Below are 57,340 nucleotides of genomic sequence, written 5' to 3'. Positions count from 1 at the left end.
AAATAGTTAAGATAAGAGTATCAAATCGAAGGGAGGCAAGCACAAGATGAAACAATTTCTAGCGTTTATCGCGGCCGGTATTTTGGCTTTAATTGCTCTTGGTAGTCTTGCTGGTATTGTAGGATTCGCAATCGGAGCAGGAGTTGTGTACTGGAGCTATAAATCATTTGTGCGAGCTAAATCATTTTTTGGAAAGCTAGCTTGGGGCATTGTTGGTTTAATCGGTTTATCCATTGCACTTTCTCATTCACCAGCATTAATTGGTATCGCTGCATTGGTAGTTTTGTACTACGGATACCGTGAATGGAAAAAAGAAAAAGATGTAGTTGTTGATTCAGCTTCAGAAAGTTCTAAACCATATAGCAACTTTGAAGATGAGTGGAACAAATTAATGAAAAACTAAAACAATAAACCAATAAAACAATAAATTATAAATAAAGTAGAAGAGAGGAAGATTTATAATGAAACAATCTTTATTCGGACGTGTACGCGATGCAATTTTAGCTGATTTTCATAATGTGTTAGATGAGAAAGAAAGAAAAAATCCAATTGCAATGTTAAACCAATATTTACGCGATAGTGAGCGTGAAATAACAAAAATTGAGAAGTTAATTCAGCGTCATAAAACATTAAAATCTAACTTCGCTCGTGAGCTTGAGCAAGCACGCTATTTTGTTAACAAAAGATCAAAGCAAGCTATCATTGCTCAAGAAGCAGGCGAATTACAACTGCATGAACGTGCATTAGAAGAAGTGGCGTATTATGAAGGGCAAGTAACTCGCTTAGAAGAAATGTATGCTGGTGTTGTAGAGCAAATTGATGAGTTAGAGCGTCGTCTTTCAGAAATGAAAAATAAATTAAAAGAAATGAACGCAAAGCGTATGGAATTAATGGCTCGTGAAAATATGGCGCATGCAAACCGCCGTATGAATACTGCTATTCATAAAATGGATGAAAATAATCCGTTCTTACGATTCGAAGAAATTGAAGATCACATTCGTGACATAGAGCTTCGTATAAATGAAGAGCATGAGCGTGATACATTTGATATGAAAATTGCAAAGCTTGAGCGTGAAATGAAAGAGAAAAATGAAGTATCGTTAACGAAAGAAGTAACAAAATAATTGTAGTATATTATAAAACAGGCTTATGATATAGTGATAGGAGAAAAGGTGTTGGAAAGCAATGCCTTTTCTTCTATGTATATGTGACAAGGAGGGGGGAGCTGAAATGAAGAAGCGCTTTTCAAAAACACAATTAATGGGGATGCTCCTCATCATATTTGGATTCGGTCTATTTCTTGATATGATACTTGGACATTTTGAACCAGGTGGTCTAATTTTTGCATTTATTATGCTTATGTTTGGAAGACATTATCGAAAGAAGAATCGTTACGTAAGAGGGAATGTATTTTTATTTGTCGGTGGTATAGTATTCTTATTCTTCTTATTTTCATCAGCAGCGTTTGTACTTGTCGTATTTGCTTGTTTAGCTTTAATTGGTTATCAACTGATTCAACAAGGACATCAGCAAAAAGTAATGAAAGTTGAAATTAAAGAAAAGGGATATATAGATGAAGAAAAACAAATATATCGTACAGAACCGTATATAAAAAATATGTTCGTAGGCAATGTACGAATGATGGATCATATTTATGAACTTGAAGATATTAACGTCCAATATGGTGCTTGTGATGTCGAGATTGATTTAACAACTGCTATGATTCCGGAGGGAGAAACGGTAATTGTTATTCGAGGTGTCGTTGGTAACATTCGTTTATATGTACCGTATGATATTGAATTGTCTTTAAATCATTCTGTAATTGTTGGGCGAGTACTCCTGCCAGGGCATGAAGAAACAGGTTTTAATCGTAATGTTACATTTAGAACAGAACAGTATAAAGAAGCTCCTCGTCGTATAAAAATCATTTCTTCACTTGTAGTAGGTGATACGGAAGTGAGGAAAGTATAATGAAAAAACAAAAAAATATTTCGTGGATGTATATTCGTTATTCGATGTTATCCTCAGTGAGTATCGCACTTATTTGTACAATTGTGTATGTATGGAAAAGCGAGCAACAAGTTTATGATTTATTATGGGAAGAATCCATCGCTTCTGTTCCAATTGGCTTGTTTATTATGAGCACAAGTCTCCTTATCGGGGGGATTATAGGATATGCAATCGGCTATTATATTGAGCAGCGTATACAAGGATTAAATACGTTTCTATTTGAAGTAGAACGAGGGAATTTTCCGAACGATGTTTCATTTACTGCGGATGATGAATTCCATGAAGTGGAACGAAAAGTAATCGGCCTTGCTCGTCGATTAGAGGAGCAAGCGGGATTATTTCAAAAAGTAACGAATGAACGAGCCCATTGGAATGAAGAGATGAGGCAAGAGGCGATTTCTCAAGAAAGGCATAGATTAGCAAGGGAACTGCATGATTCAGTAAGTCAGCAGCTTTTTGCAATGTCGATGATGATGTCAGCCATTAATGAACAAGTAGCTGAAATTCCAGACACGACAAAAAAACAATTACAACTTGTTGAAAATATGGTCGTAAATGCACAATCAGAAATGAGAGCATTGCTCTTACATCTACGCCCAGTACAGTTAGAAGGTAAGAAGTTAACAGAGGGTATAGAAGAATTATTAACAGAACTGTCTAGAAAGCAACATATGAAAATTGAATGGTTAATTGAGCCAATTGAATTAAAAAAAGGTGTAGAAGATCATTTATTCCGTATTGTACAAGAAGCTCTATCAAACACGTTACGACATGCGAAGGCAAAGAAAACGGAAGTACGTCTTCGTAAAATAGATCAATATGCGATTTTAAAAATTATTGATGACGGTGTTGGCTTTGAAGTGGGAGTGAATAAAGCGGGTTCATACGGTTTACGATCAATGCAAGAGCGTGTTCATGAAATTGGTGGAACATTAAAAGTACTTAGCTTTCCGGCAAAAGGTACGCAAATTGAAGTGAAAGTGCCAATTATGATTGAGAAAGGGGGAGAATCATGATAAAAGTATTACTAGTTGATGATCATGAAATGGTTCGAATGGGAGTATCAGCATATTTATCAACGCAGCCAGATATTGAAGTAGTTGGTGAAGCTGAAAATGGAAGAAAAGGTTCAGAGCTAGCGTTGCAATTAAGACCAGATATTATTTTAATGGATCTTGTTATGGATGAAATGGACGGGGTTGAAGCGACACGTGCTATTATTCAAGAATGGCCAGAAGCGAAAATTGTAGTTGTAACGAGCTTTTTAGATGATGAAAAGCTATATCCTGTTATCGAGGCAGGAGCGACAAGTTATTTATTAAAAACATCCCGAGCAAGTGATATTGCAGACGCTGTAAGAGCTACTTATGATGGAGAAACGGTATTAGAGCCGAAAGTTACTGGCAAAATGATGTCTCGTATGCGCCAGAAAAAAGAACAACCTTTACATGAGGAGTTAACAGAAAGAGAGTCTGAAATTTTGTTATTAATTGCAGAGGGGAAAAGTAATCAAGAGATTGCAGATGAGTTATTTATTGCCCTCAAAACAGTAAAGACACATGTGAGTAACATATTAAATAAGCTAAATGTAAGTGATCGTACACAGGCGGTTATTTATGCATTTAGACATCAATTAACGAAATGATAAAGTGAAACTTTAATCAGTGGGGGGTTATTCCTACTGATTATTAGCCTTCACCAATCGGGCTTTTACGGGCAGTTATCTCCCGCTTACCTTCCTCGTATTCGCTGGATTTTGAGGGGGAGTCTTACTGCCCGTTAATGCGGGGGAAAGTGAAATTTTAATCAGCGGGGGAGATTCCTCGCTGATTATTAGCTTGCATCAATTTGGATTTGGCAGTAAAATCGTTGCATCTTTTTATTGACGATAAATAATGTAAGCGTTATCATTAAGCTGTTAACAGTACATACAGAGGGGAGAATGTATATGTTAGTTCAAACTATATTCGAAATGGATAAGTCTAAAAAATTAGGGGACTATGTGAACGCATTACAAGCGCTTTGTGAACAATATAATGTTGAAACAGATAAAATTGCAATTATTGAGGCGACAGAAGAGTATTATTTATTTTTAGTAAAGCAAGAAGATTGCTATGATGTTGTCAAAGTAGAGACAGTTGATACAAATATTGAATATTATACGAAAGCGTATAAAATAAGCAGTTTTAATCATACTGCTTATCAAATGTAAAAAAACTCCCTTTCGGGAGTTTTTTTAGGATGCTTTTGCTTCGCTGGATTCGGTTAGTAGGGGAACTTTTTTCGCACCGCTTAGCTTAGCGATAGTAAGGCCGATAAGAGCTCCGGCTAATGCTGGTACTAGCCAGCCTATTCCTTCATTATATAAAGGGATAAATTCAAAATAGGGTGTGATAAATGAAACTGGAATACCGCCTTGTTTTAATCCGTCAAATACGCTCACAACTGCTGCCCCGAATAAAGCACCTACATAAACAGATCGATAACCGCCGAAATATTTATGTAGTAAAGATAGGAGAACGAGTACAATCGCAATTGGATATACAACAAGTAGAATTGGAACAGAGATGGCGATAATTTTTGTTAAACCTAAGTTAGCAACTAGTAACCCTAATGCGCAAATGATACTCGCGAATGCTTTATATGAGAATGTAGTCAATAATGTTGCGAAATATTGACTGCATGCAGATACGAGTCCAACGCATGTCGTTAAGCAAGCGAGTGTAACGATAAGAGACAATAGAAGAAGACCATATGGACCGAATAGTTGTTGTACGATAACAGTAAGTAGCTGTCCACCATTTTTTGCGTATCCGAGAGAGACGCTAGTCGCACCGAGCCAGCCAAGTGCGCCATATACAAGTACGAGTCCGGTAGCAGCAATAAATCCTGCTTTTGCTGTTGCAATGGCAATGGTTTTACGATCATTCACACCTTTAGAGCGAATGGCATTTACAACGATAATCCCAAATGCAAGTGCTGAAATAGTATCCATCGTTAAATATCCTTCCATAAAACCTTTGAAGATTGGGGAAGTTTGATATTCTTGCATTGCTTGTCCGGATTGCCCAAGTGGTGTAAATACACTTTTAACAAACAATAAGAAAATAGAGAGTAATAAAATAGGTGTTAATATATTTCCGATACGGTCAACAAGTTTAGATGGATTTAAACTAAGCCAAAATACGATAGCAAAGAAGATGACTGTGTATAAAAATAACGTTAGGCTACTAGAGCGAATTGTTTCTGGTAAGAAAGAACTAACACCCATTTCGTAGGCGACGTTAGCGACGCGCGGAATCCCCATAGATGGACCGATTGCAATATATACAACTACGGTAAAGAAAATTCCGAATAATGGGTGAACATGACTTGCAAGTTGTTGCATACCGTTTCCTGATAAAGAAATTGCAATAACAGTTAATAAAGGTAAGCCGACTCCTGTTAGTAAAAATCCAATCATTGCAGGCCAAAAGTTTTCACCTGCATTTTGTCCAAGCATGGGAGGGAAAATTAAATTACCTGCCCCAAAAAATAAAGAAAATAGCATAAGACCTGTGAAAAAAATATGTTTTTTTGATACAGTGTTCATTGTTTTTTTCCTCCTTTTTTAAAATTCATTTGTAAGAACACAAAAAACTCGCCCCTAAAGAAAGGGACGAGTTATATTTACCCGCGATACCACCCTAATTTATACATGTAGAAATAAATCTATATGTATACGGCTTTGCAACGTACAACATGATACGTGTTCCTTGTAACGGGGGACAGCCGGTAAGAACTTACTGTAACATTCGGTTCTACTTCTCGGAGATGATTTTCGGCTACGCACTGAACGTTGGCTTTCAGCAAATCGCCAACTCTCTGGGGAACAGTCTTATAACGTACTCGTTCTCGTCAATGAATTTTAGTTCAAGTATTCTGACAGTATTGTTGCATGTTTTTTTTTGAAAGTCAATATGTTTTTTGGAAGATATATTTATATGCGGAAATATCGAAGATGATATTTGTTATTGTGAAGGAAATGATGAAGTGTAAAACGGGAGTGAATAGTTGTAGAGAATTGTAAAATTTGTAGAGAAAGTTGATATTTATAGGAGTAAAGAAGGTATTAATAGAATTTACAGAGAATAATAAAACAATCCACTTGCTGGAAAGAACAAACCAAAAGAGGTGACTGAAATGCTTGCGATGGGAGTATTATTTGGCATTATTGCTATAATTGGTTTTATGTGGTTATATTATTCGCGTTCGTTTAAACAAGCAGAAGTTTTACTCTTTCAAAAAGGTAGTTTGTTGACAAATCAGTCTAGATATTTAGTATGTCCGAAGTGTGGGAGTGCACAGGCCAGAAGTGGAGGATATCAAGAGTGTTGCAAAATTAGATTATGAAAGAAGGAAGCCTCACATTCATTTGTGAGGCTTCCTTCCTTACAATTTCCTGCCGCTCCAAATTGTCCACCGATCTCTTTCAATAATAGGAGAGATGTTTTGTAATGCGATTTGGATATGATGTAGAAGTTGAGCAAGCTCATGATCTGTTAATTCGTATAGAATGGATCGTCCGGTTCGAGGAGATAAGTCTTGTAGTAATGCTGCTACAGAATCGTGTATTTTTCGTACTTCCCATTGTGTTTGCGAAGGGAACACGTGAAGAGAATGCTTTTGTAATTCTTGCTGTATAGTAGCAGTTTTTGGTCTTCTTTTTGATTCGATTTCAATGAGTTTTGGAAATACCGAGAAAAAATATCCGCGAATGTGTTCAGGGCTTCCTGGAATTGTACAATCTTCAATGGTTCGATCTTGTAAAATAAGTACACCGTTTTTCTTTAATATACGAGAAGCTTCACGTAAAAATGTAGGAATGTCTTGTAAATGATGAATAACTGCGCGCGAAATAACTATGTCGAATGTTTCATCAGGATATGGGATGCTATGTGCATCACCGTGAATGAATGAAATGTTTGGAAAGCCGCTACAATTTTCTTTTGCAGCTTGTAATATCTCTTTTGAAAAATCAAGTCCAACAACATTTTTGGCTCCCATAAGAGCAAGTTCTTTCGTGTAAATACCACCGCCGCAGCCTATGTCAATTATTTGTTTGTTTTGTATATCTGTAATGTTTTTTATCATTTCCTCCCAAGAAACATGGGCATTTCTAGTTGCATATGTGTACTTATTATTTGCATCATGAAAATTAATGGACATTGTAAAATCCTCCCTTCAGTGTATAGTATAGCTTATTTAATATGATCTCATGTTTTTGTTTCTTATATGAAGGTTATAAGGATTTCTTATTAGAAAAGAGGGATTGAGTTGAAAGTGAAGTATGTAATGGTTTTATGTGTGATTTTACTAGCATCGTGTGGTCAAGCAGAACAAAAGAAAGAAACGAAACAAGTAGAGGAGACGGTGAATGAAGTGGAAGAAACAATAGGGATAACTGTTATACAAAAAAAACATAAAGAGAAAAAGTTACAGGAGTCAGAAGTTAAGGCCGTAATAGATATTATAAATAATGCGGAAAAACAAGAAATAACAGGTAGCTTTGGTGAACCTGAATATGAAATACAAATTAGTAGAGATGGGAAAAAAGAAAAGTATTATGCATGGTTAAGAGGAGAAGATCGACGAGGGTGGCTGCAATATAAGAAGGCTATGTACATGTTGAACGAAAAAGATACGGAAAAACTTTTGTCTATATTTCCAAAGATTCCAGAACAAAAAGAAGACGAGATACAGGTTGATCCTTTAACAGAAGTAACGAAAAAAGATTTGCAGATTACAGCGTTTCATATTAAAGCAGGGGATCAAAAAATGAATTATAAGGTACGTTATACGATTTCGCAATCACTTTACAACAAGTTAGCACAGGAACAAGAATATTATTTGCAATTGATTTTCCCGGAAAAGGTTCAAAAATTAATTGGAGCAAAAGAGAGTGAAATGATTTCAGGTGAAAAAGTAAAGGAGGGGTATAAACAGTATGAATTGAATGTTACTGTTCCGATAAAAGATGCTTCATTATCACAATTAAAAGCATTAGAAACATATTATGAAAATTATGATTTGAAAATATTAAATAATAAAAAAGAAAAAATAGGCGTTTTTCAAAATATCATTCAAATTGTTAAAGAGTATGGTGAAAAAATGGATTTACAAAGATAAAGTGAATAGGAAAGTCTATATGGACTTTCCTAGGAAATGATAATAGAGAGGGGAGAGAATCCCCTCTCTATTACTTTGCTTTTGCAGATGGCTCATTTATGGATTTTCGTGTAATAAGAAATGAAATCATAAGAGCGGATAGAATCATAAGAGCGATGAATAAGTGATTTGGCAACCAATCTAATAATAATAGGTAGCTAACGGTATAAAAAATAAGAGTTGAGGCTAAGAAAGAGAGAGCACCTATAATGAGAGATTGTAATTTCATTTGTATCTACCTCCTTTCATTTGTATTTTTGTCTAAAAATGGATGATATAAACATTATTTCTAAGAAAAGAAAAAAATGTGTCATAATAGAGAATAGAATAAACTGAAATGGGTGCATATAGCTCATTTCAATAAAATAAAGGAGAGGGACATGAGAAATAATAAAAAAGGATTATGGGGAATTATTGTTGCAATAGGGTTATTTTTACTATCTAAGCTAAAGTGGGTATTCGCAATCTTTAAATTAGCAAAGTTTTCAACTGTATTTAGTATGTTTCTATCACTTGGTGCATACGCAGTTATATATGGTTGGAAATTTGGAGTAGCACTTGTTTATTTGTTATTTGTTCATGAAATGGGTCATTTATGGGCGGCAAGAAGAAAAGGGATACCTACATCACCGGCAATCTTCATTCCATTTATGGGGGCTCTTATTGGAATGAAAGAGATGCCGAAAAACGCAAAAGATGAAGCGTATATTGCTTATATGGGGCCTCTTTTCGGATTACTTTCATTTTTACCGGCTATTCCACTTTATATGATCACGAAAGAGCCGTTTTGGGCACTTGTTATTTTGCTTGGAAGTATGATTAATTTCTTTAATTTAATTCCCGTTTCACCGCTAGATGGTGGCCGGATTATTTCAGTTGTAAGTACGAAAATTTGGGGAGCAGGGCTTGTTTTATTGCTAGGCTATTCAATTTACTTTAAAAGTATTTTGGGAGGATTTATTTTCATTATCGGCTGTATGGAACTATATAGAGTAATAAAGAGAGATGAGCCGATTAAAGAATTAGGTTATAGAATTGATGGAATGAAAGAATATGTTGCTAAGCTTGAAGAGGAACTAAAAGAAACTGGTGCTGTGCATCGGACTATATACATGATGCATCATGAGATGAATGTATTAAGACAAAGAGAGCATGCAAAAGAATTAAAAACAGGGGAACTTCAAAGAATGGAAGTGTTAGAGCATCTTTTGCCGAAGTTTGAGCCGCTAGACTATGTTCCATATGAGGATGAAAAAGACGAGTATACAATTTACATCAGGGAGGCATTTGAAGTAGCGGAAAGACGATTAAATGAATGGGAAAAAGAAAAAGTACAAAAAGAAAACTATTATAAAGTTGATGCGAAAACGAAATGGACAGTATTCGCTTGTTATATCGGATTAATAGCTATACTTGGTTATACAGCTTATGAAGGTTATATTGTTTTACAGGAGCATTTGCCAAGGCGAAATGTGTAGAAAAATAGTGTCGAAATGATAGGAAGAATTTAAACAGGAATTGTATTTCTACGAGCGAATGATAGAAGTGAAACACTCTATTGTAATATTCATAGTAGAAAAGGAGTTCTGTATATGAGGAAATTGCTAAGTGTGTTCAGCATTATAATCGTGATGATCATTGCGAGTTATAGTCTTATGAAAGTGCTATTACATTATGCGAATAAGCCCGCTGGGGTAAATACAATAGCTCAAATAGAAGCGGTACAAGAAGAGACAAAAGTGCTTGATTTTATTCGTACGACACATGAAAGTTATAATAATTTCTTAAATTATGGTAAGGCAGAGAATTATACAGACGGGGACTGGAACCATTTAAAGAAATGGTTTCAAGAACAAGAATCATCTTTAAAAAACATACATACAGAAATAAAAAATGAAAAGATCAAACGTGATGTAAATAGAAGTTATGAAATTGTAAAAAAAGGTGTGGAGCTTCAAAATATTGAGTATGTAGTTTATGCCCATCGTGTATACCATGACTTAGATATTATCGTAAATAAATATAGAGGCGAAACGAACATCTGGGGGTATACAGAATTTGGAGATGGGAAAGATATAAGGGTAATTGAACAAGCAATACAGTCCAAATAATAAGCTAGCTAGCATTCTAGTTGGCTTATTTTCTTTTTGTAAGTGCAATGTTCATATATTTTTCACAAAAACACCGTGTTAATAGTGATTAAAATCACAATGTGTATAATACAATTCAGTTAAACTAAAAACAGTTAAGGAAATAGAGGAGTGGGATACAATGTTAAGTGCAAAAACAATTGAAATCGTAAAATCAACAGTACCATTATTACAAGAAAAAGGCGTTGAAATTACAACGAGATTTTATCAAATTTTATTTGAGGAACATCCGGAGTTATTGAATATTTTCAACCACACGAATCAGAAAAAGGGAAGACAACAACAAGCGTTAGCAAATGCTGTTTATGCAGCTGCGATGTACATTGATAATTTAGAAGCAATTATTCCAGTTGTAAAACAAATTGGTCATAAGCATAGAAGTTTAGGTATTAAAGCGGAACATTATCCGATTGTGGGTACATGTTTACTACGAGCGATTAAAGAGGTCGCAGGTGCACCTGATGAAATTTTAAATGCATGGGGAGAAGCGTATGGAGTCATTGCTGATGCATTCATTAGCATTGAAGCAGAGATGTATGAAGAGGCTGCACATAAAGAAGGTGGATGGAAAGATTTCCGAAACTTTGTAGTTGTTAAAAAAGTGAAAGAAAGTGACGTTATTACATCATTTTATTTAAAACCTGAAGATGGCGGGAAAGTTTCTTCATTCATCCCAGGACAATATGTAACAATTCAAATAAATATTGAAGGTGAAACATATACACATAATCGTCAATATAGCTTATCTGATGCTCCTGGAAAAGAATATTATCGTATTAGTGTAAAAAAAGAAGAAGGTGTAGATACACCAGGTGGTAAAGTATCTAATTACTTACATGATCATGTAGGGGAAGGAGATATTCTGCCAGTAAGTGCACCAGCGGGAGATTTCGTATTAAATATGGATTCAACATTACCAGTTGTACTAATTAGTGGTGGAGTAGGTATTACACCGATGATGAGTATGTTAAATACGTTAATTGAACAAGACTCAAAACGTAATGTATATTTTGTTCATGCAGCGATAAATAGTACTACACATGCGATGAAAGAACACGTTAAGGCAGTAGACAATGAATACGAACAAGTTAAAGCATACACTTGCTATTCTGCGCCGACTGAAAAAGATTTGGAAATAAAAAACTTTGATAAAGAAGGATTCATTGAAGGTGAATGGTTACAAACTATTATTCCGACAACTGAAGCAGAATTTTATTTCTGTGGTCCAGTGCCATTTATGAAGCATATAAATACTGCACTAATTGATTTAGGTGTGAAACAAGAGCATATTCATTATGAATTTTTTGGTCCAGCAGCAAGCTTACAATAGGGTGAGTTTGAATAAGCAAAAAACGAGGTATTATTTTACCTCGTTTTTTATTTGTTCTCTTAACAGCCGATTTACTGTTTCACGGCGTATACCTATCAGTTGACCAATTTCAGTTTGCGTTAATATTTCATATATAGGAATGTCACCTAAATATAGTGTGAACCACTCTTGTAAACGATGAAGACGTTCTTTCGGAGAGACGGTTGACAATTGGTCAATCCGCTGTTGCATCATTCTTAGTTTCGATTGTAATTGCATAGCGATGTCGGCATATGATTTAGGGTTTGCTTGAAGTCTATCGTACCATTCGCTACTAGTAATCGGTTCAACTTCTGTTTTTATTAAAGCAATAGCAGTACCGTGATATTCCTTCGGCGAAATTAAAGAATGGTGAGGTATCGTTTCACCTGGAACGATAATGTTGAATAGAAATGGTGTTCCGTCTTCTTCTAGTCGAACCACTTTTAATAAACCTGTTTTTATAAAATATAAAGGACCGTCCTCGCCTTGACGGAATAGTACATCTCCTTTGTGTAGAATCAATATTAGCCCCCCATTTAAACATTTCTAGTTCTTCTATTTTAGCGTATATGTATAAAGACAATATGCTATTTAAACAGCAATTTCATTGACGAAATGTATGCTATTACAGTAGTATACTATTTAGTGTGTAATAGTACTAGCAATGAATACGCTGTAGGGGGTTTAGTATATTGTTAGATGCGATGAAGATGACGGATATGAGAATACCGGCGAATGCTATCATTCATGTAGAAGAGATGAAAGGTGGAGTCGTTCTATCCGTTGAAATAGACGGCCAAATTATTTATACGATGGCCTATGATGAAGAAACAGATAGTTATGCTGAATTATATGATCGAAACGATAAGAGGGCGTGCCAAGTACATGAAGACTTTATGGGATGGTCACTTCTTCACTAAAAAGATGTCAATATGACATCTTTTTTTATTGAATCGATAGATTATACAAGGAAATGAAATAAAAGGATAAAATTTGTAATAAATGATTTTGCATTGTTAGCACTTTGTAACTGCATGCGAACTGTTTTTTCGCTATCATAAAGATAACAGTCGCAGCTATAGGAGTGATCAACTTGAAGAAGGTACATATTTCAAATTTTATGCTATTAAGTGTTTGTTTAGTTTTATTTGTTCTCCTAGGAGCTTTTTTATATTCATGTGTATAAAAAAACGCATTCTAGAAAGAACGCGTTATAAAAGTGAAGTAATGATTAATCTAGTTCCAAGAATTATTAATGTGATACGTAATAAATTAATTACGGCATTACCGCTTAATTTTGTATTAATATAAGCCCCGATTTTTCCGCCAATCCATGCACCAGGAATAAGAATTAATGCATAAGTCCAGCTAACATTTCCAAGAGAGATGTGAGTTGCAGAACTTACAATTGCTGATAAAAATACGATAAACATCGAAGTTGCCACAGCAATGTGTGCTGGGAATGCAAAAAGAAGCATCATCGCTGGAACAAGTAAGGCACCGCCACCAATTCCAAATAATCCAGATATAAACCCAACTATAAAGGCGATAAAGATAGCAAGAAACGGTGGGAATTGATAGTGTACAGTATTTCCTTTGTTATCTGTAAAAGACCGCTTAATGACAGACATATTTGATAAGGAAAGAGGTTTTAATTTGTCTCGTAGCATAAGAAGAATGGAGACTAAAATAAGGAAAATCCCAAAATATAAAGAAAATGTATCTTGGTTTAAAAATTTATTTGCCCATGATCCGATAATACCACCAGGGCCACTCCCGATAAATAAAATAAGTCCACTTTTATAATCCACCCGTTTATGCTTCATATACGTAAGGGTGGAAGCCAGTCCTGTAAAAACGACTGTTACCATAGAAGTTCCTACTGCGAGTTGTGGTGATAAACTGTGTAATCCAATTAATAACGGAACGATAATAATTCCGCCCCCAAGCCCAACTAGGCTCCCGACGGTCCCGGCGATTAATCCGATGAAAAGTAACATGATGTATTCCAAAATTGCCAACTCCTCTATATAACTTGTCCATCAATTATTATACACGCTTTTTAATAAGAAATAGGCTTGTTCACAAAAAAGTCGTCTTCCTAGAAAAATAAGGAAGACGACTTTTGATTAAAAGATTAAGTGTAATAAGTAGTAAAATAACGCAGCTAATGAAGCTGAAATAGGAAGTGTAATAACCCAAGTAATTAACATGCGTTTTGCAGTTCCCCATTTTACACCTTTCACACGATGAGAAGCACCAACCCCTAAAATAGAAGAAGAGATAACGTGCGTTGTACTAACTGGCAAGTGAATGAATGTTGCACCGAAAATAACAAGTGATGATGATAAATCAGCAGCTACACCATTTACAGGACGAATTTTCATAATTTGTCCACCGACAGTTTTAATAATTTTCCATCCACCGACAGAAGTACCAAGACCCATTGCAATTGCACAAGATAATTGTACCCAGAACGGGATGTCGCTAGAAGTATGATAGTTATTGGCCATAAGAGCCATCGTAATGATTCCCATTGCTTTTTGTGCATCATTTGTACCATGTGTATAAGCTTGTAATGCAGCAGTGAAAATCTGGAATATACGGAAGTTTTTATTCGTTTTCGTTAAGTTAAAGTTTTTAAAGACCACTTTAAAAATACTGTATACGATATAACCAATAACAAAAGCGATAATCGGTGAAATGATTAAAGCTTCAAGAATTTTAATGAATCCTTTAAGGTTTAATGAACTAATACCAGCAGCAGCAATAGCTGCACCTGCGATTGAGCCAATAATTGCATGCGAAGAACTACTTGGGATACCGTAGTACCAAGTAATTAAGTTCCAAGCTATCGCCGCAAGTAAAGCAGCTAAAATTACAAGAGAACCATTTTGTAAAGCAAATGGGTCAACGATATCTTTTGTAATCGTTTTTGCTACACCTGTAAATGTCATTGCACCTAAAAAGTTCATAATAGCTGCCATAATAATTGCATGTCTAGGCTTTAGAGCTTTCGTTGAAACAGCCGTTGCAATAGCGTTTGCTGTATCGTGAAATCCATTGATAAAGTCAAAAGCTAAAGCGCAAATGACTACTAAAACGGTCAGTATCAAGAGTGTATCCATGATCAAACTCCTTACGCGTTCTTCATAATAATTGTTTCTAATACGTTTGCAACGCTTTGGCAGCTATCAGCTACTTCTTCAAGCTCTTCGTAAATCTCTTTGTATTGAATAATCTTAATCGGATCTTTTTCACGAGAGAATAAGTGTTTAATCGCATGACGACGAATATCATCGCATTGTGATTCGTAATCCTTAATCTTAATCGCGTTCGTACGAATGTCGACCAACTTCTTTTTAGACAGTAGTTCAACAGAGTTTGCAATTTCAATTGCACATTGATTAATTGCTTCTACGAATTTAATCATGTATTCATCAGCTTCTGTAATAGAATACATTTCGAACAGACCAGCACCGTGATCTAATCCGTCTAATACATCATCCATACTCATTGCAAGTTGTAGGATGTCCTCACGTTCAATAGGAGTAATAAACGCTTTGTTTAGCTCCATAATGATTTCGTGAATAAATGAGTCACCTTTTGACTCATATTCTTTCATGCGCATAGAAAACTCTTTTAAATCGCTAGCATTTTTAATTTTATACTCCACGAAAAATTGCGCGCCTTCTTTTAAATTTTCAGAAACATTCATTAACATTTCAGAAAATTTATCTTTTTTTGATTTAAAGACCATTATTAGTTACCCCCACAAAAGTAATATATGTAAAATATATTGGCTAGTCAATTCTAACAAAAAACTGTCGTTTTTTAAAACATTTTATCGAAAAGTTTACAAAAACTTAACATAACTCTCATTGTTGTATTAATAATATTAATAATCGATATTGAATATCTTACTTGTAGAATGTCCTTTTCTTGCAAAAAGTATGAATGTGAAAGAAAAGCTTTACACTATAGGAAGGACTACGTTATTATATTAAATTTAAAAGGAGGTATATTCTTCCTTTTGAAAAGAAGAGTGTAAACAAACGAAGGAAGTGAACGAATGAAATTGAAGAACACTCACTTTAAAAAAACGCTTGAGTGGTTCAATAAGAGGAAGAAACTACGCAATTCATTAATCGTATTGGGCAGTTTACTCGTTACTCTATTTATTGCTATAAATATAATAATTTCCATTCAAGACATATCTGAATTAAAACAAGCTGTTCCGCAACCGACTTTAATTTATGATGCAAACAATGAAGTTGCGACTAAATTGGCTTCTTCTAAAACAGAAGGCGTAAAAAGGAAAGATATTCCTAACATTATGGTTCAGGCAATTGTTGCAGTAGAAGATAAGGAGTTTTTTAACCATCACGGTATTTACTATAGTGGAATTATAAGTGCGGTTTTTAAAAATATTACAGCAGGAGAAGTTGTAGCAGGGGGAAGTACAATTACACAACAACTTGCGAAAAATGTATTTTTGACACAAGACCGCACGTTCTCACGTAAAATAAAAGAATATTTTCTAACTAAAAAAATAGAACGTACTTATACAAAAGATGAAATTATTGAAATGTATATGAATCAAATTTATTTTGGTGAAGGGGCTTGGGGTATAAAAAGAGCAGCTAAATCTTATTTTGATAAAGATGTAAAAGATTTATCAATTTCAGAAGCTGCAACGATTGCGGGCTTGATTAAAGCGCCGTCTGCGTATTCGCCTTATAAAAACTTTAATAAATCAATTGAACGACGTAATGTCGTACTAAGTTTAATGAAAGAGCAAGGGTATATTTCTGAAGAACAGTACAATAAAGAAAAAGAGTCCGGTCTTGTATTAAAACGTGGTGTTGATGATAAATACAAAGGTAAATATTCTCAATATGTAGACTATATTGTTAGAGAAGCAATGGACAAGTACGAATTAACACAAAATGAGATTTTAGCAGGTGGTTATCGTATTTATACAGAGCTTGATTCGAAAAAACAACAGGCTGTAGAAGATGTTGTGAATAATGATAACTATTTTAAAGATAGTGGTTCAGATCAGCTCATGCAAACAGGAGTGGTCCTTGTGAATCCAAAAACTGGTGGTGTTCCAGCTTTAGTTGGAGGCAGAGGGCCGTATCAGTTTTTACAATTTAACCATGCTACTCAATTAAAAAGGCAACCAGGTTCAACGTTAAAGCCTCTTGCTGTATATGTACCAGCGTTAGAACAAGGGTATGAAGTATACGATATATTAAAAGATGAACCATTTAGTATTAAAGAATACGAACCGAAAAATAGTGATCTTACCTTCCATGGTAATGTGACAATGTATGAAGCGGTGGCAAAGTCGTATAATGTTTCAGCAGTTTGGCTGTTAGAACAAATAGGATTAGATAAAGGATTGAAATCTTTAGAGAGATTTGGTATTCCAATAGTGCCAGAAGATCGTACGTATCCGATTGCTTTAGGCGGAATGCATGTAGGTACATCTCCATTTGTAATGGCCCAAGCATATAGTACATTTGCAAATGATGGTGTTCAAGTGGAGGCTCATGCAATTAGAGAAATTCAAAACGCTGAAGGTGAAACGATTGGGAAATGGTATAAGAAAGAGACGCGGGTGACGAGTGAAAAAATTGCTCAAAAGATGACATATTTATTAAAAGGTGTTGTCGAAAAGGGAACAGGTGAAAAAGCGAAAGTTAATAATGTTGATACGGCGGGTAAGACAGGTACTACTCAAATTGTAAATGGTCCAAGCAATGGTGCAAAGGATTCATGGTTTGTTGGATATACGCCAGATTTAGTAGGTGCGATTTGGGTAGGATATGATAAAACAGATAGCGAGCATTATGTTCCAGGAGGGAGTCAAATTACGACGACGATGTTCCGGGATATCATGAAAAAAGCAAATGCAAATCCAGCTCAAAAAGCATTCCAGTTATCACTAATACCAGAGGCTGACTACAAAAAACAATTGCAAACAATCGAAGAGGAAAAACGAAGAAAAGAAGAAGAGAAGAGAAGGAAAGAACAGGAACAACAAAGAAAACAAGAGCAGCAAGAGTGGTTTGATAAAGTGAAAGAGTGGATTCCATCACTTTGGTAAAAGAAGAAAGAGGCGAATAACGAAATCCGCCTCTTTTTCGTATGAAAAATAAAGTGAAACTTCAATCATTAAGGGATGTTTATTCACCGCTAATGATTAGCCCATACCAATTGGGAAATGATATTACTCGTTTAGTATAATGTTCGTACTGCCAGAGGATTGAGAATCATATGTGATAATGATTTTGCCTTTACTAATAGGTTCGTAAGGTAATTCTTCTTCATAACTACCATTATTTTCATTATGGATAGAAAGCGTGATTTCATCAATTTCTTTATTTATATACTGATCTTTAATCGTTTCAGCAATTTGAAGTAGCGTTTCGTAACTAGAAGCTTTCGTAATAAGCATTCCTTTTATAACCTTTTTTTCATTATTTGCTGCATTGGAATAAGGGATGTTACTTTGTTTTGTATACAAAAGCTTGTATGGAACTGTTTTTCTCTCTGCTTTTGATATAGTGGAATATTTTAGAGTTAAAAAAAATCCTACACATAAAATAATGCATACCATAAAAGCAACCCAGATGCGTATCAGTGACATAACTCTCATTTTCATCCCTCTTTCATATCTTTGACTTCACTATTTATCATACAAAATGAGGATTAAGATAGAGTAAATTTGAGGTAAAGAAACGTAAAGAAGGAGCACTTATCCTCCCAAATAAGTGCCCCGTTCTATATAAAAAGAGAAATTTAATTTACAGTCAAATGATGCATATTATTATAAATACGCTTATTTAGTGAAATTAGTAAATTCGGAAAACAGATAGTGTTGCTGTTGTATCACCTGTGTTAGGAATAGAAATAGTATTTGCTGTAGGTTGTACAGCGATTGTTGTACCAGTTTGTAAAGTAACGATTGTAGAGAAAGAAACAGCACTACTGATAACGTTAGTTGAAAAATTACGAGTAGGTGGTTGACCATTGAAGGAAATACCGAACCCAAACGGTGAAGAGCCTGGGAAAGTTGTAGACGCTGAGAAATTAATATCATATACGCCTGTTTCTAAAACTGTTAAAGTGTCTGAAGTGTCATTAAAAGTGATAGTATTTATTTCAAAAACTTGATTAAATTGGATGTTTGTTCCAGGAGATATAGTTTGTGCGTTGGAGTTTCCGATGGACGCGATAGTTACAGGAATTGGAGTACCCGCTGGACTGTCGCACCAGTAGCACCTTGAGCGCCCGCCGGTCCTTGGACACCAGTTAAGCCCCTTGAGTCCTACTATCACCTCCTCCAAGGCAATCTGATCCGTATTGAACTAGGAATAGTTTGGATCTCTGTTATGAGTTTAACTAATTTGTCGATAGTACAACAATCTACTTTAAATAACTTAGCAAGTTTTGTAGCTCAACGTACAATGCTCCGCATGAGAAAGGTGTTGTTCTTAAAATAGTTAATAGATTAGTGATAATAGAATTTCCGATTTGTTTTTGTGCCGGAGATAAATCTAAGCAATTGAGGAACTTTTGTAGATTATTTAGGGCATCAATTAGATTATCTATATTATTTTGAGAAGGGGTTTGAAAGACAGCTTGAATAGCTTGACCAAGTGCTTGAAGAAGTCTAACAAACTCTTTCAGTTCGGACTTAGAGATATTAATATGACTGCAAGCTCTTACTTCGCAACAATCATTACCATAAAATACTTTTCCTTTATTTATATTGTTTATCTTTTCATTCCTTTCTTTCATAGAATCAATAGTCGTTACTATATATTAAGATGAGATTTATACTAAATTCGTGATGGACAAACTACTATTTCTAAAAAAATAAGAAGTTTGCCTACCAAGCAAAAACAATTAAGTTATGGAGAAAGATTTATAGAAATTAAAGAAGATTAGTTCAACATAAAAAAGCATGTCAATTGTTGAGAGTATCTAACAATTGGCATGCGGTTTGTGGAGGAATACCTCATTTGTATTCATTCATTCTTTCATGGTTTGTTTTAGATAAAGTTGGAATAGAAATAGTGAAAGTTGTACCAGCTTGATTACTAGTCATTTTTAATGTGCCGTTATGATTTTGAATAATTTTCTTTGTTACTGATAGGCCCAGTCCTGTTCCTGAATCTTTTGTTGAGAAGAATGGATCAAAGATATATTCTTGAATAGCTGGAGGAATACCAGTTCCATTATCTGTGAAAGTAATCCGAACGAAGTTATCTAGGCGATAACTAGTGATTTGAATAGAAAGAGGTTTTTCACCTTGAGCATCAACGGCGTTTTGAAATAGGTTTAAAAACACTTGAACAAGTTCATGGCGATCAATATGGACTAAAATATCATCTAATTCATTAGAAAAATTATAATCAATTGAAATGTTATGCAAAAAGACCTCACTTGCTAGTAGCTGTTGAATATATTCACGTAAAAATATATTGATGGGAAACGGTTCTCTTTTAAATTCGCGTGTTTTCGATATAGATAAAAATTTTGTAATAATACTATTTGCACGATCTAATTCAGGAATAAGTAAGTGTTTAAATAATTCTTTATTGGATGGAGATACACTCTCTTGTAAAAACTGTAAGTATCCCCGTACTGTTGTAAGTGGGTTGCGTACTTCATGTGCAATCCCGGCGGCAATTCGTCCTGCTAATGAAAATTTCTCTGCATCACGTTCTGTGTTTAAATAATGAAAAACGCTAATAACTCTAAAAATCTCTCCATTATAATCGCGAATAATTCGATTATTAATAATGCCATAGTTTTTGTCTAAAACCTCTTCATTATATATTTCGGTTCCTGTTTTTAAGGTTTCAATAGCTTTAATTTTTTCTTCAGGTAAGTTAAGTAATTGTTGAATTGGCTTTCCAATTATTTCGTTTCGTATTACAACAAAATCATCTGCAGCAGCTTGATTACATAATGTAATATTCCCCTTATTATCAATAAAGGTTACATGATGTGAAAAAGCATCAAAAATATGAACAAAGTGTTTTTCAAGTTGTTCAAATAAAAATAATGAATCGCAAGTAAGTTGAAAATCAGCTTCTTTATTCTCTTTTCGTATGTTTTGAATGGAATGATTTGTTCTTGTTTTCTTTATTTGCAAACCAATATGTGGATTTTTATATGTGAAATGATGCGGCAATTGATTCACAAGTTCTTCATAAAAACGTACTTTATTTTCTAGTTCTTCTATTCGTTTTTCATGAGATAAAATATCATCGGTTGGAAGCATAAATAAATAACCCCTCAATTTAAAAATTCTTCCATTTAGTATATCATATTTTTATACGGATACTCTTAAAGAAAGAGTTACTTAATGAATTTGATTGTCCAAGATGATTGGGAAATCAGTAGAATGAATATAAGATGAAAACTGAAAGGGAGGAATATGATTGTTTTTCATTGGAGTGACAGGGTGGGGAGATCATGATTCTTTATATATAGATCCCTATGAAAATAAAAATAAATTACGAACATACAGTGAACATTTTCCTATTGTCGAAGTGGATAGTTCATTTTATGCGATGCAACCGGCACGAAATTATACGAAATGGGCGATGGAAACACCGACAGACTTTTCTTTTGTCGTAAAAGCGTATCAAGGAATGACAGGGCATATGAAAGGAGAAACTCCTTTTTCTACGTTTGATGAGATGTTTGATGTGTATAAACAATCGATTCTTCCTTTAATAGAAGCGAATAAATTAAAAATAATTTTATTTCAATATCCACCATGGTTTGATTGCAAAAAGAAAAATGTAGATTTCCTTCGATATACGAAAGAGAAAATGGAAGGTTTACCGTGTGCGATAGAGTTTCGAAATCAAACATGGTTTTATCCAGAAATGAGAGATAAAACGCTACAATTTTTAGAGAAAGAAAAATGGATTCATACAATTTGTGATGAACCGCAAGCGGGAATTGGTTCGGTTCCACTCGTATTAGAGGCGACGGATTCGGATATAACATTAATCCGCTTTCATGGTCGAAACGTTCATGGCTGGCTGGATAAAGGGGAAAATTGGAGGGCGGTTCGCTGTTTATATCGCTACAACAATAAAGAATTGGAAGAATGGGTAGAACGACTAGAGCAACTAAAAAAGAAGACAAAGGACATATACGTATTATTTAATAATAATTCGGGCGGGGATGCAGCGGATAATGCGAAACAACTTATGAAAATGATGAACATTACATATGGTGAGCCAAAGCCTGAGCAATTAAATTTATTTGAACGATGATAAAACAAGAAAGGCACTGTACAAACAGGGGGAATGTACAGTGCCTTTCTATATGAAAAAGAGGGGTAACAATGTTACTGAGCGTTTGGTTGATTCATCAATTGTTGGCTTCATAATAAATGATAATGGTTATCATTATCATTGTCAATGATTTTTCGGAAAATAAGTAAAATTTTTTTGTATTTTAAATAGCAATAAAAAAAGAACAGCATTAATGCTGTTCTTTTCCGTTAATAAATTGTTGTAAATCAAAAGGAGTTATCGCTTGGATAAATTCTTTTGAGATAAGTGTTTGAACGAGAGTGCTCTCAGAAATGCTAGCACCTGTTTTCTTTTCATAAGCTTGTTTTAATAAATCGAGTTTTTCAGCCGTTTCTTGCGGTAATTCAATTGTAAGTGTGTTCATAATTTCTCCCCCTTATTATTAGAGTACCACTACAATATAAGAGAGACAAGAAAAGAAAAGAGAATATGAAACATAAAAAAGGTTACCATTTTTTAAATGGTAACCTTTTTTATGTATAAGAGGTATTAAGCGATACCGATATACTTTAAAGTTTTTGATGGAGTACTATGATCAAAGAAGTGTTGTAAAAATGCAATGTCAACACCTGATTTGTATGCACAATAGCCCCAAGTTTTTCGAAGTGTATGTGAGCTAATCCCTTCTAATCCAACTTCTTTTGCAGCTTTGTTTAAAATGTACCATGCATGTTGTCTCGTAATAGATTTTGTTCCTTTTTGAGACTTTAATAATGGCTCATTGCGTTTCCAAGTTTTACGTTCTTTCATGTAGTCTTCGATTGCGTGCTGTAAGTCTTCATTTACAGCAAACCATTTATGTTTCTTTACTTTTTCATTGTAAAATAAAATGGAATGGCGAACATTTTCGTTTTCATCGATGACATCGCTAACTTTTAATTGTAAGATTTCGCTTACTTTTAAGCCAGAATTTACGGCTAATACGAATAATAAGCCATCACGTTTCGAAGATTGTAAAAGTATATTTTTGATAGTTTCTAATTGTTTTTCACTTTGAATAGGTTGTCCTGCTTGTTTCATTTCACGCACTCTCCTCTTTTATATGTGTAAAGGAAAGGATTAACTTGTTTCTTACTATAAAGGGAGAGTGTGAATTTCATGTGAACTCCTAGTGAAATTAAGACAAATTATTTGACTTCTTTTACATTTGGTAAATTAAAATAGAATACAACGCTATTATTCGTATTATATACACCGTACTTGGCATGATGGAGATCTAAAATGTTTTTTACAATAGATAACCCGAGACCGGTACCACCAGTATGACGACTGCGTGATGCATCTAAACGATAGAAGCGATCCCAAATTTTTTCAAGACTTTCTTCTGGGATAGGATTTCCTGTATTCTCGATTTCGACTTTTACTGTATCTTCGGTTTCTATAACAGAGACTTGTATTCTTTCTCCATCGGGCGTATAGCGAATTGCATTGCTAAGTAAGTTCACAACTACTTGCTCAATACGACTACGATTCGCTTTAACAAATATAGAAGTGTCTGCATCGACGTCCACTTGTAACTGCTTTTCCTCCATGCTAAATAATAACTTTGTATGGACTTGCTGAATTAATTCACCGATTGAGAATGTTGTCATTTCTAGTTTGTACGTACCCGATTCTAGTTTTGCTAATTCTAACATTTCAACAATAAGTCTGTTCATATTTTCTGTTTCTTCTAAAATAACATCTGTATAATACGTTGTATCTTTACTAACACCATCTTGAATCCCTTCTGCGAAACTTCTAATTACACTAAGTGGTGTTTTTAATTCGTGGGATACACCAGAAATGAATTCTTTCCTCGTCTTCTCTAATTGACGTTCACGTTCAATATCTTGTTGTAATTTTGTATTGGCAACATTTAATCGATCAATTCTGTCTTTTAAGTTTACAGATAATGTATTGATACTGCCGGAAAGCCCGCCAATTTCATCGTCTGCTGTAACAGGTAGTTTCTCGCTAAAATCAAAATTAGCCATTTTCTTTGTAACGCGATTAATCTTAATTAATGGTTTCACAATAATTTTTGAATAGTAGAAGGATAATAAAATAATCACGAGAAACACAATGATTAAGGCATAGACATAATAATCTTTTAAAACGAGCATCGCTTCATTAACAGGTTGCAAAGATACTATCGCAAAGGCGTACTCTGTAACCATATTGTTTTCCATAATAGGTTTTACAAAGATGCGGCTTTGTAAATTTTCTTCAACGCCTAATGGGTATATAGTTAATTTATTTGAATCAGAAGTACCCTGCCTAATTGTGTATGTAAAATATTGAACGGCTCGTAATGTTTCAATGTCATTTGCAAGCCGAACCTCAGCTTTGGATGGGAGCTGTAACTTAGATATAACACCAGTAAGACGGATATTAGTTGTAGTTTTGTATCGATTTGTAAGTCCATTTTTAGGAGGATTACTATTAATTGATTGGAAATCCGAATTGAAATGTTCGTTTCGCCATCGATTATAATGTGTTGACAATTCTATTGGTGTTATAATATTCCCCTGTAAGAACCCCAAGACGCTGATTGGTCCATCTTTTTTTAAACCTAAATTTTCGAATTTAATATATTCTTCGGGTGTTAAAAGATTATTAAGTGGAATGGAATACGTACTTTGAGTTTTAGAATCAATAACATCAATGTAGAAATTGTTTTCACTTTTAATAATGCCATTAGAATCTAAAAATTGCATTTCAGCATTTGTTTTATCATGAAATTCTTGTTTTAGTTTTCTAATTTCCTCATAACTTTTGCCGCTTTTTTCGTAATTATCTACGAATTTTTCAAAGGCAGTTTGAACGGTTTTTACTTTTTTATTAATATAAAATTTCTCTAAAAATAGAGACTGTCCTAGGAAAAAGAGGAGGAATATGATTGTAAATAATGTTGATGTTAATAAAAATAGTTTAAAGACGATACTTCTGTTTTTCACTGCTTCACCTCTTATGAGAAATACTGTAAATGATTTCACTTTATTATAACAAACGTGACAAGAAAGTAGAGGGAGAAATCTGTCTCTTTCTAAAGTAGTTTTTTATAAAAAGTCACATAAAAAGAACTCGACAGACGTATGACGAGTTCTTTAATGTATTATTGTTGAATTGCTGCATCTAAAGCGATTTCAATCATCTCGTTAAATGTAGTTTGACGTTCTTCAGATGTTGTTTCTTCACCAGTGAAGATGTGATCGCTTACTGTTAATACAGATAATGCATTTACACCATATTTCGCTGCTAATGTGTAAAGAGCAGTTGTTTCCATCTCTACTGCTAATACACCGTAATCTGCAAGTTTTTTAACCATGTCCATGCTTTCACGATAAAAAACATCTGCTGTTAAAACGTTACCAACACGAACGTGTAATCCTTTTTCAGTTCCTGCATCGTAAGCTTTCTTTAAAAGGTCAAAGTTTGCAGCTGGTGCAAAATCAAAACCTGGGAATGTTAAACGGTTCATATTCGAATCAGTACAAGCTGTCATTGCAATAATAACGTCACGTACTTTTACGTCCTTTTGAATTGCACCGCAAGTCCCAACACGAATTAAATTTTTAACTCCGTAGCTTTGGATTAGTTCGTTTACATAAATAGAAATAGAAGGAACACCCATACCTGTACCTTGAACAGATACACGTTTTCCTTTATAAGTTCCAGTGAAACCTAACATACCACGCACGTTATTATAGCAAGTAACGTCCTCAAGAAATGTTTCAGCGATATATTTTGCGCGTAATGGATCACCAGGTAATAGAATAGATTCAGCGATTTCGCCTTGTTTTGCTTCAATATGTACACTCATGAAAAGTCCTCCTTATAATGTATTGATAGAAATCAATATCATTTGCATTATACACTACGAATCCGTTCAATTAAAATCTTTTTAATTATTTGTAATATGTGCAAAAGAGGAGGATTTCATAAATCATAATCTAGAATATATATGAAAGAAGTTTTGTATAAACAGAGACAATAAAAATGGTAGGTGATTTTTTGAAAAATCTTGTCATTGGACTTGTAGCTTTGGTACTTATTGTAGCGGGAGGATTTTACATAAAAAAATATCAGGAAACCGTAGAGACGGTAGGAGATGTTCAAGAAGTAAAATGGGATGTATCAAATGGAAAAGGAAATGATAAAGTAGATATTTTGTTTCAATTACTAAATAAAAAGAATAATGAGGTTCGTGGTGTAAATGATCAAATTCGGGCAGTTATTGTAGATGAACAGTTAAAACATATACAACAGATTAAACCTACATTTGCAGGGAATGGATCATATAAGTTATCTTCCAAAATAGCGAAAGATGAAGCGTATACAATATTTTTATATGAAAACAAAAATAAGTCAGTAGAATCATTCGCGAAGACAGATTTTGGGAGAGAAAAAGAAGAAAAAAATAAGAAGAAGGTGAACCTGCCAGTCGATAGTGTACTTACAAAAAAAATTGGAGAGCATGAAGTTTCTCTTTTATTCGGTGCATTACATCCGAATGAGCCGGTGACGTTAACATTTCAGTTTCAAGCAAAAAAGGGTGAAAAATTGAAATTACATTCAGAGAGAGGAGAAGAGGAAACTCTTTATATCGTAGATGAAACGAGGGAAAACTTTTTATACGCTATGCCTGTTGATACGGATGAGCAATTACAGTATCGTATTACATTTCCTGCCCAAGGCACGTATAAACTGTGGGGAACTTTTTATATAAATGGTAAGAAATATGAGAAGGATTTTATCGTACAAGTTCAAAAAAGAAAAAACAGCTAAATTTTTAGCTGTTTTTTCTTTTTCCTATTAGTTTTGTTACAGAGAGCATCGTAATTGGTAAAGAATGATTCTTCCTAAATGCTAAATATTTACCGCTCCATGCTGGTTTGTATTTCTCTTTAAAATGTCGTAATCCGCTGAAACTATACGTATAACGAACGTTATTAAAGATTGCAGCAGCAACTCTTTCAGACCAAAATGATTGTGTTGATAACCCAACATTGGAAAGTGGCGCCATACCAATATTAAAGGAGTGATATTCATTTTCTTTTGCCCATTGGAATAAGTGGATGAAAATTGCGTCCATAATTCCACTAGGTGCATCTGGATAATAGCGCATTAAATCAACAGACAATGATCCGTTTTGATATACGGGCATAAAGGTTGTGAATGCGATAATCTTTCCATCCGCATCAGATAATGTAGCGATAGGAGCACGGCTAATATATTCACGATCGAAGTATCCGAGTGAAAAACCTTTCTCTTTTTTTCCACCGAGCCATGCATCAGAAACTTTCCGTAACTCTTCGAATAATTCGTCTGAGAATGGCGGCTGATGAATAGAGAATGTATAGCCTTCTCTTTCAAAACGATTGAAAGTCGCTCGCATACCAGCGCGTTTCTTTCCTGTTATTGTAAATGTATTTAAATCAACGACAGCTTCTTCACCAAGTTTAAAGAAGTTATAACCAAAATCATGATATAAACTCATCCATTTACTTTCGATTTGATAAAATACACAAATGTATCCGAATCGATCAGCTTCAGCTAAAAACTCTTGCAACACATTACGATAGGAGGAAGGGTTGCCAATTGGATCACCTAATACAACAAGACGTTTTCCAGTTATGGAGAAGAGAAGGAGCGCCTTCCCATCACTGCTAAAGAAGAATTGTTTATCTCCTAAATAACCTAAATGACTAAGTACATTTCCACCGTGTTCATCTAGGAAGTTTTGTAACCTTTTATCATTTGCTGGTTGCCCGGGAAATTCATTTCGATAACGATTGGCAATGAGTGAGCCAATTAGTAAAAAAGTAGGAACGAAAAAGGCAGCTGCTAATGCACTTCGTTTCACTTGGGTAATATTACGAACGACGAAATCAGGTTTAAAAGCTTCTTTTGCACCTGCAAATAAAATACCTAAGTTTTTATATAAATATAACGTTACAAGTAAGAATATAAAAACTTTTACGATATCAGAAAGTGAGACTTCCATTTTCTCGCGTACGAATCTTTTACGAAGCATATATAATACAGCGAGTACGATTAACAAAATAAATGTTTCTTCAATATCAATTCCTTTTAGCGTATTAAAGATAGCGGCTCCAATTAAAGAAATAATTGTCATATAATAAGAACGTTTTGTTCCGTAATATATTCCCCTTGAAAGGATTAGAAGGAGAATACCGAATGTTAGCGATAAGCTAAAAGAAAACTGAATCAGATGCTTTGGAGCTAAAATATGTAAGGCGTGTGCCCGGTTTATACTTGTTGGTAAAATAGTCGATAAAATAACCATTAAGCCAGCAAATACTGTTAAAGCAGCAGATGCCCATGAACCTAATTTCCCTAGAAAGTCACGCTGCAAAGTCCATATAACGCCAGTGGTTTCTAATGCAGGCGCAATAAAAGGTTTATCTTCAAACTTTTTAATGGCCACTCCTGTCATTTCGAAAGCCGCAAAAATGAGACCAAGGCAGAATGGTAAAATGTAATAGACGAGGCGATATAGTAACATAGCAGGCAGTAAAACACCTGTATCAATGCCGTATTGTCCTAGTCCAGTTAAGAAGACAAGGTCAAATGAACCAAGCCCACCAGGGACAAGACTAACGACGCCAGCTAAGGCAGCAATTACATATACACCTAAAAACTTTTGAAAGTCAACTTCAATTCCAAACAGTATTAAAATGACGTACATAACGATACCAGCAGATACCCATTCGACTAATGAAACTAATGAGTATAAAACAGTTGGATTTTTCTCTTCCTCTTCTTGTCCTTCGGTTTGCGTTGTTTTTCTATTTTTAAGTTTAGAAAAGCCGATGTATATAGGGACGAAAAGGGCAAAGAAGATAAGGACAGGCCATAACCACGGTTTTTCATGCAAAATAAATCTTGTGTCTAATATTCCGATAAGACCGAGGAATGAAAGTATGGCTAATCCGTTAATAAAGGCAGTCGTCATCCAGGCAATACTTTTAATAAGTTTTCCATTTTCTTTTATGTATGGACGATAAAGCATTGTTCGTACACCAGCTCCAACGAGGCCACCAAATCCAATAAAACCATTTAAAGTATTCGCAATCCATGAGATACGGAAAATCTTTTGGACAGGTATATCAGCTTTTAAGTAACGAAGCATAACATAATCATAAAAGAACATCGTTGATACAGCGAATGCACCAAGTGTAATTGCTAAAAAGACTCCTCCAGTTGGAATGTTTTTAATTGTATCAATCGCTTCTAAAAAAGAAATGCCCGCTAATTCTTTTTTTGCTTGAAAGAATACAACTGTTAATACAACAAATGGGAAGATAATTTTCCCGATTTGTAAGAAACGTTTCCATGAAAACGACATAAATACAACTCTCCTTGTATAAGAAAACTGAGACAATAATATTATTATGACAAACTTCAAGAAAAATAAAAAGGTAAATTCCTGTATAGGTAAGCTATTTTTTATATAGGTATATTTAAAAGAATATTTCGTTTATCAGAAAGTTAAGTTAAAATGGAGTGAAAGAAGGAAGAGAGGGGAAGTATATGATTATAATAGGTTATGCGGGGCATGAGTTAGAGAAAGCAAAACCTAATACATCAGAAGATTTTTTTAACAGATCTGAAGTGACATATATATTAAATGATAAAGAGAAAACTTTTTCAGTTTTATACGTTCGCTATTTTGAAGAAGTTATACAAGAAATTACTCCTTTTGAAGGAAATCCAGTGTGTAAAGTAGAAGAACAAGACATATATTTACGGGATATTGTAGCGATATGTTGTTTAGTGAAAGATAAGGAGCTCCGTGCGCAAAAACGTTTATATTTAAATAATATAGAAGAATTTCAACAATATTTTGATGAGAGAACAGTGTTGAAAGTACAAGAAATATTGGCTGAATTACATAAAAATAAAAGAATAGAAATAGCGTGAAATGGAAAGGGAGAGGGAAGAAATGTCTAATTTGATGGTTGAAAATCAAACAGAACAAGTTTCTATATTTTTAGAAGATGCGATTACTTTGATAACCAATTATGTAAATTATCATACGTTGCCTTTTTTATTAGAAGAGACACCAGCTGGGAACGAGCAATATTATAAAGGGTTATTAGCATCAATGAGACGTCTTCTCGTTTTTTGCGAAGAAGGACATGATGCATGTTTTGTTTTGCTGAATAGCCAGCCATTTCGAAAAACAGCAGCTGAAAAAATTTTATATAAGATATATCATCAAGTAATTGCAGAGTTTTTTTCCCCGAAGAGTGATCATTGGTATGAAAATAGTCGATCTGCATATACAGGAAAAAATTCTATCGTTTTTCAACAAACACCACCTTCATCTATAGAGAAAGTGATGAAGAATTTAGAAGGTAAATTTCAATTGATGCGTGAAGAACTAGAATATTATGAGACAGATTACCAAACGAAGATGTTACACAAATACTAATTAAGGAAAAGAAGCTAAGGAGACTTAGCTTCTTTTCCTTTTGTACAGTTATATAAGGGATTTTCATTGAATATATTTAAGTGGATAGCAATAAGGAGGTGTAACATGAGTCAGCAAGGTGTATTTACAGATTACTTTCATGAAGTAGAAAGTTGGTGTGAAAGTGTTCTTCACGTATTAGATAGCCGCGCAATGGAAGTGTATGATGTCCATATGCTTGCTTATAAAATTCAGACATTATTAGAGCGTATGAAAGAGCATGAGTACGAAACGGATGCGGAGTTTATGTATGAAATAAGCGATGATGTAGAACATATTCAACATCATCTGCAGGAAGTATTTATGCAAGAAGAGGAATATGAACTATATGAAAGAGGGGATAGTGAACGAGCTGTTCCAATTGGAGGGCATACACTCCCGCCATTACCTTATCCATATAACGCGTTAGAGCCGTATATTTCTAGAGAAATTATGATGTTACACCATGATAAACATCATCGTAGTTATGTAGAAGGGTTAAATAAAGCAGAGAAGATGATGGAGGAAGCGAGAAAAACCAATCAATTTGATTTAATTAAGCATTGGGAACGAGAAGCGGCTTTTCATGGATCAGGACATTATTTACACACGATATTTTGGAATAACATGAAAAAAGATGGTGGTGGAAGTCCAAGAGGGGCTTTTTCACAACAAATTGAACAAGATTTTGGGAGCTTTTTACGTTTTCAAAAACATTTTACGGAAGCAGCCTCTAAAGTAGAAGGTTCGGGCTGGGCGATTCTCGTTTGGGTCCCCCGATCTGGAAGGTTAGAAATTTTGCAGAGTACACTTCATCAATTGTTTACACAATGGGATACGATACCGCTCCTTGTACTAGATGTATGGGAACATGCGTATTATTTACAATACCAAAATCGAAAAGATGAATATATTAAAAACTGGTGGAATGTTGTGAATTGGCCTGATGTAGAAAAAAGATTTGAAACTGCGAAACAAATTGAATGGACACCATATTAGACGCAAATTCTTTGCGTCTTTTTTAATGGGAGCAGAAGGAAGATTTCGTTCATATTTTAAAAGGCCAAGCATACACTTGTACAAAAAGTGCCAAAAGGACGTGGGGGGAAATATGAGACGAATTTGTGTAATCATTACGCTTCTTATTATGTACGCAAGCGTTATGCCGATTCCTACATATGCAAAGATGAACAGTAATGTTAGCGCTCGAAATGCTGTATTAATGGAGCAAAGTTCTGGTCGTGTATTATACGGAAAAGCAGAACATGAGCCACAAAAAATTGCTAGTATAACAAAAATTATGACAGCCTTGTTAGCTGCTGAATCAGGAAAAATGAAAGAAATGGTATCAGTTAGTAATGAAGCAGTCAGGGTGGAAGGATCGGCGATTTATTTAAAACCTGGACAGAAAGTGAAGCTAGAGGATTTAGTATACGGACTTATGCTTAGATCAGGTAATGACGCAGCGCAAGTAATTGCTGAAAATGTAGGAGGGAGTATAGAGGGGTTCGTATATTTAATGAATGAAAAGGCGAAACAAATTGGAATGAAAGATACTCACTTCTCAAATCCTCATGGTTTGGATGGAGATGGCTCTCATTATTCTTCGGCTTATGATATGGCACTGTTAACGAAATATGCAATGGGGAACGAGACCTTTAAGAAAATTTTTGGCACAAAAACGTATAAATCAAATTCATGGGATTATCCGTGGAAAAATAAACATAAGCTTGTGACATCCTATTATGAATTTGCAACAGGTGGGAAAACAGGTTTTACGAAAAAAGCAGGACGAACGCTTGTTACAACGGCATCAAAAGATGGACTAGATTTAATTGTCGTAACTTTGAGTGCTTCTAGTGATTGGGATGATCATATGAATCTATTTGACAAAGGGTTTGAACGTTTTAAGCAAACAAAAGTTTTAGGACAAGGAGCGCTTGCTGAAATAAATGAAAAGAAATATGCCAATCATGTTTATACGAAAAATAGTTTTTCGGTACCGTTAACTGAAGAAGAAAAAAAGAACGTAGTATTAAAAGTTGAACTCGATAAAAGTGCAAAACTTACGGATGGAGTAAAGGTTGGGAAGACGGACATTTATGTTGGTAATGAAAAAGTCGGAGAACGGAATTTATTTTATAGTAAACGGAAGTTAGTAGCTGCAACGGGTATGTACTGGAACAATGTGAAAGAAATTTTTTCTTACATGATAGGTGTTGGGAACGATGGTTAATCTCGTCTGGGCAGCGATGGCGGTCATAGGGATTGTGTATGCCATGATAAACGGAACGATGGAAGAAGTAACGAAAGCTGTATTTGACGGGTCAAAAGATGCGGTAACGATTTGCATAGGACTTATTAGCGTTTTAGTATTTTGGCTTGGCTTAATGAAAATTGCAGAGGAAGCAGGGTTGTTAAAAAAGTTAGTTACACTTTTTATGCCGATAGTAAAAAGGTTGTTTCCAGAAATACCGAAGGATCATCCGTCAATGGGATTTATTCTATCGAATATGATGGCGAACTTTTTTGGACTAGGTAATGCAGCAACCCCTCTTGGTATTAAAGCGATGGAACAACTGAAAGAATTAAATGGAGGAAAGGATTCGGCCAGTCGCTCTATGGTGACGTTTCTAGCATTAAATACATCAGCTATTACTTTAATTCCTACTACCGTCATTTCGATTCGAATGACTTATGAATCAGCAAATCCTACTGAAATTGTTGGGGTAACATTCATTGCACAAGTGCTCTCTATGATTGGGGCAATTTGGATTGACCGCTATTTTTACCGAAGAAGGAGTAGAAAGGGGCGGAAAAAATGAGTATTGTAAATACAATTTCATTATGGGTAATCCCTTGTGTAATTGGTTTTATCCTTTTATATGGCACGATAAAGAAAGTCCCAACGTATGAATCGTTCGTTGAGGGAGGAAAAGAAGGGATTCAAATTGCAGTTTCCATTTTACCGTTTATGGTTGGAATGCTTGTATCCATTTCTATTTTTCGGGCATCAGGTGCTTTAGATGCGATGATATCTGTAATGAAGCCGATGTTAGATTTAATTCATGTCCCAGCAGAAATCGTTCCACTTGCGCTTATACGTCCAATTTCGGGTTCTGCTGGTTTAAGTATTACGACTGATTTAATTGCAACATATGGACCAGATTCGTTTATTGGGAGATTAGCTTCTACGATGCAAGGGAGTACAGATACGACTTTTTATATTTTAACAGTATACTTCGGAGCTGTTGGGATTAGAAAAATGGGGGATGCATTAAAAGTAGGACTTTTTGCAGATTTAATCGGGATTATTTGCTCAATTGTGTTTGTTTCTTTATTGTTTCAGTAATACTATTCATTTTTTAGGCTATTTCGCTTATAATACGTATACGACCACTATTAAGGTGTAGCTTAATAGTGGTTTTTTTATGCAGTATTTTTGACAAAATGATGAACTTTTATTGTGAGAAATATGAAAAATATGGACAATAATAAAGGATAAAAACATGATTTGCCCTTTATATGTTTAATATCATCGCTATGTTGTTTAAGTGAGACGAGGCGAACAGTCGTAAAACGTATGCGGTTGCCAAGTCTTTCTAATGTAAGGTAAGATAAATTCGAGGTGAAAAAAAGAAATGGAACGATTACAAAAAGTGATTGCACAAGCAGGTATTGCATCGAGAAGAAAGGCTGAGGAATTAATTCAGCAAGGAAAAGTGAAAGTTAATGGAAAAATAGTGAAGGAGTTAGGAACAAAAGTAACTCCTCAAGATAAAGTAGAAGTAAATAACATCCCTCTTGAAAAAGAAGAACCTGTTTATTTTTTACTATATAAACCAACTGGCGTAATTTCAAGTGTATCAGATGATAAAGGAAGAAATGTTGTAACAGACTTTTTCCCTGAAATTACACAACGTTTATTCCCAATCGGACGCTTAGATTATGATACGTCTGGCGTATTATTAATGACAAACGATGGGGACTTCGCTAATGTATTAATGCACCCGAGATATAAAGTTGAAAAAACATATGTTGCAAAAATAAAAGGGCCATTAACAGGTGAGAAAATTCGCATGTTAGAACGAGGTGTTACATTAGAAGACGGAAAGACAGCACCAGCAAATGTGAAAATTATTTCTTGGGACAAGCGTAAAGAGATGGCGATTGTACAATTAACAATTCACGAAGGCCGTAACCGTCAAGTACGTCGTATGTTTGAAGCGTTAGACTGTAAAGTAGTGAAATTAAAACGTGAACGTTATGCCTTTTTAGAAGTGGGTAGTTTGCGACCTGGTGATGCAAGAGAATTGACACCACATGAGGTAAAACAATTACGCGCGCTTGCTTCTACAAAGCCAAGATAAGCTATAGAGTTAAAATTTCACCAGTGGAGTGCTCTGCTGGTGATTTATTCAATATAACATTTACAGAAAAGAATACATACCATTTACCGAGGAGAGGGGAGACAAGATGAAGAAAAATCGCTTATTATTTCGTGTTATCATCCTGCTCATTTTAAGCGGTGCTGTAGGATTTACCCTTTATCAAGGGTTTTTCACTGATAAAGAGAAAATGCAAATTGGGAAAGAAGCACCTAATTTTGTTGTGACGGATTTGGAAGGAAAGAAAATTGAATTAAAGGACTTAAAGGGTAAAGGTGTATTTTTAAACTTTTGGGGAACTTGGTGTAAACCTTGTGAAAAAGAAATGCCTTATATGAATGAATTATATCCAAAGTATAAAGAAAAAGGCGTTGAAATTATTGCGTTAGATGCAGATGAAACAGATATTGCTGTTAAGAACTTTGTGAAACAATATGATTTGAAATTCCCAGTTGCCATTGATAAAGGAACAAAAATCATAGGCACATATGGAGTAGGTCCATTACCGACAAGCTTTTTGATTGATAAAGATGGAAAAGTAGTGGAGCAAATTATAGGTGAACAAACGAAAGAACAGTTAGAAGGCTATTTGAAGAAAATTACTCCGTAATAAAGAAAGCCTTTACATAAGAGGTGCATGTCTATAGCGCCTCTGATTTAAAAATTCTGAGTATTGCGGTAACTTGAGGTTAGAATATACAATAGTACATATAGATACAGGGGCGGTGAGAGTGTTGAAAGAAATTAAATGTGAGTGTGGACATGTTAATCCGATAGGAACCATTTTTTGTGAAGCTTGTGGGAAACCATTTGAAAGCAATGAAAATGTAAAACTATTGGATATGCGCTATGAGGGGAGTGCGCGGAGATCTCTCACGCAAACAAAAACGATAGTCGATAAAATTTGGAGCTTTTTCTCTTCTGTAAAAGTAGGTGTATGGCTAATCGTAATAACTTTAGCTGCATCAGCGATAGGAACAATTTTTCCGCAAGAAATGTACATAACGCCAGGAATTGCACCAGCTGAATATTATAAACAGGAATACGGATTTTTAGGGCAATTATACTATCAATTAGGATTTAATAATTTATACGGTTCATGGTGGTACATGATTTTAATTGCTTCTATCGGTACTTCACTTGTGATATGTAGTTTAGACCGTGTTATTCCCCTTTATAAAGCTTTAAAAAAACAAGGGGTAAAAAGACATCCTAGCTTTTTAAAGAGACAAAGATTATACGGGACTGGTACTCCGCAAGATGGTGACTTGGAAAGAGTGCAAAAGAATTTAAAGAAAAGAAACTATAACGTGAAAGTGGAAGACGGAAACGTTTTAGCGGAAAAGGGACGTTTCTCACGTTGGGGTCCATATGTAAATCATATCGGCCTTATTATCTTTTTATTCGGTGCGATGCTTCGTTTTTTACCGAGTATGTACGTAGACGAAGCTCTTTGGTTACGTGATGGTGAAACGAAAGAAGTACCAGGGACGGATGGTCAATACTATTTAAAAAATGAGAAGTTTATAAAAGAAGTTTATGATAAAAGTAAGGATAAGGAAGTTTTTGATGAAGCGATAGACCGTGTTGGGGATAAAATGATTGCGAAAAACTTCCAAACGAATGCAGTATTATATAAAGCGGTAGGCGAAAATATAGCAGGGCAAAAACCGAAATTAGAAAAAGTAAAAGAAGCGGAAATTCGCGTGAATGAGCCATTGAAATTTGATCAATTTGCAGTGTATCAAGTGGATTATAAAGAAAGTGAATTTAAAAGTATGTCCTTCCACTTGCAAAACAAAGAAAATAATCAAAAGTGGGGACCAATTAAAGTAGATTTAGCGAATCCTACAGAAAAATACGATTTAGGAAATGGTTATTCTTTAGAACTATTAAGCTATTTTCCAGATTTTTATTTTGATGAGAATGGAAAACCGAATACAAAAACAAAATTACCAAACAACCCTGCATTCGTATTTAAAATGTTTACGCCTGAGACGCCAGATGGTGAAGTGAGTTTCGTTGGTATTCAGCAAAATATAGAAGCAGATGGAAACAACAAATATAAAATGTCATTTGCAGGTGTTGAAATGCAAAATGCGACAGCTCTAACGGTTAGGAAAGATTTAACGCTTTGGATTCTTGGTATTGGAGGATTTATATTTATGGTTGGTGTCATTCAAGGTATGTATTGGAATCATCGCCGTATTTGGATACAACGTGTTAATGATGAATGGTGGATTGCAGGACATACGAATAAAAATTGGTTCGGTTTAAAGAAAGATATTGAAAGAATACTAGAAGGTACAGCAATTCCACAGCCAAATGATAAAGTAATTGATAAAAAAATTAGTTAAGGTGGGGAAACGATATGGTGCAAATAAGTAGTAACTTTCTCTTTACCGCATTTATTTTATATTTAATAGCAACTCTATTTTTTGGGGGAGCAATTAAAGAAAAGGGTCATAAATGGGCAAATGTAGGAATAACGATTACAATTTTAGGATTTATAGCACAAACAGTATATTTTGTTACAAGGTGGATTGCATCAGGTCATGCGCCAGTTAGTAACTTTTTCGAATTCGGTACGTTTTTCGGTATGATGCTTGTCGGAGCATTTATTGTAATGTATTTTATGTACCGCGTAAGTATAATGGGACTATTTGCATTACCAGTTGCTCTTTTATTAATTGCCTATGCAAGTATGTTCCCGAGGGAAATATCCCCGCTTATCCCATCTTTAAAAAGTAACTGGTTACACATTCACGTGACGACTGCAGCAGCAGGACAAGCAATTTTAGCAATTAGTTTTATTACGGGCGTTATGTATTTATTGAAAAATGTAGATCAATCAACGAGAAGTAAACGTACATTTTGGTTAGAAACGGTAGTGTTCACACTTGTTTGTACAGTTGGATTTATTGCGGTAACGACAGTATTCTCCAGTATGAAATATGAAGCTAAGTTTCAATGGATTGATAAAAATGAACAACAAGTCGAGATGAAGTATAATCTCCCAGCTTTAGTTGGACCACATGAAGGGAAGTTACTGACAGAAAATAAATTAGAACCGACAGTCGAAGTTCCAGCGATTGTAAATGCGAAAAAATTAAATACTGTTATTTGGTCAGTAATAGTTGGAACACTACTTTATGTTGTATTAAGACTTGTTTTACGCAAACGAGTATCAGCGGCACTTCAGCCACTAGTAAAGAATACGAATAGTGATTTACTGGATGAAATCGGATATCGATCTATTGCAATTGGATTCCCAGTTTTCACATTAGGTGCGCTAATTTTTGCGATGATTTGGGCTCAAATAGCATGGACGCGTTTTTGGGGGTGGGATCCGAAAGAGGTTTGGGCACTTATAACGTGGCTCTTTTATGCGGCAGTATTACATTTACGATTATCTAAAGGATGGCATGGGGAAAAATCAGCGTGGCTTGCAGTAATTGGTTTTGCGATCATTATGTTTAACTTTATTGTAGTGAACTTAATCATTGCGGGTTTACATTCATATGCATAGAGAAATAAAATAGGAGAGTGTATGTCACTTTCCTATTTTATTTTTGTCAAATTTTCTTCTTTTTTGAGAAAAACATGACAAAGTAGCGGTTGATTTTGTAAAATGATGTCGAGGACATAATATACTGTTCAAATAAAATACATAGTTTTGGAAAAAAATTGAACAAACTTTATTATTCTTGTGAAGCATAATAGTGGGAAGTGAAACATTTAGAGGAGTGCTTAAATAACCGAGAATAGCGCAACATAATAGTGTAGAAGGGTAGGTGTGAACCGCTGATGTGAAAATATGCAGCGGGTAGAAATGGAAAATGAATTTAGAATTTTAATTGTAGACGATGAGGATCGCATTCGTCGTTTATTGAAAATGTACTTAGAAAGAGAGCAATACACAATTGAGGAAGCAGATAATGGTGATACAGCTTTAGAAATGGCGTTGCAAAATGATTATGATTTAATCTTATTGGATCTTATGATGCCTGGTAAAGATGGTATCGAAGTGTGCAAAGGGGTTCGTGAGAAAAAAGCGACACCAATTATTATGTTGACGGCAAAAGGTGAAGAAGTAAATCGGGTACAAGGATTTGAAGTTGGAACGGATGATTATATTGTAAAACCATTTAGCCCACGTGAAGTAGTGCTTCGTGTGAAAGCGGTGTTACGTCGTGCTGTACCAACAACATTCTTTACACAAGATACAACGACGAAAGATGTTACTGTGTTCCCGCACTTAACAATTGATAACGATGCACATCGTGTTACTGCAGATGGTAATGAAGTGAACTTAACGCCGAAAGAATATGAATTACTATTATTCTTAGCGAAAGCTCCTGATAAGGTATTCGATCGAGAGCAATTGTTGAAAGAAGTATGGCAATATGAATTCTTCGGAGATTTACGTACAGTGGATACGCATGTAAAGCGTTTACGTGAGAAATTAAGTAAAAAATCACCAGATGCTGCGAAGATGATTGTTACCGTTTGGGGCGTGGGTTACAAGTTTGAGGTTGTGAACGACTGATGCTTTGGAGAAGTGTAGTAGGGAAGTTATGGATGACCATATTACTTCTCGTTTCGTTTGTTCTTGGATTTGTTGCGATTTTACTTTCACAGTTTTTTAGAACGTATTATGTTGATATGAGTGAAGCTAGGCTTCAGAAAGTTGCAACAAGTGTTTCAGAGTTAATTGAAGAAGGTGCCGATGTAAAAACGATTGAGAATATCGCGTATAAATTCTCTGACCCACTTTCAAGAATCATTATTGTAGAAGATGGTAAGGAGATTTCATCTTCTCCGAAACAAGAAGGATTAGTTACGCTAACAATAGATGATTTAAAAGAAGATAAAGAATTAGCTGCTGTTTTTAAAGATAAAAAAGAAATTAAAAACAACATAAGAAAAGCTTCTAATAGTAGGAAGAATAAAAATACTGAAAATGATATTATGATTGTCGGAAAACCGGTGCAATCAAAAAATCAAAGTGCAGTGTTCGTATATGAATCTTTACAAGTACCAATACAAGGTATGGAGAGAACGACTGATTTTATTTTCTTATCGGCTGGGATTGCGATTATATTAACAACTTTCTTTGCGTTCTTCTTATCTACTCGAATTACCGCACCGCTTCGTAAAATGCGTGAGGTTGCTTTTGAGGTGGCACGTGGGAAGTTTGATGCAAAGGCCCCTATGGTATCTCAGGATGAAATTGGTGAGCTTGCAACGGCCTTAAATCAAATGGGTAAACAGTTGAAGTTTAATATGAATGCTTTGCAGCAAGAAAAAGAACAGTTAGCTAGTATTTTGAGTAGTATGGCAGATGGAGTTATTACGTTAAATCAAGAAGGTGAAGTCGTAGTTATTAATCCACCGGCTGAAAATTTCTTACAAGTTTGGCAAGAAGAAAAAGAGATAGAGCTAAGTAAAAAACTACCTTCTGAACTTGTGGAACTATTCCATCGCGTTGTAGAAAGTGAGCAACAACAAGTTGTTGAAATTAATTTGCAAAAAGGTAACTACGTAGTTCTTATGACGCCGCTTTACAATCAAACGAAAATTCGTGGGGCTGTAGCAGTGTTGCGTGATATGACGGAAGAACGCCGTCTTGAGAAGATGCGTCAAGACTTTATTGCCAATGTATCACATGAACTTCGTACACCAATGGTCATGCTTCAAGGGTATAGTGAAGCGATTTTAGATGATATTGTGCAAACGAAAGAGGAAATTAATGAGTTTGTTCAAATCATTTATGATGAATCCGTTCGTTTAGGTAAACTTGTAAATGAATTATTAGATTTAGCTCGTATGGAAAGTGGCCACGTAGAGTTACATATTGGTGAAGTAGATATTCATCCATTTGTCGAAAAGATTGGCCGTAAATTCCAAGGGATTGCAAAGGATAAAGAAGTTGAACTAACAGTAGATTTCCAAAATCCAATTGAACAATATCCGTTTGATGCAGACCGTATGGAACAGGTGTTGACGAATTTAATTGATAATGCAATTCGTCATACGAATGCAGGTGGACATGTTGCACTTGTAATTCATACGGAAAATAATGGTCTTACTTTCGAAGTGCAAGATTCAGGTGCTGGTATTCCAGAAGAAGATATTCCATTCTTGTTTGATCGTTTTTACAAAGCTGATAAAGCAAGAACACGCGGGAAAAAGGGTGGAACAGGACTCGGGCTTGCGATTGCTAAAAATATTGTTCAAGGCCATGATGGGAAAATTTCTGTCTCAAGTGTTGTTGGAGAAGGAACTACATTCTCTGTATATTTGCCGAATCGTATAATTTAGATATATGTTTTTAAAGTTAATAATAAATAAAGTTCTACTGTTTTTTATTTTTTTGTAAAATCAATTAAATAAATTATAGTAGAACTTTTTTCTATCTTAGTCGAATTAAGAATATCGAGAGAGGTGCTGTGAAGAAATGAAATTATATACGAAAACAGGAGATAAAGGGAAAACAAGTGTAATAGGTGGCAGGGTGGATAAAGATAATATTCGTGTAGAAGCATATGGCACGATAGATGAGGCGAATTCTCATATTGGATATGCGATGACTAAGCTACAAGGCGGGGCATTTGGAGATGTTTACAATGACCTTGAAAATATTCAACATGAACTATTTGATTGCGGGGGAGATTTGGCGATAGTGGAGGAGAAAATCCCTTATAAAGTAACGATCGAAATGGTCGAAAGCTTGGAAAGAAGGATTGATTTGTATATAGAAGAAGCGCCACCATTAGAACGCTTTATTTTACCAGGTGGTAGCGAGGCATCGGCTACCATTCATATTGCACGTACTGTTGTAAGAAGAGCAGAGCGCTCTATCGTGTCGTTGAAAAAAGAAGTGGAAATAAATGAAGTTGTTCTAAAGTATGTAAATAGATTATCTGATTATTTGTTTGCAGTAGCTAGAGTAATAAATACTCGATTACAAGTAAAAGATGTGGAGTATAACCGTAGCGCATTAGTTTTTCGTGATAAGAAAGAGAAGGAAGTGGAGTAATTCACTTTCTTTTTTGTATACTTTTTTCTGTAATATACCAAAATAGAGAAGGTATGGTGGTAATTAGAAAACGGAGGATGTATATGAAAGTGTTAAAATGTAGCGTCATGTTATTGACTGTACTGTTTTTATCTCAATTACATGTTTACGCAGAAGAAAATCGATGGACATGGCCTGTGGAAGGACAGATAAGTGATTATTTTGGGACAAGGCATGGAAAACACTACGGTATTGATATAGCTGCACCGATCGGAGTACCTGTGGCAGCTATTCAAGATGGTAAGGTGACAAAGTCTTATTATTCAAATAGTTATGGGAACGTTGTATTTATTAAACATGGAGAATATGAGGCTGTGTATGCACATTTAAATAAGAGACACGTAGTTCAAGGGGATTATATTTCAAAAGGAGAAATAATTGGAGAAGTAGGAAACACAGGAGAATCACGAGGTGCACATTTACATTTAGAACTTCATCAAGGAAGATGGACGATGGCGAAAAAGAATGCGATGAATCCATTACTTGTTTTAAATGAACAAAGAAATGAAGTTGTTTCTTCCTCATTATATGTTGTACAAAAAGGGGATACTTTAGTTAATATTGCAAGGAAATTTAGTATGACACTTAAGGAAATAAAAGCAAAAAATGGATTGCAGCAAGAGCGAATTTATCCAAGTCAACAATTATACGTAAAGTAAAGAAGAGCTAGTTTAACTAGCTCTTCTTTTACCAAAAAATAAAGACACATATAAATCCAGAAATAGCTAAGTAGCTATATAAGTAAAAAACTTTTGTTCTTGTTTTTTCTTTTGTTCGAAACAGTACAATAGTCGGTTCAATTAAACCGATTGTCAAACAAAGTAAGCCAAGAAGCATACAACCAATCGAAAGAGAGTACAGGGCGATTTGTGGTGCTTGAAATGGAATCATCCATTTTAATAAAAATGCAATAAGTGCAGTGTAACAAATGCTGCCGATGTATTTATTCAACGGTGTATTAGAACGAAAACCAGGAAGTTTTTTTAAGAAAGAGCGAGAAACAACTTCTGTTTGTAAAGATGTATGCTCTTCGATAATTTTTTGAGCTTCTTTTCCTTTTTGGAAAAGGGATAATATCCAGTTACGCTCACCTTGAAAAATAAATTGAGAAGTTGTCAAATAGTGATCAACCTTCACTTTATTCCAACTCTTCCATGGATGACGCTCGCACAATTTTAATTTACTTTCTGTTTTTTTATCATACTGATAAATACTGATGCCATCTTCATCGAAAGCAGCATAGTATGTCTCGCTTGAGAATGTGCCTAAATCAATTGGACAGTAGAAAAGTAATTCTTTTTTTAAGTAAAAGTATTCTTTTCTTAAGTTTTTTTTCATTGCTTCTCGAATAGAGTGTCTTTTATCTTTCTTCATGACATTTCCTCCATAACTCAGAAAATGTTCTTATCTTAACAATTCAACATCTTATCACTTTTCATTATATATGACTAGGGAATTCAAAAGAGAAATGCCTAATAATAAAAAATATGGGGTGTATTGTAAAATATTTTGCAATTATTAATGGGTTATAAAAAATAAATAACTAATTTTAAATAAGTTACAATTTTTTAGTTCACAATGTTATTAGGTTGTTGTATAATGAAGGGGAAAATAGAATATCGGTCTATCTTCGGGGCAGGGTGAAAATCCCGACCGGCGGTGATGAACTATTTATGATTTCGTTCTAAGCCCGCGAGCCGTTAAGGCAGGATTTGGTGTGATTCCAAAGCCGACAGTATAGTCTGGATGGGAGAAGATGGAGGTTCAAGCGTTCAAAAAAGATAGGAATTTGAACGTCTGTTTGATATGCCTTAAATTCTCCCTTTGTGTAAAACACAAAGGGTTTTTTCATTCTATGAAAAAATAGGCATAGCAGAACCTTTCCACTTTCCATGAGATGATCGATGGAAAAGGAGAGAGAACGATGAAACAAAAAAACAGTGTAGTAAAGATGGTGAGTGTAGCAATGCTAAGTAGTATTGCATATTTACTAATGATGTTGGATTTCCCGTTCCCAGGGCTTCCGCCATTTTTAAAAATTGATTTTAGTGATGTGCCAGCTCTAATTGCTGCAATTATTTTTGGACCAATTGCGGGGATAATTGTAGAGGGAATAAAGAATATTTTACATTACGGGATTCAAGGTAGTTTAGTAGGAGTGCCAGTTGGAGAAATTGCAAACTTTATTGCAGGATGTTTATTTATTGGACCAGCAGCTTTCTTATTTAGAAAGTATCGTACTGTAAAGAGTTTAACGACAGGACTAATGTTAGGGACAATTACAATGGCGCTAATTATGAGTGTATTAAACTATATCATCATATTCCCAGCTTACACTTGGTTTTTAAATGCACCTGCTATGTCTAGTGAGGCTATAAGAACGACTGTTGTAACAGCGATCTTACCGTTTAATTTAATTAAAGGAATTGTAGTAACAATTGTATTTGTAGCATTATTCTCACGCCTGAAAGTATGGGTGTTTGCAAAAATGAAAAATGCATAACATATAAAATAAAACCATTAGTAGTGTGAAACTACTAATGGTTTTTTGATAAGTAGAATGAAAATAGGGAACAAAAAATGCCCCTCATCAATATGAGGGGCATTTTTTGAAGTTAATAAAAGACTATTCGAATTTTAAAGCGTCGCCGTCAAATGATTCGTCAGCAACTTTAATTGAGTCAGTTGGACAACCTTCGAATGCATCCATCATATCTTCAATTAATACATCTGGAATTTCAACGATACCTTGGTTATCATCTAATGTTACAAATGCAATACCTTCATCATCATAGTCATAAATGTCTGGTGCAGCAGCGCCGCAAGCACCACATGCGATACAAGTATCTTTATCAACGATTGTATATTTTGCCATCTTTTTTCCCTCCTGATAATATGTATGTGAAAAGCTCGCCATAAAAATTATAACCTTATTGTAAAACGGTTTGTAAAACTTTTCAACATAAAATTATAATGATAATGCTTATCAATTAGAGTGTCAACTTATTTTTGAATTATGTCATAAGATTTTCAAAATACGTAAATGTTATTTCGTTTGGTACAATAGAGTATGTACAAGCATATGGTACCGATATGATAAGGTTAATGAGTAACAGTAGACGTTGTAATCATATTGAAAAAGAATTAAGTTAAATTGGAAAGGGGAAGCGGTAATGCAACTACAATATACTTTATTGTATTGTTTAAAACAATTGAATGGCGAAAGGACCGTTTCTTCTATTTATTATTTATTAAAAGGAAAGAGGTCATCGCAAACATTACAAGATGGGAATATGTTTCAAATTTCTTTTTTGTTTGGGATTTATAAATCTTTGAATAGAGCTGATTATGATCAAGAAGTTGCAAAGTTGGTACAAACGGATTTAGTTCAATCTATACATGAAAATACATACGTAGTAACGACTGCTGGTAACATGCAATTAAACAAATGGAAAGATGACTTTGCTTTTCCGACGTGTTTACATGGTTTACACTATGGTGAAATAGGTGAAACGTTTTGGAAGAGATTATCATTAATCGTTCAAACCATTTCGAATTTACAACAGGTGAATACGAAATTTATTCCAATTCAGCAAGATACAGAAATAATGATGTGGGTGAAACGTTTTCTCACTGGAATACCATATATGAGAAGTGAATTGGCTAAAAGGTTGTGGAAGGAGATGTATACTCTTTTACAAAAAAATAAACCATTAGAGGCGACAATCGTAACATATCGCTTAACGGGCTATAAACGCATCGGTTGTACGTTGCAACAATTAGCGGAAATTACGAAACAAGATGTATTTCGAGTGTATTTTTTATTTTGGGGTACAATTCATTTCATTATTCAAGAAGTTCGTAATAAAGAAAGTGAGTTTCCGTTATTAGCTGAAATTATATCTTATCCAAATGAGAAGGCTGATTTATTTAGCATATCTACGAAAAAAACATATAATCTTTGGAGACAAGGACGCTTTCTGGAAGAAATAGCAACAATTCGGAATTTGAAGGTTGCAACGATAGAAGATCATTTTGTAGAAATCGCTTTACGAGAAAAAGAATTTTCAATTGAGATGTTTATGGAGAAAGACAAAATAGATAAAGTAAAAGAAGTAATTGAGACATTACAAACACGTAAGTTACGTGTCTTGAAACAAGCGGTTGGGGAAGAGATATCTTATTTTGAAGTCCGTCTTGTATTGGCACGGATGGAGGGTATAAATGAAACTTGAGGAATATTTATATAAGTGGTTTGGATATTCTGAATTTCGTCAAGGACAAAAAGAAGTTATTACAGACTTATTAGAAGGAAAAGATGTTATAGCGATGCTTCCGACTGGAAGAGGGAAATCTATGTGCTATCAACTCCCAGGGCTAATGCAAGAAGGAACAGTGCTTGTTGTATCACCACTATTATCTTTAATGGAAGATCAAGTTACACAATTAAAGTATGTTGTGAAAAATCGAGTGATTGCATTTAATAGTTTTCGGACATTAAGTGAAAAAAGAGAAGCGATGAAAAAATTGGCTTTTTATAAATTTATTTTTGTGTCTCCAGAAATGTTGCAATCGGATTTATTAATAAGAGAATTGAAGAAAATTCATATTTCAATGTTTGTTGTGGATGAGGCCCATTGTATTTCGCAGTGGGGGTATGATTTTAGACCGGATTATAAAAAATTAAACGTAGTAATTGAGAACATTGGATCTCCTACGGTACTAGCATTAACAGCGACAGCGACAAAGGATGTACTGCAAGATATAGCAGAGAGTTTAAGTTTAAAGAATGTCTCGCAGCATGCATACTCTATTGATCGTCCAAATATTGCAATGGAAGTGCAATTTGTAGAGACGATAGAAGAGAAGAAAGAAGCACTTTTGGAACATGTGATGTATTTACAGGGGCCTGGGATTGTATATTGTTCAAGTAGAGCATGGACAGAACGTTTAACGGAATATTTAAGAGGAAAAGGCTGTACTGGTGTGGCTTTTTATCATGGTGGTATGGAACATGAAGAGCGTATGTTAATTCAGCAGCAATTTATGAATGATCAATTGCAAATTGTAATATGCACAAGTGCTTTTGGTATGGGAGTAAATAAGTCGAATACGAGATATATTATTCATTTCCATTATCCGACTAATATAGCTTCCTACTTGCAAGAAATCGGAAGAGCTGGAAGAGATGGCGAACCGAGTATAGCCTTTTTATTATGTAGTCCGTTGGATCACGATTTGCCAATTTCAATTATTGAAGATGAATTGCCAAGTAAGTCGCAAATACAATTTTTATTTTCTTTACTACAAGAAAGAATGTTTCAAACGAAAGAATTACCAATAGAAGATGTAGAAGAAATTTGTTATAATGCAGCAAGATTTAATGAACAATATTGGCGTTTCATCCGCTATCATCTCGAACGGCTTGGGATCATACAACGGCGAAAACTAATATTAGAGAGCTTGTCAGATGAAATCATGAACAGATTAATAGCTGAAGTAGAAATAAGATTGCGTAATAAATATAGTGAGCTAGAAAACATGAAGTCATGGATACAAGTTAAAGGATGTAGGCGTGAATATGTACTTCAACAGTTCGGTTATAGAAAAGAGACAGAGTTGAAAAATTGCTGCGATTATTGTGGTATTACAAAAACGGAGTATAAAAAAAGACGAGCGCAACAATCCGATTTCGACTATAATTGGGAAACAGAGTTACAAAAGCTTTTCGGCCTAGAAAAGATGGAGGAATGATGAACATTCAAAGGCATAATGTTGAAGATATGAGTCCGAAAGAAATAAGGCTGAATCTGTATATAACACAGCTAATTATTATTGGTATTGGTTGTTTGCTAGCATATATATTATTTCGAGATACAAAAGAAGTTTTTAGTCTTTGGAAGTGGGAACCTGTACGAATACTTATAGTAGGTAGTTTATTAGCGATTGGTATTGTGTTATTAGATTATGTTGCAATGCGAGTATTTCCAGAGTCTTGGTTTGATGATGGTGGTATTAACGATAAGATGTTTCAAGGAATGTCAGTTATGCATTTACTCGTTATTACGTTCGTTATTGGCTTTGCAGAAGAATTTTTATTTAGAGGTGTAATGCAGACTCATTTCGGAATTATAATAGCAAGTTTAGTATTTGCAGTCTTACATATTCGGTATATAACAAAGCCATTTTTGTTTTGTTTCGTCTGTTTTATTAGTTTTGTCTTTGGTTATGTATTTGAATGGACAGAGAATTTATTTATAACAATCTTTGCACACTTTCTTGTTGATTTTATAATGGGACTCCAACTAAGAAAATAAATGGAAGGTGGTGGTGAACAACATGAGGAAACGAATTCCTGATTTTGAAGAGGAATTAGAAGTTGAGCAAGTGGAAGAAGATGAAAGTTTACCGCCGCGAAGTGAACTTCATAGAAATAAAGAGAAAAAGCAAAAGTTTAAAATGAATCACATTTTTGTCCGAGTATTAACGTGTCTATTCATATTGCTACCAATTAGTATTTTATGGTATACGGATAAATATATTCAGGTGAAAAGTGATAGTAGTAATGCTGGTAAAAGTGCGTTTGAAGTAATTTTTTTTGATTCAGCCAAATCTGAAACTCAGAAACAATCTGAGAAGGTGGTAACGCATACTGTGAAAAAGGGAGAAACTTTAGAAAGTATAGCGAAGCAATATTTTTCAGATGAAAGTGGGATTGAAGTTATTAAAAAGTATAATAACTTAGAAGAAGATGAAGTGAGTGCAGGTCAAGAATTAAAAATTCCGATAAAAGATAAGTCCGTAAAACAAGAGAGCTAGTAAATTAAGCAATTCGTAGCTTGTTATAAAAACTGAGGATTATCTTTATGAGTAGGGGAGTAAAAATATGATATGGATTACAATATTAAGTACTCTCATATGTATAGGTATAATATTTCTTCTTGTAATGTATAAAGAAGCGATGCGTAATACGGTATTGGAACATACTTTAGAATTTAAAGAATTCCCGCAAAGTTTTCAACAGATGAATATGTTTTTTATTTCTGATATTCATAGAAGAGTCGTTTCAGATTCGTTAATTGAGCGAATAAAGGGAAAAGTAGATCTCGTTATTATTGGTGGTGATTTAGCGGAAAAGGGCGTACCTTTATCAAAAATCTCTGCAAATATTCAAAAGTTAAGAGCGATAGCTCCTGTATATTTTGTATGGGGAAATAATGACTATGAGATTGAATACCATGAATTAGATGCGTTGCTATTAGAAAATAATGTAAAAGTTTTAGATAATACAAGAGTTGTATTTGAATCTGAGTTAGGAGAGAAAATTTGCTTACTCGGTGTAGATGATGTTGGATTGGAACGTGATCGTTTAGACTTAGCATTGGCTGATTGTAAAGAAGAGGGATTTCGTATTTTAATTAGTCACAACCCTGATATAATAAAAAAAATGTCTGGAAAAGAACAAATTTCACTTGTGTTAAGTGGACATACACATGGAGGACAGATTCGATTATTCCCATCTGAAAAATATTTAAAAGGTGGCGTATATAATCATTCAAATACGACTCTCTTTGTTAGTAATGGATACGGAACAACATTGATTCCACTTCGTTTTCGAGCACCTGCTCAAACACATATTATTACGTTATGTGGAGGGAAATGATGCCAACTCTAAATGGAAAATATAATATAAAAGCTGTTTCGAATATTATTGGAGTTCAACCGAGTACGCTTCGTGCATGGGAAAGGCGATATCAGATTATTGCCCCAAAGCGGAATCAAGCTGGGCATCGATTATATACAGAAGAGCATATTCGAATTTTGAAATGGTTAATGGAGAAGGTTTCTTCCGGTATGATGATTGGACAAGCAGTGCAGTTATTAGAAGGGAATCGTTTGCAGAGTAATGCCCAAAAAGAAATACATTACGATAAAGAAGTTGTTTTAGTGGACGATTTACTACAAGCTTTGTTAGAATTTGATGAAATTACAACTTCTGCATTAATAAATGAGGCTTTTAGTATTTATTCAACAGAAAAAGTTATCACCGGTATTATTCTTCAAGTGACAAACAAATTGTTGACACTAAAAAATAACAATGAGATTGCAATGACGCAATTCCAATATGCCGTATCATTTTTACAAACTCGTCTAGGAATGGTGTATCATAATGCTTCAACGTTTTCTTCCATACACAAAGTAATTGTGTTAGAAAATAATACATTGAAAGGATTTATTTTCTCAATGTATTTACGTTTAAAAGGATATGAGGCGATACATATTAGGACAAGTTTAGAGGGAGATGGCATGTTATTAGCGGTTGAGCAAATACAGCCAAAACATTTATTTGTCTCTTTTGAAAATGGCCTAGAACTGAAAAGGGCGATGAATGTTGGGGATTTATTGCAAGAAAAAAATGAGAACCTTTCTGTTGGGGTTATAGGGGAAATAAGCGCTCGAGATCAGTTGAACATTCAAACAATCCTAATCGGCGATACGAAAGAAGAATGGGATGAATGGTTAAAAATGTTAGAATAGTTGTTCGGAAAGAACCATCTATTTTCTATTTCATATAATAAAAATTAGATTCAATGGTTACGTAGGGAGGGTATGAGATGAGGCTGGAACGATTAAATTATAATAAGATAAAAATTTTCCTAACATTTGATGATTTATCTGAACGAGGATTAACGAAAGAGGATTTATGGAGAAATGCACCGAAAGTACAGCAACTATTTCGTGATATGATGCAAGAAGCAAATAAAGAATTAGGATTTGAAGCAGATGGTCCGATTGCAGTTGAAGTATTTTCTCTACAAGCACAAGGCATGGTTGTAATAGTAACGAAGGAAAATCAAGAAGTGGATACAGATGATGAGTTCCGTGACGAGTTTATTGAAATGCAAGTGACTCTAGATGAGAGCGAGCACATACTTTATGAGTTTGCTACACTAGACGACGTAATTAACCTGTCGAATCGCTTATATAACCTTGGTGTAACTGGCGGAAAGTTATATACATGGGATGGGCGTTTCTATCTTTGGATGGAAGAAGAAGAGCAAATACAATTATTGAAGGCGGATTTTATAGCTATTTTAGCAGAATACGGTAATCCGTCTACGGCAACCATTTACCGTGTAATGGAGTATGGTAAAGAATTAATGGCTTCTCAAGCAATTGAACAAGTATACAATTACTTTGTGAAAAAGCAAAACCTCAGCTAATATAACATAGCTGGGGTTTTGCATTTTATTTGGATAAGAGGAGTAAGGCTAGGGTCAATTATAAATATTTAAACAAACGTTTTCTTAATTAAATATACCGTTTCGCGACGCTGTATTCGAGTGAGATAAAAAATATTTAAATATTTAAGTATTTTACTTTTCTAAAAGCAATAAAAGGACTATAATAATAGTGAAAACGCTTGCAATACGAAATAAGTTGTATATATTTGTTAGCGTTTTCTATTGCATTCCAAATTTAACGGTGTATACTAGGCAATGAAGGTTTACTAAACAAGTGAAATTACAGGGGGTTTACTTACTATGGTAGCCGAAAAGGGAACTCAAACAAAAACACAACAACAAAGGGAACAACATTTTGAACTATTGAATTCGACACAAATTGTTATTAGTGAAGCATTAGAAAAATTGGGTTATCCAAACGAAGTATATGAATTATTAAAAGAACCAATTCGTATGATGACAGTGAAAATACCAGTTCGTATGGATGACGGGACTGTTAAAATATTTACAGGATATCGTGCGCAACATAATGATGCTGTTGGTCCAACGAAAGGTGGAATTCGCTTCCATCCGAATGTAACAGAAAATGAAGTGAAAGCACTTTCGATCTGGATGAGTTTAAAATGTGGTATTGTTGATTTACCGTATGGTGGAGGTAAAGGTGGAATTATCTGTGACCCACGTGAAATGTCATTCCGTGAATTAGAAAGACTAAGCCGCGGTTATGTACGAGCAATTAGCCAAATCGTTGGTCCTACAAAAGATATTCCGGCTCCAGACGTATTTACAAACTCTCAAATTATGGCATGGATGATGGATGAGTATAGCCGTATTGATGAATTTAATTCACCAGGATTTATTACAGGTAAGCCACTTGTATTAGGTGGATCACACGGACGTGAAACAGCAACAGCGAAAGGTGTAACAATTTGTATTCGCGAAGCTGCAAAAAAACGCGACATTGATATTAAAGGTGCGCGTGTTGTTGTTCAAGGGTTCGGTAATGCGGGTAGCTTCTTAGCTAAATTTATGCATGATGCAGGTGCGAAAGTAATTGCAATTTCAGATGCTTACGGTGCATTACATGATCCAAATGGATTAGATATTGATTATTTATTAGACCGTCGTGATAGCTTCGGTACAGTAACAAAACTATTCAATAATACAATTTCAAACAAAGAATTGTTAGAACTTGATTGCGATATTTTAGTTCCAGCTGCAATTGAGAACCAAATTACAGAAGAAAATGCTAATAATATTAAAGCAAAAATTGTTGTTGAAGCTGCAAATGGTCCAACAACTTTAGAAGCAACTAAAATTTTAACAGATCGCGGAATTTTACTTGTTCCAGACGTATTAGCAAGTGCTGGTGGAGTTACAGTATCTTACTTTGAGTGGGTACAAAATAACCAAGGTTACTACTGGACAGAAGAAGAAGTAGAACAACGCTTAGAAAAAGTAATGGTAAGATCATTTGATTCTATTTATGAAACAGCACAAGTTCGTAAAGTGAACATGCGCTTAGCAGCTTATATGGTTGGTGTTCGTAAAATGGCTGAAGCAAGTCGCTTCAGAGGTTGGGTATAATATTATATCGTGAAAAAACGTGATTCCTTTCGAGGGAATCACGTTTTTTTGTTGGAGTATTAGTGTGAGGTGTTGTATATGGAAAATGAAATGATGGAACGAGTAGAACAATTAGAAGAAAAGGTTAAGAGCTTAGAGGGAGAACTCTCAAGAACGATGAAAGCCCGAAAAACAAGTGTCGTTCGGATGTTCGGAGAAGGCTTATTGTTTTTAATATTTGGTGTGGTTGTAGTAGGGCCGATAATCGCTTTTATATTCACGATTATTACTTGGCTTGTTGAAAAATAAAATAAAAAAATAAAAGAACGCTTGTTCTGTACGAACAAACGTGCTATACTCTCCTTAGATAAACAAAACGGAAATGATTTTAAGGAGAGATAAATGATGAAAATGACAGTAGACCAAAGATTTATGATGCCAGCAGATGTTGTAGAACGAGTGGAAGTATTACGAAACAAAAAAAGTAAGCGTGGCACATTATTACAATCAGTAAATAAATTTTTCGGCTTAGATACGAAAGAAGATTGTGTTTGGTTTTACGGTTTTTATGGAGTCGCTGTAAGTATTTTGTTATTTATGGTGTTCACATCAAATATTTTCGATTTTCTCTTCGTGTAAGAAATATGCGATAAGGACATTGCTACCGAATACATATATAAGGAAGTAAGGTAATTTTCTAAAGCGGGAGTTGGTAGTAATGGCGATGTTTCCTATAGAGCGTAACTATATTGGATATGGAAGTTCACGACCGGGAATTCCTCTTTCTAAAGTAAGGTTTATTGTAAGTCATGATACAGGAAATCCTGGTAGCAATGCAATAGGAAATCGGGATTACTTTAATGAAATACAACCGAAAGCTTCGGCGCATACATTTATAGATGACAAAACAATATTGGAAATTGTTCCTATAAATGAAGTTGCGTATCATGTTCGATATGGTGTGTCGACGGATAATGACTTATATGGTTATGATGCGAATAAGGCTGCCATTGGTGTGGAACTTTGTTATGGCGGTGATGTTAACTTTTGGGAAGCGTATACGCGTTTTACATGGTATCATGCTTATTTATGTCAAAACTTTGGCTTGAATCCGAAAAAAGATATCGTATCACATAAAACACTTGATCCAGCTAGAAAGATTGATCCTGAAAATGTATTAGGGAAACAAGGTATTAAATTTCAACAGTTTTTAGCAGATGTCTATCGGATGTACGTTTCGTTTAGATGACAAACGTATGAAAAATGAATACAATAAAGATAGGTGCCTACTGTTGTAAGTAGGTTTTTTCTTGTTTTTATAAATAGTGCAGAGGTAGAAGACTAGGAGTGAACCGAGTATGCAGAAAGAAACAGCTATCATAATTGGAGGCGGTCCGTGCGGATTAGCAGCAGCAATTTCGTTGCAAAAGGTAGGGATTAATCCGTTAGTAATTGAAAAAGGAAACATTGTAAATGCGATTTATAATTATCCAACTCATCAAACATTTTTCTCCTCTAGTGAAAAATTAGAAATTGGTGAAGTAGCTTTTATTACCGAAAACCGTAAGCCAGTTCGAAATCAAGCACTTGCGTATTATCGCGAAGTAGTAAAGCGTAAATCTGTACGCATAAATGCTTTCGAACGAGTAGAGAAAGTTCAAAAAGATGGAGAAGTTTTTAAGGTTGAGACGACGAAACGTGACGGACATAAAGAAATATATATAGCGAAATATATTGTTGTAGCCACTGGATATTATGACAATCCAAATTATATGAATGTTCCAGGTGAGGAACTGAAGAAAGTAGCTCACTATTTTAAAGAAGGACATCCTTATTTTGATCGAGATGTAGTAGTTATAGGTGGAAAAAACTCAAGTATAGACGCTGCGTTGGAACTTGTTAAAGCAGGAGCGCGTGTAACGGTACTGTATCGTGGAAGTGAGTACTCGCCGAGCATTAAGCCGTGGATTTTACCGGAATTTGAGGCGTTAGTACGAAACGGTACAATTCAAATGCATTTTGGGGCTCATGTGAAAGAAATTACTGAACATACATTAACGTATACCGTTGATGACGGGGCATTTACAATCCAAAATGATTTTGTATTTGCGATGACGGGTTACCATCCTGATCATAGTTTCTTAACGGAGATGGGCGTTCGAATTGATGAAGAAACTGGGCGTCCGATTTATACAGAGGATAGAATGGAAACAAACACTGAAAATATTTTCATTGCAGGTGTAATTGCCGCTGGGAATAATGCAAATGAAATATTTATCGAGAACGGTAGATTTCATGGAGATGCGATTGCGCAAACCATTGCGTCGAGAGAAAAATAAAAAGAAGCTGTCGAAAAATTCGACAGCTTTTTTTATTCGTGCATAAACATATTTTGGATTGTTTCATGTGATTTTGTATTCTCTAATGCGACTAGTAATTTAATACGTGCTTTTTGAGCGTTTAAGCCGTATGTGAATATAACGCCCATATCTTTTAATTGTTTGCCGCCACCTTCATATGAATATACGTCTTGAACGATACCATTGAAGCAACGTGAAACTAATACGACTGGAATTCCTTTGCTTATTAATCGTTCTAAACTAGGGAGTGTACGTGGAGGCAAATTACCTTGTCCAAGCGCTTCAATGACAATTCCGTCAACTGGAAGGTTTTCAATTGCTGCTAACAATGTATCATCCATACCAGCATATGCTTTTAGAACAACTACGCTTTTAGAGATGTTATTTACTGTATACGTTTCATGATGTACTAAAGCGTGATGGAAAACAACACCACGTTTTGTTACCATTCCAATTGGTCCATATTGTGGACTTTGGAATGTTGCAACATTACTTGTATGTGTTTTCGTTACATTTGTAGCGCAATGAATTTCGTCGTTTAATACGACTAGAACACCTTTTTCTGCAGCTTCATTACTGCTAGCTACTTTTACAGCTGATAAGAAGTTATATAGACCATCAGCACCTAATTCATTACTAGAACGCATTGCGCCTGTTACTACGATTGGAATAGTTGCTTTGACTGTTAAATCTAGGAAATATGCGGTTTCTTCTAATGTATCCGTACCATGCGTAATGACTACGCCATGAATGTTGTCTTGTTTTACTCTTTCATCAATGATGACTTGTAATTGTAACATCTCGCTTGGTGTCATATGAGGAGATGGTAGATGGAACACATCTTCAACGATTAAATCAACATCGCCTTCTAAATCAGGAATGAATTTTAAAAGAGGATTTTTTTCTCCTGGTTGTACGACCCCAGTTTCTTTATCTTCCTCCATTGCAATTGTTCCACCTGTGTGTAAAACTAGGATTCTTTTCAATGCTTATACCCCTTTCAAGTTGAAAAATACATTTAGAACATAACATGTTTTGAGTAAATTCGACAATGAAAATGTATAAAAGCATGCTTGGAATATGACAATAAATTTAATTGCGCTATGTACGTTGTATAAAATCATGAAATGTAATGTGTAAGTATATGGTGGGAAGGAGTGGATATCTTGAAGAAGGTGGAGAAAATTATCATTCGTATATTAATAATTCAATTTATTTGTCTTTGTGTTGTGCAATTGTTATTTATACATAAGTCATCAATAAAATATCTATCTAAAATTGTTTATTATGAAGGTGTCGTCGCGAAAAATAAAGAAGAAATCTTACAGGTGAGTAGGTAGTTTTCGTTTTCTTCTAGGAAGGATTATGCTACAATAATTGAGGATTTAATGACGTGAAGCAAATGAGAAGAAGCAGGGATGAATACCTGCTTTTCGTTTTGTTTTATAAGTGAAAAAATGAGGTGTTACAATGGATAAACGAATTTCAATTGCTATAGATGGTCCAGCAGCTGCTGGGAAAAGTACAGTTGCAAAAGTTGTGGCAAAGAAGCTTTCTTACGTTTATATTGATACAGGCGCAATGTACCGTGCTATTACATATGCAGCCCTTGAACAAAAAGTGGATATTGAAAATGAAGAAAAGCTAATGGAAGTTGTAAAAAATGTGAATATTGAATTTCAACAAGGAGAAAATACACAACTTGTATTTTTAAATGGACAAGATGTTTCGGAAGTTATTCGTACGCCTGATGTGACGAATCGAGTATCTATTGTGGCAAAGCATCGTCTTGTTCGTGAAGAAATGGTTCGTCGTCAACAAGAATTAGCGGAAAAAGGCGGCGTTGTAATGGATGGCCGTGATATTGGTACACATGTGTTACCAGATGCTGAAGTGAAAATCTTTATGCTTGCTTCTGTAGAAGAAAGAGCGGAAAGAAGACATTTAGAAAATATAAATAAAGGTTTCGATTCTAATTTAGAGCAGTTACAAGAAGAAATTGCTCAGCGTGATAAATTGGATTCAGAACGCGAAGTTTCTCCTCTAAAAAAGGCTGATGATGCATTGGAATTAGATACAACTTCTTTATCAATTGAAGAAGTCGTCCAAAAAATTATGGGTATTGTTTCAGGAGTATTTGCGAAATAAAGAAAGGGGATTATCCTC

Annotated in this window: 63 protein-coding genes, 1 riboswitch and 1 other annotated feature; of the genes, 44 read left to right on the top strand and 19 right to left on the bottom strand. The window is 34.7% G+C overall.

The genetic code is table 11. The features are described 5' to 3' along the window. Positions 1-46: 46 nt before the first annotated feature. The 6 genes from A6J74_RS09625 (at position 47) to A6J74_RS09600 (ending at position 4,222) form a co-directional block, all read left to right on the top strand. Positions 47-403, top strand: a complete 357-nt coding sequence (locus A6J74_RS09625; RefSeq protein WP_000808637.1) for a lmo0954 family membrane protein — start codon at positions 47-49, stop codon at positions 401-403. A gap of 58 nt (positions 404-461) precedes the next feature. After that, a complete protein-coding gene (locus tag A6J74_RS09620) occupies positions 462-1,124 on the top strand; it encodes a PspA/IM30 family protein (protein ID WP_000814140.1) in 663 nt (220 codons plus the stop codon). Positions 1,125-1,230: 106 nt separating this feature from the next. Then, positions 1,231-1,971, top strand: coding sequence for a cell wall-active antibiotics response protein LiaF (gene liaF / locus A6J74_RS09615; RefSeq protein ID WP_000745642.1), 741 nt, complete (start codon positions 1,231-1,233; stop codon positions 1,969-1,971). Beyond that, positions 1,971-3,026: a sensor histidine kinase gene (locus tag A6J74_RS09610; RefSeq protein WP_000744314.1), complete on the top strand. Its 1,056-nt coding sequence runs from the start codon at positions 1,971-1,973 to the stop codon at positions 3,024-3,026. Before liaF ends, A6J74_RS09610 begins: the two co-directional genes overlap by 1 nt. Beyond that, complete coding sequence (locus tag A6J74_RS09605) at positions 3,023-3,655, top strand: response regulator (protein ID WP_000598709.1); 633 nt, start codon at positions 3,023-3,025, stop codon at positions 3,653-3,655. The genes A6J74_RS09610 and A6J74_RS09605 overlap by 4 nt, the downstream gene beginning before the upstream one ends. Before the next feature lie 228 nt (positions 3,656-3,883). Beyond that, positions 3,884-4,222: a DUF3992 domain-containing protein gene (locus A6J74_RS09600; protein ID WP_073990711.1), complete on the top strand. Its 339-nt coding sequence runs from the start codon at positions 3,884-3,886 to the stop codon at positions 4,220-4,222. 24 nt (positions 4,223-4,246) lie between these two features. Here A6J74_RS09600 and brnQ3 read toward each other — a convergent pair whose 3' ends face one another. After that, entirely contained in the window at positions 4,247-5,602 is a 1,356-nt protein-coding gene (gene brnQ3 / locus A6J74_RS09595) for a branched-chain amino acid transport system II carrier protein BrnQ3 (RefSeq protein WP_001099155.1), read from the bottom strand. Positions 5,603-5,661: 59 nt separating this feature from the next. After that, positions 5,662-5,920 (bottom strand) — a binding site (T-box leader). A 272-nt stretch (positions 5,921-6,192) separates the two neighbouring features. On the opposite strand from brnQ3, the gene A6J74_RS09590 reads away from it, so the two are divergent. Continuing rightward, positions 6,193-6,402, top strand: a complete 210-nt coding sequence (locus A6J74_RS09590) for a hypothetical protein (protein ID WP_000880630.1) — start codon at positions 6,193-6,195, stop codon at positions 6,400-6,402. A 39-nt stretch (positions 6,403-6,441) separates the two neighbouring features. On the opposite strand, the gene A6J74_RS09585 is transcribed toward A6J74_RS09590, so the two are convergent. After that, on the bottom strand, positions 6,442-7,218 hold the full coding sequence (locus tag A6J74_RS09585; protein WP_000026266.1) for a class I SAM-dependent methyltransferase: 777 nt from the start codon (positions 7,216-7,218) through the stop codon (positions 6,442-6,444). A gap of 108 nt (positions 7,219-7,326) precedes the next feature. On the opposite strand from A6J74_RS09585, the gene A6J74_RS09580 reads away from it, so the two are divergent. Further along, positions 7,327-8,178 carry a YhfM domain-containing protein gene (locus A6J74_RS09580; RefSeq protein WP_000865656.1) on the top strand — a complete coding sequence of 284 codons (852 nt, stop codon included), beginning with the start codon at positions 7,327-7,329 and terminating at the stop codon, positions 8,176-8,178. A 70-nt stretch (positions 8,179-8,248) separates the two neighbouring features. Here A6J74_RS09580 and A6J74_RS09575 read toward each other — a convergent pair whose 3' ends face one another. Further along, positions 8,249-8,446, bottom strand: coding sequence for a hypothetical protein (locus A6J74_RS09575; RefSeq protein WP_000776284.1), 198 nt, complete (start codon positions 8,444-8,446; stop codon positions 8,249-8,251). A 151-nt stretch (positions 8,447-8,597) separates the two neighbouring features. Here A6J74_RS09575 and A6J74_RS09570 point away from each other — a divergent pair, with 151 nt between their 5' ends. The 3 genes from A6J74_RS09570 to hmpA all read left to right on the top strand — a co-directional run bounded on the left by A6J74_RS09570 (position 8,598) and on the right by hmpA (position 11,697). Continuing rightward, entirely contained in the window at positions 8,598-9,695 is a 1,098-nt protein-coding gene (locus tag A6J74_RS09570) for a site-2 protease family protein (protein ID WP_001245427.1), read from the top strand. 114 nt (positions 9,696-9,809) lie between these two features. Next, complete coding sequence (locus A6J74_RS09565; RefSeq protein ID WP_001228785.1) at positions 9,810-10,328, top strand: hypothetical protein; 519 nt, start codon at positions 9,810-9,812, stop codon at positions 10,326-10,328. 160 nt (positions 10,329-10,488) lie between these two features. Continuing rightward, the gene (hmpA, locus tag A6J74_RS09560) at positions 10,489-11,697 is read left to right on the top strand and encodes an NO-inducible flavohemoprotein (RefSeq protein ID WP_000947322.1); all 1,209 of its coding nucleotides are present in this window, start codon (positions 10,489-10,491) and stop codon (positions 11,695-11,697) included. Between the two features lie 30 nt (positions 11,698-11,727). Here the strand turns inward: hmpA and A6J74_RS09555 are convergent, their stop codons facing one another. Then, a complete protein-coding gene (locus tag A6J74_RS09555; RefSeq protein ID WP_000600584.1) occupies positions 11,728-12,240 on the bottom strand; it encodes a Crp/Fnr family transcriptional regulator in 513 nt (170 codons plus the stop codon). 170 nt (positions 12,241-12,410) lie between these two features. On the opposite strand from A6J74_RS09555, the gene A6J74_RS09550 reads away from it, so the two are divergent. Continuing rightward, complete coding sequence (locus A6J74_RS09550) at positions 12,411-12,638, top strand: hypothetical protein (protein ID WP_000883004.1); 228 nt, start codon at positions 12,411-12,413, stop codon at positions 12,636-12,638. A 291-nt stretch (positions 12,639-12,929) separates the two neighbouring features. On the opposite strand, the gene A6J74_RS09545 is transcribed toward A6J74_RS09550, so the two are convergent. The 3 genes from A6J74_RS09545 to A6J74_RS09535 form a co-directional block, all read right to left on the bottom strand. After that, positions 12,930-13,730: a sulfite exporter TauE/SafE family protein gene (locus tag A6J74_RS09545; protein ID WP_000455753.1), complete on the bottom strand. Its 801-nt coding sequence runs from the start codon at positions 13,728-13,730 to the stop codon at positions 12,930-12,932. Positions 13,731-13,847: 117 nt separating this feature from the next. After that, a complete protein-coding gene (locus tag A6J74_RS09540; RefSeq protein ID WP_000380277.1) occupies positions 13,848-14,846 on the bottom strand; it encodes an inorganic phosphate transporter in 999 nt (332 codons plus the stop codon). A gap of 11 nt (positions 14,847-14,857) precedes the next feature. Then, positions 14,858-15,478 (bottom strand): DUF47 domain-containing protein, encoded by a 621-nt coding sequence (locus A6J74_RS09535; RefSeq protein WP_000231444.1) that lies wholly within the window; start codon positions 15,476-15,478, stop codon positions 14,858-14,860. Between the two features lie 312 nt (positions 15,479-15,790). Between A6J74_RS09535 and A6J74_RS09530 the strand changes: the two genes are divergently transcribed. Then, complete coding sequence (locus tag A6J74_RS09530; protein ID WP_000769258.1) at positions 15,791-17,833, top strand: transglycosylase domain-containing protein; 2,043 nt, start codon at positions 15,791-15,793, stop codon at positions 17,831-17,833. Positions 17,834-17,956: 123 nt separating this feature from the next. On the opposite strand, the gene A6J74_RS09525 is transcribed toward A6J74_RS09530, so the two are convergent. The 4 genes from A6J74_RS09525 to A6J74_RS09515 form a co-directional block, all read right to left on the bottom strand. After that, the gene (locus A6J74_RS09525; RefSeq protein WP_001265580.1) at positions 17,957-18,385 is read right to left on the bottom strand and encodes a hypothetical protein; all 429 of its coding nucleotides are present in this window, start codon (positions 18,383-18,385) and stop codon (positions 17,957-17,959) included. Between the two features lie 196 nt (positions 18,386-18,581). Continuing rightward, on the bottom strand, positions 18,582-19,067 hold the full coding sequence (locus A6J74_RS30665; protein WP_370114585.1) for a Gly-Xaa-Xaa repeat protein: 486 nt from the start codon (positions 19,065-19,067) through the stop codon (positions 18,582-18,584). 88 nt (positions 19,068-19,155) lie between these two features. Beyond that, a complete protein-coding gene (locus tag A6J74_RS30660; RefSeq protein WP_002109541.1) occupies positions 19,156-19,530 on the bottom strand; it encodes a collagen-like repeat preface domain-containing protein in 375 nt (124 codons plus the stop codon). Between the two features lie 220 nt (positions 19,531-19,750). Continuing rightward, positions 19,751-21,022: an ATP-binding protein gene (locus A6J74_RS09515; protein WP_000938020.1), complete on the bottom strand. Its 1,272-nt coding sequence runs from the start codon at positions 21,020-21,022 to the stop codon at positions 19,751-19,753. 160 nt (positions 21,023-21,182) lie between these two features. Between A6J74_RS09515 and A6J74_RS09510 the strand changes: the two genes are divergently transcribed. Next, entirely contained in the window at positions 21,183-22,031 is an 849-nt protein-coding gene (locus A6J74_RS09510; RefSeq protein WP_000465099.1) for a DUF72 domain-containing protein, read from the top strand. 211 nt (positions 22,032-22,242) lie between these two features. Here the strand turns inward: A6J74_RS09510 and A6J74_RS09505 are convergent, their stop codons facing one another. The 4 genes from A6J74_RS09505 to deoD form a co-directional block, all read right to left on the bottom strand. Continuing rightward, the gene (locus A6J74_RS09505; RefSeq protein ID WP_001094863.1) at positions 22,243-22,437 is read right to left on the bottom strand and encodes a DUF3924 domain-containing protein; all 195 of its coding nucleotides are present in this window, start codon (positions 22,435-22,437) and stop codon (positions 22,243-22,245) included. A gap of 125 nt (positions 22,438-22,562) precedes the next feature. Next, positions 22,563-23,093 (bottom strand): tyrosine-type recombinase/integrase, encoded by a 531-nt coding sequence (locus A6J74_RS09500; protein WP_000806240.1) that lies wholly within the window; start codon positions 23,091-23,093, stop codon positions 22,563-22,565. Positions 23,094-23,200: 107 nt separating this feature from the next. Then, a complete protein-coding gene (locus tag A6J74_RS09495) occupies positions 23,201-25,012 on the bottom strand; it encodes a sensor histidine kinase (RefSeq protein WP_000797528.1) in 1,812 nt (603 codons plus the stop codon). Between the two features lie 158 nt (positions 25,013-25,170). Beyond that, positions 25,171-25,878 (bottom strand): purine-nucleoside phosphorylase, encoded by a 708-nt coding sequence (deoD, locus tag A6J74_RS09490; RefSeq protein ID WP_000110704.1) that lies wholly within the window; start codon positions 25,876-25,878, stop codon positions 25,171-25,173. A gap of 176 nt (positions 25,879-26,054) precedes the next feature. On the opposite strand from deoD, the gene A6J74_RS09485 reads away from it, so the two are divergent. Next, a complete protein-coding gene (locus A6J74_RS09485) occupies positions 26,055-26,843 on the top strand; it encodes a hypothetical protein (RefSeq protein ID WP_000232581.1) in 789 nt (262 codons plus the stop codon). A gap of 4 nt (positions 26,844-26,847) precedes the next feature. Here the strand turns inward: A6J74_RS09485 and mprF are convergent, their stop codons facing one another. Beyond that, positions 26,848-29,427, bottom strand: a complete 2,580-nt coding sequence (mprF, locus tag A6J74_RS09480) for a bifunctional lysylphosphatidylglycerol flippase/synthetase MprF (protein WP_000010883.1) — start codon at positions 29,425-29,427, stop codon at positions 26,848-26,850. A 185-nt stretch (positions 29,428-29,612) separates the two neighbouring features. Between mprF and A6J74_RS09475 the strand changes: the two genes are divergently transcribed. The 14 genes from A6J74_RS09475 to A6J74_RS09410 all read left to right on the top strand — a co-directional run bounded on the left by A6J74_RS09475 (position 29,613) and on the right by A6J74_RS09410 (position 42,662). Further along, on the top strand, positions 29,613-30,002 hold the full coding sequence (locus A6J74_RS09475) for a hypothetical protein (protein WP_000583780.1): 390 nt from the start codon (positions 29,613-29,615) through the stop codon (positions 30,000-30,002). 22 nt (positions 30,003-30,024) lie between these two features. Then, the gene (locus A6J74_RS09470; RefSeq protein WP_000067559.1) at positions 30,025-30,516 is read left to right on the top strand and encodes a YpuI family protein; all 492 of its coding nucleotides are present in this window, start codon (positions 30,025-30,027) and stop codon (positions 30,514-30,516) included. A gap of 105 nt (positions 30,517-30,621) precedes the next feature. Beyond that, entirely contained in the window at positions 30,622-31,533 is a 912-nt protein-coding gene (locus A6J74_RS09465; RefSeq protein WP_000082676.1) for a superoxide dismutase, read from the top strand. Between the two features lie 112 nt (positions 31,534-31,645). Beyond that, a complete protein-coding gene (dacB, locus tag A6J74_RS09460) occupies positions 31,646-32,770 on the top strand; it encodes a D-alanyl-D-alanine carboxypeptidase DacB (protein WP_001252633.1) in 1,125 nt (374 codons plus the stop codon). After that, a complete protein-coding gene (spmA, locus tag A6J74_RS09455; protein ID WP_000247802.1) occupies positions 32,763-33,359 on the top strand; it encodes a spore maturation protein SpmA in 597 nt (198 codons plus the stop codon). Before dacB ends, spmA begins: the two co-directional genes overlap by 8 nt. Beyond that, complete coding sequence (gene spmB, locus A6J74_RS09450) at positions 33,356-33,886, top strand: spore maturation protein SpmB (RefSeq protein WP_000029515.1); 531 nt, start codon at positions 33,356-33,358, stop codon at positions 33,884-33,886. Before spmA ends, spmB begins: the two co-directional genes overlap by 4 nt. 289 nt (positions 33,887-34,175) lie before the next feature. Next, a complete protein-coding gene (gene rluB / locus A6J74_RS09445; protein ID WP_000440550.1) occupies positions 34,176-34,904 on the top strand; it encodes a 23S rRNA pseudouridine(2605) synthase RluB in 729 nt (242 codons plus the stop codon). A 106-nt stretch (positions 34,905-35,010) separates the two neighbouring features. Continuing rightward, positions 35,011-35,532, top strand: coding sequence for a thiol-disulfide oxidoreductase ResA (gene resA, locus A6J74_RS09440; protein ID WP_000742208.1), 522 nt, complete (start codon positions 35,011-35,013; stop codon positions 35,530-35,532). Positions 35,533-35,653: 121 nt separating this feature from the next. Beyond that, positions 35,654-37,279: a cytochrome c biogenesis protein ResB gene (resB, locus tag A6J74_RS09435; protein WP_000910514.1), complete on the top strand. Its 1,626-nt coding sequence runs from the start codon at positions 35,654-35,656 to the stop codon at positions 37,277-37,279. A 14-nt stretch (positions 37,280-37,293) separates the two neighbouring features. Beyond that, the gene (resC, locus tag A6J74_RS09430) at positions 37,294-38,451 is read left to right on the top strand and encodes a cytochrome c biogenesis protein ResC (protein ID WP_000250098.1); all 1,158 of its coding nucleotides are present in this window, start codon (positions 37,294-37,296) and stop codon (positions 38,449-38,451) included. A gap of 303 nt (positions 38,452-38,754) precedes the next feature. Next, on the top strand, positions 38,755-39,471 hold the full coding sequence (gene resD / locus A6J74_RS09425; protein WP_000426665.1) for a DNA-binding response regulator ResD: 717 nt from the start codon (positions 38,755-38,757) through the stop codon (positions 39,469-39,471). Beyond that, complete coding sequence (gene resE, locus A6J74_RS09420) at positions 39,471-41,246, top strand: sensor histidine kinase ResE (RefSeq protein ID WP_000964657.1); 1,776 nt, start codon at positions 39,471-39,473, stop codon at positions 41,244-41,246. Before resD ends, resE begins: the two co-directional genes overlap by 1 nt. A 136-nt stretch (positions 41,247-41,382) precedes the next feature. Further along, positions 41,383-41,964 (top strand): cob(I)yrinic acid a,c-diamide adenosyltransferase, encoded by a 582-nt coding sequence (locus tag A6J74_RS09415; protein WP_000781257.1) that lies wholly within the window; start codon positions 41,383-41,385, stop codon positions 41,962-41,964. Between the two features lie 83 nt (positions 41,965-42,047). Continuing rightward, positions 42,048-42,662, top strand: coding sequence for a peptidoglycan DD-metalloendopeptidase family protein (locus tag A6J74_RS09410; RefSeq protein ID WP_000866136.1), 615 nt, complete (start codon positions 42,048-42,050; stop codon positions 42,660-42,662). 28 nt (positions 42,663-42,690) lie between these two features. On the opposite strand, the gene A6J74_RS09405 is transcribed toward A6J74_RS09410, so the two are convergent. Then, entirely contained in the window at positions 42,691-43,377 is a 687-nt protein-coding gene (locus tag A6J74_RS09405) for a hypothetical protein (RefSeq protein WP_000710843.1), read from the bottom strand. Positions 43,378-43,625: 248 nt separating this feature from the next. Further along, positions 43,626-43,765, top strand: a riboswitch (FMN riboswitch). Positions 43,766-43,927: 162 nt separating this feature from the next. Between A6J74_RS09405 and A6J74_RS09400 the strand changes: the two genes are divergently transcribed. Continuing rightward, positions 43,928-44,506 carry an ECF transporter S component gene (locus A6J74_RS09400; protein ID WP_000810844.1) on the top strand — a complete coding sequence of 193 codons (579 nt, stop codon included), beginning with the start codon at positions 43,928-43,930 and terminating at the stop codon, positions 44,504-44,506. A gap of 123 nt (positions 44,507-44,629) precedes the next feature. On the opposite strand, the gene A6J74_RS09395 is transcribed toward A6J74_RS09400, so the two are convergent. Continuing rightward, positions 44,630-44,878: a ferredoxin gene (locus A6J74_RS09395; RefSeq protein WP_001151993.1), complete on the bottom strand. Its 249-nt coding sequence runs from the start codon at positions 44,876-44,878 to the stop codon at positions 44,630-44,632. A 298-nt stretch (positions 44,879-45,176) separates the two neighbouring features. Between A6J74_RS09395 and A6J74_RS09390 the strand changes: the two genes are divergently transcribed. The 12 genes from A6J74_RS09390 (at position 45,177) to A6J74_RS09335 (ending at position 55,153) form a co-directional block, all read left to right on the top strand. Next, the gene (locus tag A6J74_RS09390) at positions 45,177-46,238 is read left to right on the top strand and encodes a YpbB family protein (protein WP_001176982.1); all 1,062 of its coding nucleotides are present in this window, start codon (positions 45,177-45,179) and stop codon (positions 46,236-46,238) included. Further along, positions 46,228-47,757: a RecQ family ATP-dependent DNA helicase gene (locus tag A6J74_RS09385; protein ID WP_000762984.1), complete on the top strand. Its 1,530-nt coding sequence runs from the start codon at positions 46,228-46,230 to the stop codon at positions 47,755-47,757. The genes A6J74_RS09390 and A6J74_RS09385 overlap by 11 nt, the downstream gene beginning before the upstream one ends. Then, positions 47,757-48,320, top strand: a complete 564-nt coding sequence (locus A6J74_RS09380; RefSeq protein WP_001025773.1) for a CPBP family intramembrane glutamic endopeptidase — start codon at positions 47,757-47,759, stop codon at positions 48,318-48,320. The genes A6J74_RS09385 and A6J74_RS09380 overlap by 1 nt, the downstream gene beginning before the upstream one ends. A gap of 22 nt (positions 48,321-48,342) precedes the next feature. Further along, complete coding sequence (locus tag A6J74_RS09375) at positions 48,343-48,822, top strand: LysM peptidoglycan-binding domain-containing protein (protein ID WP_001231536.1); 480 nt, start codon at positions 48,343-48,345, stop codon at positions 48,820-48,822. Positions 48,823-48,889: 67 nt separating this feature from the next. Further along, positions 48,890-49,666: a metallophosphoesterase gene (locus A6J74_RS09370; RefSeq protein WP_000637912.1), complete on the top strand. Its 777-nt coding sequence runs from the start codon at positions 48,890-48,892 to the stop codon at positions 49,664-49,666. Continuing rightward, complete coding sequence (locus tag A6J74_RS09365) at positions 49,666-50,541, top strand: MerR family transcriptional regulator (protein WP_001142655.1); 876 nt, start codon at positions 49,666-49,668, stop codon at positions 50,539-50,541. The genes A6J74_RS09370 and A6J74_RS09365 overlap by 1 nt, the downstream gene beginning before the upstream one ends. Positions 50,542-50,618: 77 nt before the next feature. Continuing rightward, positions 50,619-51,227 carry a genetic competence negative regulator gene (locus A6J74_RS09360; protein WP_001235404.1) on the top strand — a complete coding sequence of 203 codons (609 nt, stop codon included), beginning with the start codon at positions 50,619-50,621 and terminating at the stop codon, positions 51,225-51,227. A 321-nt stretch (positions 51,228-51,548) separates the two neighbouring features. After that, positions 51,549-52,835, top strand: coding sequence for an NAD-specific glutamate dehydrogenase (gene gudB, locus A6J74_RS09355; RefSeq protein WP_000225171.1), 1,287 nt, complete (start codon positions 51,549-51,551; stop codon positions 52,833-52,835). Between the two features lie 78 nt (positions 52,836-52,913). Further along, positions 52,914-53,123, top strand: a complete 210-nt coding sequence (locus A6J74_RS09350; protein ID WP_000426777.1) for a hypothetical protein — start codon at positions 52,914-52,916, stop codon at positions 53,121-53,123. A 93-nt stretch (positions 53,124-53,216) separates the two neighbouring features. Continuing rightward, the gene (locus A6J74_RS09345) at positions 53,217-53,453 is read left to right on the top strand and encodes a DUF3961 domain-containing protein (protein WP_002038314.1); all 237 of its coding nucleotides are present in this window, start codon (positions 53,217-53,219) and stop codon (positions 53,451-53,453) included. A 79-nt stretch (positions 53,454-53,532) separates the two neighbouring features. Next, positions 53,533-54,063, top strand: coding sequence for a peptidoglycan recognition protein family protein (locus A6J74_RS09340; protein WP_001240651.1), 531 nt, complete (start codon positions 53,533-53,535; stop codon positions 54,061-54,063). 109 nt (positions 54,064-54,172) lie between these two features. Next, positions 54,173-55,153, top strand: coding sequence for a YpdA family putative bacillithiol disulfide reductase (locus tag A6J74_RS09335; protein WP_001168501.1), 981 nt, complete (start codon positions 54,173-54,175; stop codon positions 55,151-55,153). 32 nt (positions 55,154-55,185) lie between these two features. Here A6J74_RS09335 and ansA read toward each other — a convergent pair whose 3' ends face one another. Next, positions 55,186-56,160, bottom strand: coding sequence for an asparaginase (gene ansA, locus A6J74_RS09330; protein ID WP_000822005.1), 975 nt, complete (start codon positions 56,158-56,160; stop codon positions 55,186-55,188). A 180-nt stretch (positions 56,161-56,340) separates the two neighbouring features. Here ansA and A6J74_RS29975 point away from each other — a divergent pair, with 180 nt between their 5' ends. Continuing rightward, positions 56,341-56,514, top strand: coding sequence for a DUF5359 family protein (locus A6J74_RS29975; protein ID WP_000754950.1), 174 nt, complete (start codon positions 56,341-56,343; stop codon positions 56,512-56,514). A 130-nt stretch (positions 56,515-56,644) separates the two neighbouring features. Beyond that, positions 56,645-57,322, top strand: coding sequence for a (d)CMP kinase (gene cmk, locus A6J74_RS09320; protein WP_000361259.1), 678 nt, complete (start codon positions 56,645-56,647; stop codon positions 57,320-57,322). Positions 57,323-57,340 lie beyond the last annotated feature (18 nt).

The sequence above is a fragment of the Bacillus sp. FDAARGOS_235 genome (genome assembly GCF_002073415.2).
GTDB classification, from domain to species: domain Bacteria; phylum Bacillota; class Bacilli; order Bacillales; family Bacillaceae_G; genus Bacillus_A; species Bacillus_A toyonensis.
The sequence above is the reverse complement of the archived record's forward strand: the minus strand, read 5'-3'. Positions and strand labels throughout refer to the sequence as shown.

Excerpts from the sequence above, each read along its gene's own strand:
- liaF (WP_000745642.1), top strand. The coding sequence starts at position 1,231 with ATGAAGAAGCGCTTTTCAAAAACACAATTAATGGGGATGCTCCTCATC.
- resC (WP_000250098.1), top strand. The coding sequence starts at position 37,294 with ATGGTGCAAATAAGTAGTAACTTTCTCTTTACCGCATTTATTTTATAT.
- A6J74_RS09340 (WP_001240651.1), top strand. The coding sequence starts at position 53,533 with ATGGCGATGTTTCCTATAGAGCGTAACTATATTGGATATGGAAGTTCA.
- A6J74_RS09365 (WP_001142655.1), top strand. The coding sequence starts at position 49,666 with ATGCCAACTCTAAATGGAAAATATAATATAAAAGCTGTTTCGAATATT.
- mprF (WP_000010883.1), bottom strand. The coding sequence starts at position 29,427 with ATGTCGTTTTCATGGAAACGTTTCTTACAAATCGGGAAAATTATCTTC.
- A6J74_RS09540 (WP_000380277.1), bottom strand. The coding sequence starts at position 14,846 with ATGGATACACTCTTGATACTGACCGTTTTAGTAGTCATTTGCGCTTTA.
- A6J74_RS09585 (WP_000026266.1), bottom strand. The coding sequence starts at position 7,218 with ATGTCCATTAATTTTCATGATGCAAATAATAAGTACACATATGCAACT.
- resD (WP_000426665.1), top strand. The coding sequence starts at position 38,755 with ATGGAAAATGAATTTAGAATTTTAATTGTAGACGATGAGGATCGCATT.
- A6J74_RS09620 (WP_000814140.1), top strand. The coding sequence starts at position 462 with ATGAAACAATCTTTATTCGGACGTGTACGCGATGCAATTTTAGCTGAT.
- A6J74_RS09500 (WP_000806240.1), bottom strand. The coding sequence starts at position 23,093 with ATGAAACAAGCAGGACAACCTATTCAAAGTGAAAAACAATTAGAAACT.
- A6J74_RS09610 (WP_000744314.1), top strand. The coding sequence starts at position 1,971 with ATGAAAAAACAAAAAAATATTTCGTGGATGTATATTCGTTATTCGATG.
- A6J74_RS09475 (WP_000583780.1), top strand. The coding sequence starts at position 29,613 with ATGATTATAATAGGTTATGCGGGGCATGAGTTAGAGAAAGCAAAACCT.
- A6J74_RS09375 (WP_001231536.1), top strand. The coding sequence starts at position 48,343 with ATGAGGAAACGAATTCCTGATTTTGAAGAGGAATTAGAAGTTGAGCAA.
- A6J74_RS09345 (WP_002038314.1), top strand. The coding sequence starts at position 53,217 with ATGATGAAAATGACAGTAGACCAAAGATTTATGATGCCAGCAGATGTT.
- spmA (WP_000247802.1), top strand. The coding sequence starts at position 32,763 with ATGGTTAATCTCGTCTGGGCAGCGATGGCGGTCATAGGGATTGTGTAT.
- A6J74_RS09390 (WP_001176982.1), top strand. The coding sequence starts at position 45,177 with ATGCAACTACAATATACTTTATTGTATTGTTTAAAACAATTGAATGGC.
- A6J74_RS09515 (WP_000938020.1), bottom strand. The coding sequence starts at position 21,022 with ATGCTTCCAACCGATGATATTTTATCTCATGAAAAACGAATAGAAGAA.
- A6J74_RS09350 (WP_000426777.1), top strand. The coding sequence starts at position 52,914 with ATGGAAAATGAAATGATGGAACGAGTAGAACAATTAGAAGAAAAGGTT.
- A6J74_RS09625 (WP_000808637.1), top strand. The coding sequence starts at position 47 with ATGAAACAATTTCTAGCGTTTATCGCGGCCGGTATTTTGGCTTTAATT.
- resE (WP_000964657.1), top strand. The coding sequence starts at position 39,471 with ATGCTTTGGAGAAGTGTAGTAGGGAAGTTATGGATGACCATATTACTT.
- A6J74_RS09525 (WP_001265580.1), bottom strand. The coding sequence starts at position 18,385 with ATGAGAGTTATGTCACTGATACGCATCTGGGTTGCTTTTATGGTATGC.
- A6J74_RS09605 (WP_000598709.1), top strand. The coding sequence starts at position 3,023 with ATGATAAAAGTATTACTAGTTGATGATCATGAAATGGTTCGAATGGGA.
- deoD (WP_000110704.1), bottom strand. The coding sequence starts at position 25,878 with ATGAGTGTACATATTGAAGCAAAACAAGGCGAAATCGCTGAATCTATT.
- A6J74_RS09505 (WP_001094863.1), bottom strand. The coding sequence starts at position 22,437 with ATGAACACACTTACAATTGAATTACCGCAAGAAACGGCTGAAAAACTC.
- A6J74_RS09575 (WP_000776284.1), bottom strand. The coding sequence starts at position 8,446 with ATGAAATTACAATCTCTCATTATAGGTGCTCTCTCTTTCTTAGCCTCA.
- A6J74_RS09485 (WP_000232581.1), top strand. The coding sequence starts at position 26,055 with ATGGTAGGTGATTTTTTGAAAAATCTTGTCATTGGACTTGTAGCTTTG.
- A6J74_RS09370 (WP_000637912.1), top strand. The coding sequence starts at position 48,890 with ATGATATGGATTACAATATTAAGTACTCTCATATGTATAGGTATAATA.
- spmB (WP_000029515.1), top strand. The coding sequence starts at position 33,356 with ATGAGTATTGTAAATACAATTTCATTATGGGTAATCCCTTGTGTAATT.
- gudB (WP_000225171.1), top strand. The coding sequence starts at position 51,549 with ATGGTAGCCGAAAAGGGAACTCAAACAAAAACACAACAACAAAGGGAA.
- A6J74_RS09400 (WP_000810844.1), top strand. The coding sequence starts at position 43,928 with ATGAAACAAAAAAACAGTGTAGTAAAGATGGTGAGTGTAGCAATGCTA.
- A6J74_RS09590 (WP_000880630.1), top strand. The coding sequence starts at position 6,193 with ATGCTTGCGATGGGAGTATTATTTGGCATTATTGCTATAATTGGTTTT.
- resA (WP_000742208.1), top strand. The coding sequence starts at position 35,011 with ATGAAGAAAAATCGCTTATTATTTCGTGTTATCATCCTGCTCATTTTA.
- A6J74_RS09535 (WP_000231444.1), bottom strand. The coding sequence starts at position 15,478 with ATGGTCTTTAAATCAAAAAAAGATAAATTTTCTGAAATGTTAATGAAT.
- A6J74_RS09395 (WP_001151993.1), bottom strand. The coding sequence starts at position 44,878 with ATGGCAAAATATACAATCGTTGATAAAGATACTTGTATCGCATGTGGT.
- A6J74_RS09465 (WP_000082676.1), top strand. The coding sequence starts at position 30,622 with ATGAGTCAGCAAGGTGTATTTACAGATTACTTTCATGAAGTAGAAAGT.
- cmk (WP_000361259.1), top strand. The coding sequence starts at position 56,645 with ATGGATAAACGAATTTCAATTGCTATAGATGGTCCAGCAGCTGCTGGG.
- A6J74_RS09410 (WP_000866136.1), top strand. The coding sequence starts at position 42,048 with ATGAAAGTGTTAAAATGTAGCGTCATGTTATTGACTGTACTGTTTTTA.
- A6J74_RS09335 (WP_001168501.1), top strand. The coding sequence starts at position 54,173 with ATGCAGAAAGAAACAGCTATCATAATTGGAGGCGGTCCGTGCGGATTA.
- A6J74_RS09380 (WP_001025773.1), top strand. The coding sequence starts at position 47,757 with ATGAACATTCAAAGGCATAATGTTGAAGATATGAGTCCGAAAGAAATA.
- rluB (WP_000440550.1), top strand. The coding sequence starts at position 34,176 with ATGGAACGATTACAAAAAGTGATTGCACAAGCAGGTATTGCATCGAGA.
- brnQ3 (WP_001099155.1), bottom strand. The coding sequence starts at position 5,602 with ATGAACACTGTATCAAAAAAACATATTTTTTTCACAGGTCTTATGCTA.
- A6J74_RS09415 (WP_000781257.1), top strand. The coding sequence starts at position 41,383 with ATGAAATTATATACGAAAACAGGAGATAAAGGGAAAACAAGTGTAATA.
- hmpA (WP_000947322.1), top strand. The coding sequence starts at position 10,489 with ATGTTAAGTGCAAAAACAATTGAAATCGTAAAATCAACAGTACCATTA.
- A6J74_RS30660 (WP_002109541.1), bottom strand. The coding sequence starts at position 19,530 with ATGAAAGAAAGGAATGAAAAGATAAACAATATAAATAAAGGAAAAGTA.
- A6J74_RS09565 (WP_001228785.1), top strand. The coding sequence starts at position 9,810 with ATGAGGAAATTGCTAAGTGTGTTCAGCATTATAATCGTGATGATCATT.
- A6J74_RS09470 (WP_000067559.1), top strand. The coding sequence starts at position 30,025 with ATGTCTAATTTGATGGTTGAAAATCAAACAGAACAAGTTTCTATATTT.
- A6J74_RS09385 (WP_000762984.1), top strand. The coding sequence starts at position 46,228 with ATGAAACTTGAGGAATATTTATATAAGTGGTTTGGATATTCTGAATTT.
- A6J74_RS09570 (WP_001245427.1), top strand. The coding sequence starts at position 8,598 with ATGAGAAATAATAAAAAAGGATTATGGGGAATTATTGTTGCAATAGGG.
- A6J74_RS09530 (WP_000769258.1), top strand. The coding sequence starts at position 15,791 with ATGAAATTGAAGAACACTCACTTTAAAAAAACGCTTGAGTGGTTCAAT.
- A6J74_RS09405 (WP_000710843.1), bottom strand. The coding sequence starts at position 43,377 with ATGAAGAAAGATAAAAGACACTCTATTCGAGAAGCAATGAAAAAAAAC.
- dacB (WP_001252633.1), top strand. The coding sequence starts at position 31,646 with ATGAGACGAATTTGTGTAATCATTACGCTTCTTATTATGTACGCAAGC.
- A6J74_RS09360 (WP_001235404.1), top strand. The coding sequence starts at position 50,619 with ATGAGGCTGGAACGATTAAATTATAATAAGATAAAAATTTTCCTAACA.